Genomic DNA, 46,340 nt, shown 5'->3' on the forward strand with positions numbered 1-46,340 from the left:
CTCGTACTGGGTGTACTCGGCCGAAGGGCCCGCGCCGCCAGGAACCACCTGGGCGCGAAGACCACGAACGAGATTTGTCAGACACGCCCTAAAAGCCGCGCGGATGCAGGATCTCCTCGGCGACCAGCCCCAGCCAGTCGACGAAGAGCGCCAGTACGGCGACGATGATGCCGAAGGTCAAGCTCAGGATCGGGCGGTACAGCCCGATCCCGGCGACAAGCCCGCCGCCGAGACCACCGCCGTCGATGAACGTCGCCAGCGTCGCGCTCGCGACGGTGAGCACCAGCGCGGTCCGGATCCCGGCGAGAATCACCGGGACGGCCAGCGGCAGTTCGATCCGCCACAGGATGGCCGTCTTGCCCATGCCCATGCCACGCGCGGCGTCGACGAGGGTCGGGTCGACGCCGTCGAGCCCGACGATCGTGTTCCGCAGCACCGGCAAGGTCGCGTAGACGACGAGCGCCGTCACCGCCGTCGCGGTACCCGTGCCGATCCAGAGCGCGAGCAGTACGACGAGCCCGATCGACGGGATCGCCTGGCCGAGGTTGCCCAGCCCCAGGCCGATCGGCCGGGCCCAGCGGGCACCGGCGCGAGTGAGCAGGATGCCGAGCGGGAGGGCGATGGCGATGGTGCACGCCGTCGAGATCCCGGTGAGCCGCAGGTGCGCGCCCAGTTCGGTGAAGATCTCACCGGCGTTGAGGAAACGCTGTTCGATCGAGTCGATCGGATGCGCACGCACGATCAGGAAGAGCGCCAGCAAGGCGAGGGTCAGCAGGACCGGGCGCACCAGCAGCCCGAGCCGGCGCCGACGAGGCCGCGCGGACACCGTGGTGTCCGGACCCGCGACAGGCGCCTCTTCTGTGTCCGGGATCGCGGGCGCGGGTGCCTCGTCGGTGGTTTTCAGTGCCGCGACGAGGCTGGGCACGTCGCACACTCCCAGCGGCCGCGCGGTGCCGTCCTCGGTGACCACGACCGCGGTGCTGCCGGTCCGCACCATCACGTCCAGCACGTCCCGCAGGGTGTCGTCGGGCCGGACCGGAGGCAGGCCGTCCGGCCCGGTCGCGGGCCGGAGCTCCAGGTCACCCACCCGGATCAGCGCGAGCCGCTTCAGGTTCCGTTTCGAGCCGACGAAGCTCGCGACGTAATCGTCCGCCGGGGCGGCGAGGATCGCCTGAGGCGTATCGTACTGCGCGATCACCGACCGCGGCCGCAGCACGGCGATCCGGTCGCCGACCTTCAGCGCCTCGTCGAAGTCGTGTGTGACGAACACAATCGTTTTGCGCACTTCCCGTTGCAGGCGAAGGAATTCGTCCTGCAACCGGGCGCGGGTGATCGGGTCGGTGGAGCCGAACGGCTCGTCCATCAGCATGACCGGCGGGTCCGCGGCCATCGCCCGCGCCACCCCGACACGCTGCTGCTGACCGCCGGAAAGCTCACGCGGGTACCGGATGCCGTGCTCGCGGGTCAGGCCGACGACGTCGAGCAGCTCGCGCACACGGTCGGCGACGCGTCGCCGGGTCCAGCCAAGCATCCGCGGCACCACGCCGATGTTGGCGTCCACCCGCAGATGCGGGAAGAGCCCGACCTGCTGGATGACGTAGCCGGTGTTGCGCCGGTGTTCGTCGAGGTCGAGCGCCGACACGTCCGTGCCGCCGATCGTGACGACGCCCGCGGTGGGCTCGACGAGCCGGTTGATCATCCGCATGGTCGTGGTCTTGCCGCAGCCCGACGGACCGGTCAGCACGACGATTTCGCCCGCGGGGATACGCATCGTCAGGCGTTCGACCGCCGGTACCGCTTGTCCGGGGTAGTGCTTGCCGACGTCCCGCAACTCGATCGTCTCACCGCCCATTCCGGCGGCTGCCCCCGATTTCGCCGGAGCCGCTGGAGCCGCCGCTCGGCCGGCACGGGGACGTCGCCGGGTGGTCAGCTTGCCGACCACCACGAAGGCCAGGTCGAACAGCAGCGCCAGCACCATGATCCCGAGCGTTCCGGTGAGGACCTGGTTCAGGGAGTTGGCCGAGCCGAACCGGCCGAGCCCGTCGAAGATCTGGTTGCCGAGGCCGGGGCCCTTGACGTACGCGCCGATGGCCGCGATACCGATCGTGATCTGCGTCGAGACCCGGATACCGGAAAGGATCACCGGCCAGGCGAGTGGCAGTCGCACGCGAAACAGCAGCCGCAGGCGGCCGAGACCCATCCCCCGCGCCGCGTCCACTACGGCCGGGTCGACGCCACGCAGTCCGACGATCGTGTTGCGTGTGATCGGCAGAAGGGCGTAGAGCACCAGTGCGAACAGGACATTCGTCAGCCCCAGCCCGAACGGGCCGATCAGGATGCCCAGCAGCGCGATCGACGGGACGGTCAGGAACGCCGCCGTCGTCGTGGTCGCCATCGAGCCGAGCCACCGCCGCCGGTAGGTGAGCAAGCCGATCGTCATACCGACCAGCACGGCCAGTGCCATCGCCGCCAGGGTGAGATCGACGTGCAAGATCGCGTCGTTGACGACGTCGATCCAGTTCTCTCGGAGGTACTCCGACAGGCTCAGGGCGTCGCTCCTCGACGTCGCAGGGACAGAAACAGCCGACCACGCCGGGTTCGGCCGGGCTCAGCCCAACATGCCCGCGGTGCTCCTGTCCACCCACGTCACGAACAACGCGGGGCCTATCCGTCCTCGAAGTCGAACCGCAGCGCCTCGACGCACCGGTGATATTTCTGTTCCATCTCGCGCTGGGTCTGCGCCGCGACGAACAGGTGCGCGAGTTCGTAGCTGTAGCTGTCCTGCGCCGGCATGTCCGAGAGCCGCGTGCCCTCCTCCGGCACCACTTCGATCTTGACGCCGGGGATCTCCGCCTCCAGGTCCGCGATCTCGCCCTTGGTGGGCACGCGGGTGACCACACCGTCGCGGAAGCGGCGGTGGTACCACTTTCCCGCGATCCGGTAGTCACCGTGCCGCCCCCGCTCCCCCGGATCCAGGCCGAGTCCCAGCCGCACCATGATCTGGTGGTTCGCCACGCCGTCGACGTACTCGAACAGTTCCGCGTGGGACTGCGAATGCCTCGGATTGATCTCCAGCAGGCAGGCCTGCCCGGATTCGGGATGGCAGAAGAACTCGATGCTGAAGGTGGCGTTGTCGAACCCGATCTGTTCCATCACCCGGACCGAGATCTCCTTCATCCGCTCGACCGCGTCGCCGGGCAGCTGCGACGGGTACTGATGTCTCAGGAAGCACGCGGAGTCGGGATAATTGATCGAATCGAGTACTCCGTACATCGTCACCCGCCCGTTGTGGACGTATCCCTCGGTCGCGGCCTGCACCCCGGTGAGTTCGCCTTCCGCGAGGCACGCCGCTCCTCCCGCGTCGGCCACTTCCACCGGAAGCTCGACCTTGCCGAGGATGAGGTCGAAGGGTTCGCCGACCCGGTCGACTCCTTCCCGGATCTCGGCCACCGCGTGGGCGAACTCATCCTCGTCGGCGACATGGAACGCCAGTTCGGACGAGAAGGACTTCACCGGTTTGAGCCACATGGGGTAGTCGACCTCCTCAGGTGGCCGAGGGTCGTCTTGTCCCAGATCGACGATGCCGAACGGCGGCACCTCGTCGATCACCTTCGTCTGTTCGAGCCGACTCCAGTATTTGTGCTCGCATTTGAGCACCGCTTCGAGTGACACGCCGGGAAGGTCGTACTTCTCGCACAGCATCGCCACCATCGTCGAAGCCGGGAAATCCCAGTAGCTGACGATCGCGTCGATCGAACCGGGGAAAGCGTCCAACCGCGCTTGTGCCTTCTCCATGAGTTCGATGATCGGGATCTCGCCGTACTGGAGTTCCTCGACTGACAGCAAGGGATGAAACCGGTACCGGTCCGCGCCTGGGATCCGCCGCAGTACCGCTTCGTTGCCTTCGTCGAGGCCGATCACGAAGACGTTCTTCTCCTCAGGGGGCTTGGAGGGTGTGTTCATGGACGACGGCTACCCGCGCCATCGTCGCCGAAAACCCGGCTGACGCTGGTTTGGCGACGTTGTCGTCCGGGAATCCGGGCACCATGACGGAGTCGCCCGGCACACGTTCACTGTGGATCGATACCGCACCCGCTCCCGATCGGAGCGGCACCCCGCTGCCGTCGAAGGTCGACGTCGCCGTGCTCGGCGGCGGTATCGCCGGGCTGACCACGGCCTACCGTCTCGCCCGTGCGGGACGGTCGGTACTGGTTCTGGAGGCGGGCCGGCTCGCGGCGGGGGTGTCCGGGCACACCACGGCGAAGGTCAGCACCCAGCACGGGTTGAAGTACGCCACGCTGGCCAAGACCAAAGGCACCGAAGCCGCCGCGATCTACGCCCGCAGCCAGACCTCGGCCCTGGAGTGGATCGCGGCCGCGTCGGCCGAACTCGGCATCGACTGCGGCTTCACCCGCGCCGACAGCTTCGTGTACACGACCAAGCCCGAAACCGTGGAAAGTCTCGAGCGGGAAGCGGAGGCCGCCGCCGAAGCAGGTCTCCCCGCGACCTTCGGCACCGAGGTCGATCTCGACGTGCCCGCGATCGGAGCGGTCAAATTCACCGCACAGGCCCATTTCCACCCTCGCCGGTGGCTGCTCGGCCTTGCCGGCGAGATCGAACGGGTGGGCGGCACGATCGTGGAGGGCGTCCGCGCGGACGGTGTCGACGAGCGCGGTGGTGTCCGGGTGCGCACCGGCCGCGGCGAGGTCCGGGCGAATGAGGTCGTGGTCGCGACCCACTATCCGATCCTGGACCGCGGCCTGTTCTTCGCCCGGCTGGATCCGGTACGCGACCTCGTGGTGGCAGGCCCCGTCGAAGGGAACCGGCTACCGGACGGGATGTTCCTCGACGCGGACACCCATCATTCCGTGCGCGGCTACTCGAACGACGGCGTCCCGTACGCGGTCGCGGGTGGTGAGCATTACCGCGTCGGCGATTCGGTCGACGTCGAGAGCCGTTACGAACGTTTGGCGAGCTGGGCGGGCCGTCACGCCGGTGTCGGTCGCGTGACCCACCGCTGGTCCGCGCATGATCTGTCCACTTTGGACTCCGTGCCGTACGTCGGGCGCTATCATCCGGCGAGCCGTCACCTTTGGGTCGCCACCGGCTTCGGGCAGTGGGGTATGACAGGCGGCACCGCCGCCGGACTTCTGCTGGGAGATCTGCTGACCGGCAGGGAGAATCCCGCGGCGAGCCTGTACGACCCGAACCGCTTCGACCTCCGGTCCGCGATCACCACCGTCGAAAACAACGTGACGGTCGCGAAATTCCTGATCGGTGACCACGTCAGCGCCCTGCGGAAGCCCGCCTCCCTTGACGAACTGGCCCCCGGCGAGGCCAAGGTCACCCGTGACGGCGGCGAACTCGTCGCCGCGTATCGGGATCCGGGCGGCGAACTGCACGCCGTCGGCGCCCACTGCACCCACCTCGGCTGCCTGGTCGCGTTCAACAACGCTGAGAAGACCTGGGACTGCCCTTGCCACGGCTCACGGTTCGACCTCGATGGCTCGGTCATCCAAGGACCGGCCGTGCGCGCGCTGGCGAAGAAACGGGAGCGGTGATGACCGGCATCGGTGTCGAAGAGGAGTTCCTGCTGGTCGACCCGCGAACCGGGGTGAGCTGCCCACGCGCCGAGGCGGTGATCACACGGCACCATGCCTGCTGCCGGCTGCCCGACGGCTCCGCCGTGCACCGCGAACTGCGGCCGACCCAGATCGAAGCCGCCACCGGCGTCTGCGAGACGGCCGACGAGCTGTACCGGCATCTGATCGCGGGACGGCGCACTCTCGCCGAGGCTGCCGCGCAGGAGGATTGCGCGATCATCGCCTCCGGTACTCCCCTGCGGGCCTCGCCGGATCGCCACTACGAGACCGGCGACCGGTTCGGCGAGGTCGACGAGCTCTACGCCGGAGTCGTCAAGGCGTACGAGGCTTGCGGATGTCACGTTCATGTCGGCGTACCCGATCGCGAGGTCGCGGTCGCCGTCGTGAACCATCTGTCGCCTTGGCTGCCCACCCTGCTCTCCCTGTCCGGCAATTCGCCGTTCCACCAAGGCCAAGACACCGGCTATGACAGCTGGCGGATGGTGGAGCAGAGCCGGTTCCCCGGTTCGGGCCTCCCGCCGTACTTCACCGACGGCGCCGAATACGACCGGCAGGTGGACCGTCTGGTGGACTGCGGTGTGCTCGTGGACGAGCGCCAGACGTTCTGGCTCGCGCGCCCGTCGTCGCGCTGGCCGACGGTCGAGGTACGAGCCGCCGATACGGCGTCCACTGTGGACGAAGCGGTGCTGCAGGCATTGCTGACCCGCGCGCTGGTGCGCACCGCGCTCGCCGCGCTGGACCGCGGTGTCGAGGCCGAACCGCTGGATCCGCAGATCGCCGCCGCCGCGGTGTGGTCGGCCAGCCGGCACGGCCTGTCGGGTCCGGCCGTCGATCCGGTGGCCGGGAAGACGATTCCGGCCACCGACCGGGCCGCCTCGCTGCTGGCGCACACCGGCCCGGCGCTGGAGGAGACGGGCGACCTCGCCTTGGTGCGGCCACTCTTCGAACGACTGGAGAACGAAGGCACCGGCGCCGAACGGCAACGCCGGGCGGCCGTCGACGGCGATATCGCGGTATTGCGGATGCTCACCGAAGAAACGGTTCCGCACGCCTGACCGTGGGTATCCGCCGCCCATGACGACTTCCGATCTTGAGGTGGCCGCGAGGCTGCCGCAGATCCGCGGCCCGCTGTCCGCGGCCGTGGTGGACACCCTGGCGGGTGGTCGCCGAGATGACTTCGATCTCGACGCGGCCGTCGGCGCGGACCCGTTCGGTGAAGATCTGCAGCTGGCGTTGCACGTCTGCTACGAACTGCACTACCAGGGCTTCGCCGAGGTGGACGCGGACTGGGAATGGGACATTTCACTGCTCGCCTTCCGCGCCGCCCTGGAGCGCGTGTTCCTCGACGGCCTCCGCCAGGCCGTTCCCGGCGGGGAAGACGTCGAGGCGCTGCTCGACGAATTGCTGATCGAGCCCGCCGACGGAAACGGGGTCTCGCACTTCCTCCGTGACGACGGCGCGTGGTGGCACGTCGAGGAGTACTTCGCCCACCGCTCGATCTACCACCTGAAGGAGGCCGATCCCCACGCGTGGGTGATCCCGCGGCTGCGGGGGCGGGCCAAGGCCGCGCTGGTCGCCGTCGAATTCGACGAGTTCGGGGGCGGGCGGGCCGAGCAGGCGCATTCCCAGCTGTTCGCGGATCTGCTGACCGCCGCGGGCCTGTCCGACGGCTACCTCGCCTACCTCGACCACGTCCCGGCCCACACGCTCGCGACGGTGAACATGATGTCGCTGTTCGGCCTGCACCGGAGCCTGCGTGGCGCGCTCGTCGGGCATTTCGCCAGCGCCGAGATCACCACCGCGCCCGCCGCCCGCCGGATGGACGAGGCGTTGCGACGGCTCGGCGGGGCGAAGGAATGCCGCTATTTCTATACCGAGCACATCGAGGCCGACGCCGTCCACGAACAGGTGCTGCGACACGACGTCATCGGTGACCTGCTGAAGCGGGAACCCGGTTTGGCGGCGGACATCGCGTTCGGCATCCAGGCCACCGGACTGCTGGAGGACCGGCTGAGTGACCACCTCATGCGGTGCTGGTCACTCGGTGAGTCCTCCTTGCTCAGGCCGCTGCGTCTGCCGTGACCTTCGGCGGTGGCTGGTGTCGCAGAACGGGTAGCGCTTGCTGCGACGGCAGGCGCAAAGGGCGACCACGAACCGATCCGAGGTCACCGTCTCGCCGTCGCCCGTGACGACCTCGACGGGCCCCTCCACCAGGAGGGGCCCACCGGGCTCGATCCGGACCCGGGTCTTACGGCCGCTCGGCACGGATCACCACCAGTTCTTCGTGCTGCTGCCCGGCCGCGATCAGGCCCGCTTCTTCGAGGAAGACTGCCCGCGCCCGCATCACCGGTCCGAACAGGATCGGCCGGGCCGCCACCACGGTCGCGGAGAGACCCGACGCACGCAGCTGCGAAAGCGATTTGTCCACATCGGCCACCGCGGAATGGACGAGGAGCAGAAAACCTTGAGGTGCCAGCATCGAAGCCACTTCGGAACACAGCTGGTCCAGCACGACGCGTCCGTCCGGACCGGCGTCCCACGCCCGCGCGGCCCCGCTCGCGGGTTTCGGGCAGGGGACATACGGCGGATTCGCCAGCACGACATCGTACGGCCCACCGCGAGCAGCTTCCGCGAGGCTTCCCCGCAGCGGGCGGATCGGCAGCCGGCGCAGGCGCGCGTTCGTCCAGACCGCGGCCAGCGCCCGGCGGGAGATGTCCACGGCGGTCACCGAAGCGGCACCGCTCGTCGCGGCCGTCAGTGCCAAGGCACCGGTGCCCGCGCACAAGTCGAGCACGCGAGCACCGGACGGCATCCCGGACGCGTGCAAGGCGGACGCCAGGAACCACGTGTCGTCCTGCGGCCGGTAGACGCCGGGCGGCCGGAACAGTCTTAGCCGCGGCGGGGCGAGGGGTCTGGCGCTACTGGTGATTCCGGTCATGGCTCCTCCGCTTCGCCGATCGTGCTTCCGGCTACCACCGTCGTGCGGTGCCAAACGTCCACAGTGGCCGGAGAATTCGCCGGACGGAACAGGATTGAACCGACGCTTGGCGGGTAGTCGCCGGGAAAGGACCACAAGGAGGTTTCTCATGGGTGACGACACCGGCAAGGAGAAGGCCGCGCAGCAGCCCGAAGGGGCCGAATCAGGCAGCGGAAAGATTACCGACGACGAGGAGCGTCAGGAAATCCGGGGCGAACAGGGTACTTCTTCCGGCGACCCCCATGACGACACGGATCCCCAGTCCGGGTGATTCGACGTTGGGCCACGAACGCACGTTTAGTTTGGCGGATAAGGGAAATCCCCTGTGCATGACGAAACAGGCGCCGCTGCGGATTCTCCTGTGGCACGTCCACGGTTCCTGGGCGGAGTCCTTCGTGCGCGGGCCTCACCGTTATTACTTGCCCTTGCTGCCCGAAGGCGGGCAGTGGGGGCGTGGACTGTGCGGCCGTGACTGGCCGAACGCGGAAGAGGTCCCCGTCGACCGGTTGAAGGATCTCGACCCGGACGTGGTCGTCCTGCAGCGGCCCGAAGAGATCGACCTGGTCGACCGGTGGCTGGGCCGTCGTCCCGGCGGGGACCTTCCCGCGGTTTTCGTCGAGCACAACACCCCACGGCCGTCCGCGGCGACCACCCGGCATCCGCTCGCCGACCGGAACGACATCCCCTTGGCGCATGTCACGCACTTCAACGAGCTGATGTGGGATTCCGGTCTCGCACCGACCGTGGTGATCTCGCACGGCATCCCCGATCCGGGTGACCACTACACGGGTGAGATCCCGCATGGGGTGGCGATGATCAACGAGCCCGTCCGGCGAGGACGGATCACCGGGACCGATCTCCTGCCCGCGTTCGCGGAGATCGCTCCGGTGGACGTCTACGGCATCGGCAGTGAGGAACTCGACGGCCGTCATCGGGCGGTGTGGGCCGGTGGCGACCTTCCGGCCGCGCGACTGCATGCCGAAGTCGCCCGTCGCCGGGTGTACCTGCACACCGCTCGCTGGACGTCGCTCGGCTTGTCGTTACTCGAGGCAATGCACCTGGGGACGCCGGTCGTCGCGCTCGCGACCACGGAAGCCGTCCTCGCTGTACCTCCTGACGCCGGAGTGATCTCGACGGACGTCCAAGCACTCGCGAAGGCGTACCGAGAACTTATCCACGAACCAGACTTCGCTGTCCTGGCTGGAAAAGCCGCGCGTGAGTTCGCACTGTCCCACTACGGGCTCGACGCGTTTCTGAATCGCTGGGACGCCCTGCTGACCGAGGTGATCGCTTGACTCCGCCAGGCGCGGAGGGAAGGAGTCCGATGAGGATCGCGATGGTTTCCGAACACGCCAGCCCGCTCGCCGCCCTGGGCGGAGCCGACGCCGGTGGCCAGAACGTCCATGTCGCGGAACTTTCCGCCGCGCTGAGCCGTCAAGGCCACGACGTCACCGTCTACACCCGTCGCGAGAGCCGCCGCGTTCCCGCGACGGTCGAGGCCCCGGACGGATACCGCGTCGTCCATGTGCCGGCGGGACCACCGAAGAAGACCCCGAAAGACGAACTCCTGCCATATATGGGGGATTTCGCCCGCTTCCTTCGCTCACGCTGGAGCAAGGACCGGCCCGACGTGGTCCACGCGCATTTCTGGATGTCGGGACTGGCCTCCCTGCTGGCCGCCAAGGAAATCGGCGTCCCGGTGGCCCAGACCTTTCACGCCCTGGGCGTGGTGAAACGACGCTACCAGGGCAAAAACGACACCAGCCCGCCGGAGCGGAACCAGCTGGAGCGGATGATCGCCAAACGAGCCGATCGGGTGATCGCGACCTGTTCGGACGAGGTCTTCGAACTCGTCCGCATAGGTCTTCCCCGATCTCGCGCCTCCGTCGTCCCTTGCGGGGTCAACCTCGAGGGATTCACTCCCAACGGCGACGCCGCCGCTCGCACCGCTCCACATCGGATCGTCAGTGTCGGCAGGCTGGTACCCCGCAAGGGTTTTGACAACGTCATCACCGCTTTGGCCGGGCTGCCCGCCACCGAACTCGTGATCGCGGGCGGACCTGGCTCGGGCAAACTCGAGAACGACGAGGAAGCCCGGCGGCTACGCGCCATCGCCGAGCGGGTGGGTGTGAGCGACCGCGTGCACATGCCAGGGCAGATTTCACGTGACGAAATGCCGTCGCTCATGCGCTCCGCCGACGCGGTCGTCTGCACTCCCTGGTACGAACCGTTCGGGATCGTGCCGCTCGAAGCGATGGCGTGCGGTGTCCCGGTGGTCGCGGCCGCGGTCGGCGGACTGACCGACACCGTGGTCGACGGGGCCACTGGCCTGCTCGTCCCGCCCCAGAATCCCAAGGGTCTCGCGACCGCGTTACGACGACTGCTCGAGGACGCCTCCCTGCGTGAGGCGTACGGGCTGGCGGGCGCGGACCGCGTACGGGCGCGGTATTCCTGGGATCGGGTGGCTTCCGATTGCGTACGCGCTTATGCGCGGGTTTTGCAGGGAGAAACCGAGGTCGCTGTCGCCGCTTCGCCGTCCTGAGGCCGGGACTTCCGACTTCCGGGTGGTCGTCAGCCGACGTACCGCCGGGCCACCGACTTCCGCTGCGAGTCCTCCAGCAGGACCAGCCCGCGTTCTACCTCCGCCGGGACCACCTGTCGCTCCCGCAAAACCCACGGCAGCCCCCGCACCGCCTCGCCGACGGCCGCGACCGTCGCCCGGTCGAACGGGGCCGAGCGGAGCACGGTGACCATCCGCCGCAGAGCACTCCGGAGCGGACGACGTAGCCAGAGCGTCCACAGGGTGTTCCTGATGCCGAGCTGGCGACGGCGGCGCGGGTCACGGACGGCCGACGGGGCATGGTGGATGACCATTTGCTCGTCCCAGCACATCCACCAGCCACGGGTGGCGAGGTCGAGGGCGAACAGTTCCTCTTCTCCCCCGAGCCACATCCGATCGGAGAAGCCGCCGACGTCGGTGAACGCGCGGACCCGGACGGCCGAGAGGCCCGCCATCACGCCCAGCAACGCCGGACCGGGCAGCCAGTCCGGCCCGGGAACCGGGGAATACCTCAGTTCCGGGGTGATCGGGTCCTCGCTCAGCTTGGGCTCGACCAGGCACCGCCCGGTCACCACGCCGAGTCCGGGATACCGGTCGAGGTGGTCGGCGGCGCGGGTCAGCGCGTCCGGCTGCCACCGGGTGTCGTCATCGCAGAAGGCCACATAGGGCGTCGTCACCTCGCCCACCGCGACGTTGCGGGCCACGGCTCCGAGGTTTCGGGGCGAGCGGATCAGCCGCACCGAGGGAAAGCTGCGCTCGACGGCGTCCGCTGTGCCGTCCGTGGAGGCGTTGTCCACCAGCACGATCGGCGCCGCGTCGGGGAGCGCGATCATCGACGCGAGTGTCTCCAGCAGCTGCTCGCGCCGGTTGTAGGTGATCATGACGACCGTGATCCGGTCCTGCACTTCAGCCTCCCTGTGCTTGTTCGAGAACGCGGATCTGGTGCTCCACCCCGGCGGGCAGCGGCCGTCGCTCGGCCAGCGCACGCGGCAGCTTCCGGACGGTGCCGGCTAGCGCGCGGACGACGTGAGGTTCCCGGGGAATGCGTTTCACCGCCTGGAAAACTTGGAGCAGGCACTGCCGGACGGGCCGCCTCATGACCGTGATCAGCAGGTCGTTCCGGAGTTCGACGCGTTGGCGCCAGCCGGCCGACGGCCGCGCCGTCGACGGGTGGTGATAAGCCCGCACCCGTTCCACGTAACAGAGTCGCCAGCCCAGCGCGGCGAGGTCGTAGGACAGCAGCTTCTCTTCCGCGCCGAAACGCAGCAACGGACTGAAACCCGCCGCCTGCAGATAAGCCTTTCGCCGGACGACCGCGGAGCAGGCAAGGAATCCGAGCACCACCGGTCCTGGAAGCCCTTCAGGCCTGCCCAGTGGACTTTCAGCCATCAGCACGACGACGGGATCCTCACGTTGTTCTTCTCCGACGAGGGTTTTCGCCGCCACCAGTCCGACGTCGTCGTGGGTGTCGAGGAGCCGCTCCACTTCGGTGAGCGCGTCGTCGGCCCACCAGGAGTCGTCGTCGCTGAAGGCGACATAGGGTGTCCGCGCCAGCGCGACGCCGAGATTCCGGGCCGCCGCACCGATATTGCCCGGCAGGCTGACCACGCGGACACCGTCGAACCGGGACGCGCGGGCCGCGGTGTCGTCACTCGAAGCGTTGTCGATCACCACGACCGGCGGCGCAGGGCGCAACGACGTCAGTTCCGTCAGCGTCCGTTCGAGTTCTTCCGCCCGGTCGCGAGTGGCGATCACAACCGTCGTCCGTGCCGGGCTCACCGGGCAGACCCGGGTTTGAGCGCCTCGACCATGTCCCGCACCAGCTCGTTGTCCGTCGGCAGCGCCCGGAGCGCCGCCACCGCTCTGCCCTGGACCGACGAACACCAGCGCCACCAGGAATCGAGGACTTCGGTCCGGTGCGCCTCCTCGGCGGGCACCAGCGCGGGCCAGCCGAGCGCGTCGGCCTGGGCGGTGACCTTGCCGCCACCCGCGACCGGGTCGATCGCCAAGGCGGGAACGCCTGACCGCAGACTCAGTACCAAACCGTGCAGCCGGGTCGTGACCACGACGTCCAGATGCGAAACAATCGACGTGAACTGATCCGGCGTCTCACAGCGCTCCCAGTCCGACGGCGCCAGCCGCGTGTCGAGCGGCACCCTGGCACAGTTCACCCCGGCGATCCATCCGGTCACCGCGGCGTGCACGTCCGCGTGCCGGGCGAAGTCTCCGTACTCGCGCTGCGTCGGCGCCAGGATCACCCCCGCCACCAGCACCTCGTCGGTCGGCACGTCGACCGAGAGGTCCGGGATGGCGAGCCCGTCGTGGTCACGCGCGAACACCTCGTCGAAGCCGGTGACCGCGTCGTCGTCCGGATTGATCACCGACACCCCGACGGCGATCCGGCGGCAATGCGCGAACCGCTGGTGCATCTCACGTACCTGCCACCCCTGTGCGGGACCGCAGACGAACACGACATGGCTGTACCGCCCGGGTTCCACTTCCTCGTAACTCAGGTCGTCCGGCCGGAAGACAGGACTCCAGGCAAGGTCGTGCGGCAGCCCCATGGCGGACAGTGCTTGATCGACTTTCCGCATGCTCAGCACGTCGCCCGCGGTCGCTTCACCATGACGAAAACTCGCCCAGCCGATCACCAATGCGCGCATACCCGACGCTTACCCTGCTCCGGCGGCTTCACACGAAGTTTTTTCGGATGGCTGTCCGGGTAGCCCGTCCTCATGGACGGACGATTCGAACGTGCCCTGGTGACCGGAGGTGCGGGCTTCGTCGGATCGCACCTGTGCGAACGATTACTGGACGACGGGACCGAGGTGGTCGCGGCCGACAATTTCGCCACCGCCGACACCGGCAATATCGCCCATTTCCTCGACCACCCCGCGTTCCACTTGCTCTCGCGGGACGTGACCGTGCCGATCACCGCGCCGGGCCCGTTCGACGTCGTCTTCCACCTGGCTTCGGCCGCCTCGCCGCGGGACTATTTCCGGCTCCCGCTGGAGACCTTGCGCGCGGGCTCGTACGGCACCGAACACGCGCTGGCCATCGCCGAACGCGACGGCGCCCGGTTCGTCCTCGCGTCGACCAGCGAGGTCTACGGCGATCCGCGGGAACATCCGCAGCGCGAGGACTACTGGGGACATGTGAACCCGATCGGCCCGCGCAGTGTCTACGACGAGGCCAAGCGCTATGCCGAAGCGCTCACCGCGGCCACCCGCCGCGAGCGCGCGGTGAACACCGGTATCGCCCGGATCTTCAACACCTATGGCCCCCGGATGCGGTGCGACGACGGCCGCATGATCCCGACGTTCATCACGCAGGCACTGGGCGGGAAACCGCTCACCGTGGCCGGAACCGGACAGCAGACACGCTCTCTCTGCTACGTCGACGACACCGTCGGAGGCCTGGTCGCGCTCGCGGGCTCCGGCTTTCCGGGGCCGGTGAACCTCGGTAATCCCCACGAACTCGCCGTGCTCCAGATCGCCGAGGAGATCGTGTCGGTCACCGGCAGCTCGTCGGCGATCGAATACATCGACGCCGCCGTCGACGATCCCTCCCGTCGCTGCCCGGACATCTCGCTCGCACGGCGGGAACTCGGCTGGGCGCCGAAGATCGATCTGGCGCAAGGACTTCCGCTCACCATCGACTGGTACATCCGGAACCACCCCCTAGAGTCGCTTCACTGAGTAGCGACGTCCTGGGGTTTTGCGTCGCTTCGTTTATCGGCGACTCCACCGGGTAGCGCTATGGGAGTAAGGCGGGTCACGACCCGCATCCCCGACCGGAGAGGTGGCCCGGTGCGCATTCTCGGTATCAACGCCGTCTTCCACGACCCGGCCGCCGCGCTGGTCATCGACGGCGAGATCGTGGCAGCGGCCGAAGAGGAGCGATTCAGCCGTCGCAAGCACGGCAAGCGGCCCGTCCCTTTTTCCGCTTGGGAACAACCCGTCGAGGCAGCCGCGTGGTGCCTCGCGGAAGCGGGTATCGCGCCGCAGGATCTCGACGCCGTCGGGTACTCCTACGATCCCGCGCTCGTCGAGCCGGGGATCGACGGGCACGACGGGAAGAACGAAGGCCTGCGGACCGATTTCGCCCGGCGGGCTCCCGCTTTTCTGAAGTCGGCCCTGCCCGGCCTCGATCCCTCGATCGTCCGGTTCGTCCGGCATCACGTCGCCCACGCCGCGTCGGCCGCACTGGCCGCACCCTTCGACGACTGCGCGGTGCTGGTGGCCGACGGGCGCGGTGAGAGCACGTCGTATCTGGCAGGCGAGTACCGCGACGGCAAATTCGAGGAACTCGCCGAGCAGCGACTCCCCCACTCACTCGGGCTGATGTACGAGGACCTGACCGAACACCTCGGCTTCGCCCGCTCCAGCGACGAATACAAGGTCATGGCGCTGGCCTCCTACGGAAAGCCCCGTTTCCTCGGCCAGATCGCCGAGGAGGTCCACACCAACGGCATGGGCTTCCGGACGGACCCGATCGACTGGGCGTCTTTCGCACCGGCCGTCGAGCCGGGGCAGGAGCCAGGGCAGGCACACGCCGATCTGACCGCCAGTGTCCAGCGCTGCCTGGAAAACGTGCTTCTCGAGCTGGCGAACGGGCTGCACGAGCGCACTGGGCACACCGATCTGGCGATGGCGGGCGGGATCGCGCTCAACTGTGTCGCGAACACGCGGATCCATGCCGAAGGCCCGTTCGACCGGGTCTGGGTCCAGCCCGCCGCCGGGGACGCGGGCACCGCACTCGGCGCGGCACTGCAGCTCGCCGCCGAATTCGGGGAACGCGGCGCGCCGATGCCCGGAGCGGATCTCGGCCGGAGCTGGTCCGACGACCAGCTGGAGAACGCGCTCAAAACGGCGAACGTCCGCTACGAACGACCGGACGACGTCGCCGAGGCCGTCGCCGAAGCCCTCGCGGACGACCGGATCGTGGCCTGGTTCCAAGGCCGGTCCGAGTTCGGTCCGCGCGCTCTCGGCCACCGATCGCTGCTCGCCCACCCCGGGCACCAGGAAAATCTCGAACGGCTCAACGACGTCAAGGGACGCGAACAGTTCCGCCCGGTAGCGCCGATGGTGCTCGCCGAACGGGCGCCGGAGGTGTTCTCCCGCGGGCCGCTTCCCAGTCCGTACATGCTGTTCGTGCACGACGTCGCGCCACGGTGGAGGGACCGGATCCCCGCGGTCACCCACGTCGACGGTACCGCCCGGGTGCAGACCGTCGATCCCGCCGACGACGCGCTGGTGGCCAGGATGCTCGGCGCGTTCGAACGGCGGACCGGGCTCCCCGCGGTCGTCAACACCAGCCTCAACACCGCCGGCAGGCCGATGGTCGACTCGCCGAGGGACGCGCTGGAGTGCTTTGGCTCCGCACCCATCGATCTGCTCGCACTCGGGCCCTTCGTGGTCCGCCGCCCGTGAACCAGCTGAACGTCCTTGGAGGTGTGTCGTGATCGAAGAACACTTCGCCGCTTTGAGCGAGGCAGCCGGGAAAACCGCTTCTTGGGCACCGAAGATCCGTGACTGGGGTGAGCATCTCGCCGCCGTCCTCACCTCGGGCGGGCGATTGCTCGCCTGCGGCAACGGTGGCAGCGCCGCGGAGGCGCAGCATCTCACCGGGGAACTGGTCGGCCGGTTCCGCGACGACCGCCGTCCGTTCTCGGCGATCGCCCTGCACGCGGACACCTCCGCGGGCACGGCCATCATCAACGACTACGGCGAACACGAGTTGTTCGCGCGGCAGGTCCGCGCGCACGCGCGCCCCGGCGACGTACTCGTCTGCCTGTCGACCAGCGGCACCAGCCAGAACGTCGTCGCGGCGGCGAAGGCGGCCCACGAACTCGGCGTGACGACCTGGGCCTTGACCGGCCCGCCCCCGAATCCGCTCGCCGCGTTGTGTCATGAGGCGATCCCGGTGGAGGCCCCGTCGACGGCGACCGTGCAGGAAGTCCACCTCGCCTTGGTCCACGCGCTGTGTACCGCGCTGGACGACGCGCTCGGGGTGTCGGCATGAGGCCGCTGGTCGTCCTCGGCGACGCGCTGCTGGACATCGACCTCGACGGCTCCTCGGGCAGGCTCTGCCCGGACGCGCCGGTTCCGGTGGTCGATCTGGCGCGTACGTGGCGGCGTCCGGGTGGCGCCGGACTCGCCGCGCTGCTGGCGGCGCGGTCCACGGCCGACGTCGTACTGGTCGCCCCGCTGGGTGGTGACCAGGACGGCCGGACCCTCGCCGGTCTTCTCGCCAGGGAGGTCGGGCTGGTCCCGATGCCGTTGCGTGGCACCACCGTCACCAAGACCAGGGTGCGTGCCGCCGGGCAATCGCTGGTCCGCATCGACAACGGCGACGGCCGCGCCGAGACCTCCCCCCTTTCCCCCGAGGTGAAGGAAACGCTGCGTTCCGCGGGCGCGATCCTCGTCGCCGACTACGGCCGAGGGGTGACCGCCCATCCGGAGGTCCGGATGCTGCTCACCGAACTGGCTTCCGAGATCCCCATCGTGTGGGATCCACATCCACGCGGCGCCGAGCCCGTCGCCGGGGTCCGGTTGGCGACGCCGAATCTGGCCGAGGCGGCGCATTTCACCGAAATCCGGTCCGACGCCGAAGAACTGGCCAAGCGAACGCACGCACTCTGGTCCGCCGAAGCGGTCAGCGTCACCACGGGTTCCGACGGCGCCGTCCTGACCGACGGCGATCACTGCACGACGTTCCGGCCGCCCGCCGGCGTCGTCGCCAAGGACACTTGCGGGGCGGGTGACCGGTTCGCCTCGGCGGTCGCCGCCGCGTTGCTCGACGGCGAGTCCACCGACGAGGCCGTCGCCAAGGGAGTCGACGCCGCGGCGAGGTTCGTGGCCACCGGCGGGGCGGCCACCCTGTCCACCCTGTCCACTTCGGACACTGTGGACACCGCGGCTCCGCGGAATCCTGGATACCATGGCACTTCCGCGTTCGAAGTGGCCGCGCGGGTCCGGGAAGAAGGCGGCAGGCTGGTCGCCACCGGCGGCTGCTTCGACCTGCTGCATCCCGGGCACGCGAGCCTGCTGCGGCAGGCACGGGCACTGGGTGACGCACTCGTCGTCTGCCTCAATTCCGATGAATCGGTACGCGGACTGAAAGGCCCCGGCCGTCCGATCGTGACCGCCCGCGACCGCGCCCGGCTGCTCACCGAACTCAGTTCGGTCGACGCCGTCGCGATCTTCGACGAACCCGATCCCGCCGCGCTGCTGGACCGCCTGCGCCCCGACGTCTGGGTCAAAGGCGGCGACTACGCGGACGCGGAGTTACCCGAAAGCGCCGTAGTGCACCGGCACGGCGGCGAAATCGTCCTGATCCCGACCATCCGCGGCTACTCCACCTCCCGGTTGGTGGCCGCGGCGGAAGGAGCATGATGCGCCCTCTCGGTAATATCCTGATCACCGGCGGCGCCTCCGGACTCGGCGCCGCGACCGTCGAAGCCGTCCGCGAGGCGGGTGGCACACCCCTCGTCATCGACCGTGCGGAGCCCACCGCAGACGTCGCCTTCGTCCAAGCCGACCTTGCCGATTCCACCGCCGCCGCGAACGCCGTGGCCGAACTCGCCGAACGAGCGGGTGGGATCGACGGCGTCTTCACCGCGGCGGGCACCGACGCCTGCGGCGCACTGGATGAGGTACCCGCGGAGGCCTGGGAACGCGTGATCCAGGTCAACCTGCTCGGCACCGCCGCGGTCGTGCGGGCGGCGCTGCCCCACCTGAGGCGGAGCCACGGCACGGTCGTGACCTGTGCCTCGACGCTGGGGTTGCGCGTAGCGGGCGACGCGAGTGCTTACTGTGCCTCGAAATTCGGCGTCGTCGGGTTCACAAGGGCGCTGGCCATGGAACTCGCCGGGCGGGTCGGGGTGACCCTGCTCGTCCCGGGCGGTATGCACACGGCGTTCTTCGACGACCGGGCCGAGCAGTACAAACCACCGCCGGACGCGAAACTCAACCAGCCCGAACACGTCACGGCGTCCGTGGTGTTCGCGTTGTCCCAGCCACCCGGCTGCGAGGTCCGCGAACTCGTGGTGTGTGCCTCGGAAGAAGGGTCTTGGCCGTGACCGGCGGGATTCTCGTACTGCGTGCGCTCGGCCTCGGCGATCTGCTCACCGCCGTCCCTGCCCTGCGGTCGTTGCGCCGCGCCTTCGACGGCGAACGGCTGGTCCTCGCCGCACCCGAAGGACTGCGTGACATCGTCGAACTCATCGACGCGGTGGACGAACTGCTTCCGACGGCCGGGCTCGGCGACTTGTCGTGGCCCGGCGAGCCGCCGCGGCTGGCGGTCAATCTGCACGGCCGCGGGCCGGAAAGCATCCACGACCTCCTCGCACAGGACCCGGTCGAGCTGATCACCCACCGGCATCCGGATTTCCCCGACGTCGAGGGCCTGGACTGGCAGGACGATCTCCACGAGGTCGACCGGTGGTGCCGGCTGCTCGAAACCGCGCATATCACCGCCGACCGCTCCGACCTCGCCCTGCCTGCGCCACCAGGGCCGAGCCCGGCGTCCGGCGCGATCGTGATCCACCCTGGTGCCGCGTACGCCGCACGCCGCTGGCCACCCGAGCGGTTCGCGCGGGTCGCCGCCGAACTCGCCACCCGGCATCGCGTGGTCGTCACGGGAAACGTCGCCGAGGTCCCCCTCGCCCGCGAGGTCGCCGAAGCGGCTGGCTTACCGGAAGAAGCGGTTCTCGCGGGCGACACCGGTCTCGCCGAACTCGCCGCGACCGTCGCCGAGGCGGCCTTGGTCGTCTGCGGTGATACCGGCGTCGGCCATCTGGCCACCGCGTACGGGACGCCGTCGGTGCTGTTGTTCGGGCCGACCCCGCCGTGCCGCTGGGGTCCGCCGTCGGAAGCGCGGCAGCACACGGTTCTCTGGGTGGGAGACGTCGGCGACCCGCATGCCGACCGGCCGGACGCCGGCCTTTTGCTGCTCCGCGAAGAACGTGTCATCGCCGCCGCACAGGAACTACTCCGGACGGGAGTCTCCCATGGCTGACCGGGTGGGTGTCATCGGAGCGGGCTACGTCGGCCTGACGAGCGCCGCGTGTCTCAAGCACCTGGGCCACGAGGTCGTCTGCGTCGACAACGACCAGTCCAAAGTGGACGCTTTGGTTCGCGGTGAGGTTCCGATCGCGGAACCGGGACTCACCGAACTCGTCCACGACGGACTGAATTGCGGACGGCTGCGGTTCGAGACAGAGCTGGCGGCACTGTCCGAGGTGGCCGTCGTCCTGTTGTGCCTGCCCACTCCACAGGGGGACGGCGGCGACGCCGATGTCCGTGTCCTGGAAGAAGTCGTGACGGCCCTGCCCGGTGTGCTCGCGTCCGGCTGCGTCGTGGTCACGAAGTCGACGGTCCCGGTCGGCACCGGCACCCGGCTCCCGGAACTGCTGGGCACGCCGGACCTGCCGGTGGTGAGCAATCCCGAATTCCTGCGCGAAGGCCACGCCGTCGAAGACTTCCTGAACCCCGACCGGATCGTGCTCGGGGCGACCGCCGGGAACCGGCGGGCCGCCGAGCGCGTCGCCGCGTTGTACGACGGAACGCGAGCGCCGGTGTGGTTCACCGATCCGGCGAGCGCGGAACTGGCGAAGTACGCCAGCAACGCGTTCCTGGCGCTGAAAGTGTCCTATGTGAACATCCTCGCCGAACTCTGCGAGCACCACGGCGCCGACATCCGGGACGTCGGCAGGCTGATGGGACTCGATCCGCGGATCGGTCCCGCGTTCCTCTCCCCCGGCCCCGGCTGGGGTGGTTCGTGCCTGCCCAAGGACACCGCCGCCCTGCTGCGGACGGCCGAGAACGCGGGCGTCGACTTCGGCATCCTCCGTGACGCGGTGAAGGCCAACGCTCGCCAGCAGGCCGCGGTGGTACGCAAGATCCGATGCGCGATCACCGGCGGTCCGGACGGCTCGCTCGCGGGGTGCCGGATCGGGTTGCTGGGACTGGCGTTCAAGGCGGGAACCGCGGACCTGCGGGATTCCCCAGCCCTCGCCATCGCGCGAGAACTCGCCAGGAGCGGCGCCGTCCTGACCGCCTACGACCCCGGTGTCGACACCGTCGACGCGGAGTTCGTGCAGGTGGTCGACGACCCCTATCTGGTCGCGAAGGACGCCGCCGCGCTGGTGGTGCTCACCGAGTGGGCCGAGTTCAGGGATCTCGATTGGGACCGGCTCGCCGCGGGGACCGGCGACGCCGTGGTCGTCGACGCGAGGAATCTCCTCGACCCGGCGGCGGTCACCGAGGCGGGCTTCGAGCACACGGGACTCGGCATCGCCCCGAAGCGGACGGCATGACGAGGCTCGTTCACGGCCCCGGCGTGGCCAGGTGGACGACCTTCGTCTGCGTCATCTCGTCGAGCAGTTCGGGGCCGTAGCCGTAGCCGCTCCCGCTGGCGCCGCGCGGATGCGCCGCCCCACCGGGAGCGCCACCGAAGACGTTGTTGATCTTCACGGTGCCGACCGGCAGTTCCCGCCAAGCGCGTTGCGCGTGCGCCATCGACGAGGTGAGCACCGTGGCTGCGAGACCGTATTCGCCGTCGGCCGCCTGCCGGAGGGCTTGCTCGAAGTCCGGCACCACGCAGACGGGTGCGACCGGGCCGAAGGTCTCCTCGTTGACCACGCGCATCGCCGAGGTGCACCCTGCCAGCACGGTCGCCGGGTAGAAGGCGCCGGGGCCGTCCGGAAGCACTCCCCCGCTCAACGGTTCGGCGCCCTGCGCGAGTGCCTCGGTCACCTGGGCGTGTACGCCGTCGCGATGACGCTTGTCGACAAGCGGCGCGAGTTCACGGCTTTCCGCCTCCTTGACGAGAGCACTGAGGAACGCTTCCGCGATCTCCTGGTGCACGTAGATCCGTTCGACGGCGACGCAGATCTGTCCCGAATTGGCGAACACCCCGGTAGCGGCCTGTGCGGCGGCCCAGCCGACGTCGACATCGGTGTCGACGATGAGCGGGTCGTTGCCGCCGTTCTCCAGCAACGCCTTGGCTCCGGTCCTCGCCGCGCTCGCCGCGATCGACCGGCCTGCCGCGGTACCGCCGACGTGCGCGATCAAGTCGACGTCCCGGCTCGCGGCCAGTTCCGCGCCGACCTCGCCGTCGCCCTGCACCGTTTGCAGTACCCCTTCCGGGAACGCACGCGACAGCAAGCCCCCCAGCCGGGACCCGGTGTGCGGGCAGCGTTCGCTTGGTTTGTGCACCACCGTGTTCCCGCTCACCAACGCCGCACCCAGCAACCCGCAGGCGACGGCGACGGGGTCGTTCCAAGGGGTCAGCGCGGCGACCACCCCTCGGGGTTCCGGCACCATCAGGTCAGTGGCTCGAGGGTCACCCAGCAGGGATCGTCCACGGTGCACCGGTCCGAGTTCGGCGTACTGCTCCAAGGTGCCAACCCCGGCGAGAACGCCCTCTTCGGCTTCGGAGCGCGGTTTTCCGGTCTCGGCCTCGATGAGTGCGGCGAGTTCGCGCCTTTGGTCGCGGACCATCCCGGCCGCCTTCTTCACCGCGGCACCCCGTTCGGCCGCGGGAGTGGCCGCCCACCCGGGCGCTGCCCGCTTCGCCGCGGCGAGCACGGTCGCCACGGAATCGGGACCCGCCGTCTCGACGCTGCCGACGATACTGTCGTCGGCGGGGTTGCGGATTTCCAGTACGGCCGTCCGATCCATCAAAGTCATTCGCAGCTCCTTCGCGGTCTCGGTACCGGCTACCCGCTGAGCGCGCGCTGACACCTCTCCTGATGGTTTGAGGTGACGGCCTCCGGGTATCGGCACAAGGTGAGCGACCTCGATTACACGATCGTGATTCCGACCACCGGCCGGGCGAACCTCCATGAGCTGCTCGCCGGGATCGAAGCCGCCGGAGAACCGCGGCCGGCGCGGATCGTCGTTGCCGACGACCGGCCGGCCGGCGCGGACTTGCGGTTCGCCCCCATGACGCCCGAGATCGAAGTGGTCCGTTCCGGTGGACGTGGCCCCGCTGCCGCCCGCAATGCCGGCTGGCGGCGTGCGAAGACCCCCTGGGTCGCCTTTCTCGACGACGACGTACTCGTCGGCCGGGACTGGACCCGGAAGCTCGCCGACGACCTGCTGTCCCTGGACGCGAAGACGGCCGCGTCGCAGGCCAGGCTCGTCGTCCCGCTCCCACCGGGCCGCCGTCCCACCGACGACGAACGCGGGACCGCCGGGCTGGAGACGGCCCGGTGGATCACCGCGGACATGGCCTACCGGCGGGCGGCACTGGCCGAGGCCGGCGGCTTCGACGAACGCTTTCCCCGTGCCTACCGTGAAGACTCGGATCTGGCACTGCGGGTCGCCAAGGCCGGTCACCTCATCGCGAAAGGCGAACGGGTCGTCACCCATCCACCCAAGCGATCGGGTCCGCTCGCCAGCCTCCGCGCCCAGCGTGGCAACGCCGACGACGCGCTCATGCGGCATAAGCACGGTGTTCTCTGGCGGCAGCAGGTCGGCGCGGGGCGGGGACGGCTCGCCCGACACGCGCTGGCGACGGTGAGCGCGGTGGGCGCCGCGGTGTTGTTCGCGCTCGGACGGCGCAAGGCCGCCGCCGCGACGGCCGGGCTGTGGGCCGGGCTGACCGCGGAATTCGCCGCTCGCCGGATCGCGGCGGGCCCGTTCACCCCGGACGAGATCTCGCGCATGCTGGTGACCAGCGTGCTCATTCCGCCCGTCGCGTGCTACCAGCGCTTGCGTGGCGAAGTACGGCACCGGCTCGGCCGGGCACCGGAGGCGATCCTCTTCGACCGGGACGACACGCTGATCACGGACGTGCCCTACCTCGACGATCCCGAGGGTGTCCGGCCCGTCTCCGGCGCCAAGGAACTCCTGCACGACCTGCGGGCGGCGGGTATCCGCATCGGGGTGATCAGCAACCAGTCCGGGGTGGCGAAGGGCCTGATCACCCCCGACCGGCTGACGGCGGTGAATGCCCGGGTGGAAGAACTCTTGGGCCCCTTCGGGACTTGGCAGGTCTGCGTGCACGACGACGGTGACGGCTGTGCTTGCCGTAAACCGGCTCCCGGCCTGGTGCGTCAAGCCGCGGAGGCACTCGGCGTGGACGTCCGCCGCTGTGTGGTCATCGGCGACACCGGCGCGGACGTCGAAGCCGCACTGGCCACCGGAGCCCGCGCGATCCTGGTACCGACCACCCGTACCCGCCAGGAAGAGGTCGATCACGCGCACCGCCGGGCCACTGTCGCACGCGACCTCGCCGAGGCCGTCCACCTGGCCGTCACGGGCACGCGATGACGCGGAACGTGCTGGTGGCACGGATGGACAACCTCGGGGACGTACTGCTGGCCGGTCCCTGCGTCCGCGCCGTCGCGAACGGCTCGGACCACGTCGTCCTCCTGACCGGCCCCCGGGGACGCGGCACGGGTGAACTCCTGCCCGGTGTCGACGAAGTGCTCACCTGGTGCGCGCCGTGGATCGATCCTGAACCGCCGCCGGTGACCGAAGAAGACACCGGCGAGTTCGTCCGGCGGCTTCGCGCGCTGTCCCTCGACGCGGCGCTGGTGCTGACCTCGTTCCACCAGTCCCCGCTTCCGCTGGCCCTACTGCTGAGAATGGCGGGCGTGCCCTGGATCGGTGCCGTTTGTGAGGACTATCCGGGGTCACTGCTGGACCTGCGGCACCACGTCCCCGGCGATCCGCCCGAGGCGGTCAAGATGCTTTCGCTCGCGCAGGCGGCCGGGTTCTCGTTGCCCGCCGGGGACGACGGCCGTCTCGCGATCCGTGATCCGCTGCCACCGGTGGACCACCTGCTGGGCGCCGACCTGATCGAGGACGGCTATGTCGTCGTCCACCCCGCGGCCTCGGTTCCCGCCCGGCAACCCTCCGCCGGTCGCTCCGCGGCGTTCGTCCGCGCACTCCAGAACGCCGGTCACCACGTCGTCGTCACCGGATCGCCGTCCGAGAGCGGGCTGACCCGGGAGGTCGCGGGAAGCGCGCTCGACCTCGGCGGCCGCACCCGGCTGCCCGAACTGGCGGCCGTGCTCGCCGGCGCGGACGTCGTCGTGGCACCCAACACCGGCCCCGCCCATCTCGCGGCCGCCGTCGGAACGCCCGTGGTCTCCCTGTTCGCACCCGTCGTGCCCGCTTCGCGCTGGGCACCGTACGGCGTACCGGTCGTACTGCTCGGCGACCAGCACGCCGGATGCCGGGACAGCCGGGCACGGAGCTGCCCCATACCCGACCACCCGTGTCTCGACGGAATCCCTTCAGGCGCCGTCGTCGACGCCGTCGAGCACCTCACGCGCCGGGCGGCTTCCGTCGGCGATCGCGCGTAACTGCCGGGCCAGAATCTGCGGTTCGGCGACGGTCACGGTGAGGCTCGGATGACGGACCAGCCCGAACGGGTCGATACCCCGCACCGGATGGTGGAAGCGGACACAGACCGCCAGCAAAGTGTTGGTACCGAAGGTCAGGCCACGATCCGCCAGTGACAACCGCGGCCCGATCGCCCGCCACGCGCGAAAAGGCCCGGTGAGCCGGGCGTCGGCGATGTTGTCCAGCCCGGTGCGAACCGTCCACGGCCCGAACCGGGCAGTGAAGCCGTCCGCGTCGACCCGCACTCCGCAGCGGGCCGTGGCCGGGCGCAGCCAAGCCAGCACCGGCGCCCACCGCGGGTCCACCACGAACCGGTAGCCACGCGGTTGCCCGAGTACGTCACCCACGCCGGCCGAGTCGGCCGTCCGCTCATTCCCCGAAAGCTCGAAATCTGTGTGCTTGTCTCGCCGCATACAAGAGCGTTTCCCGCGAACGAGGCGCTCCACACTTGACCGTGGCGTCGTGAGTGATTTGGGTCGTTAGAACGCAATGCCGCTTAGCTTATATTGAATATGAAAACTAATTCCAGACGTCGGCCGTCTGACCAGGGCAAACACTCTAAGGCGGGGCGATCACGAGACCCTGACCGACTGTCGTCGCCCATAAGAAACCGCAGGTCAAGAGGTTGATCAACTTAAGCTAAGTGGCATTGCGTTAGAACGACCCAAATCACTCACGACCCACACCGACTATCGGCCGGTCCTTGAAGGACTCCTTGAGGGAGACCCGCAGCACCACCAGTCACCACGGCGGCGCGTGAAGGACCCCTTCCCTCGGCTGAGCCGAGGGAAGGGGGCCTTCCTGTACTTCACGCGAGCAACGCCACAGGTGACACGTAAGTGCTCAAGAACGGGCTCGCTCTAACGACCCAAAACACGCACGACCCACGCCGACTACCGGCCGCTGTGTGCCAACCCGGTCAGAATGTGGTCCAGACCGCGGCGGAAAGCTCGTTCATAGCGGTCGTCGGCGTGCGGTGTTTCCGCCTCGATCATGATCCGGCTCAGGTGTGGATAGTCGCCACTGCCGATGATCAGTTCGCCGTACTGTGCTTGCGCCGCCAGCCAGGTCGGCATGTCCACCCCGGACCGTCGGGCCGTCTCCTGTTCGGCCAGTTCGTCGAGGACGTGTCCGCGCACGAAGGTCAGCAGGGTGCCGACCTGGGCCAGTACCTCGTCGGCGTCCAGGTCCAGCACGTCCACGGTGGCGTAGGCCGCGTCCAGCCACGCCAGGCTGTTCGGCCCCAGCGTCGGGCGGGTCGCGGGCAGCGTGGCCAGCCACGGGTGGCTCAACACCATGGCGCGGTGCGCGTAGGCGACCGCACGCAGGTCCGCCTGCCAGTCACCGGTCGGTGACGGTGGCTCGCGTTCTCCGATGGCGCTGTCGATCATCAGGTCGAACAGTTCGTCCTTCGTGGCGATGTAGCGGTACAGCGTTGTCGTGCCGGTGCCCATCTCGCCGGCGACCCGGCGCAGGGACACGGCCTCGATACCTTCGGCATCGGCGACGCGGATGGCCACGGCCGCGAAGTCGGCTCGGCTGTGGGCCGGGCGTGGTCCCCGGGCGCCGCGTTCCGGCCGCAGCCAGATCATCGGGCGCACCTCACCCTGCGGCGATGCGTCGTCACCCATGAATCACCCTTCCACAGATTATTGCGAACAGTGTATGCGGTTATGCTACGGTCCCCTTTATGCGAACACTGTGCCCGGGTAATGGGAGAAGCTTGTGACGGAGTACCGCACTGGGTCGGTCAGCTCCGCCGATGGAACAGTCATCGGCTATCGACGGCTGGGCAGTGGCCCCGCGGTCCTGCTCGTGCACGGGGGTATGCAGGCGGCACAGCACCTGATGAAGCTTGCTACCGCTTTGTCGACCGACTTCACCGTCTACGTGCCCGACCGGCGCGGGCGAGGGCTGAGCGGACCTCACGGTGACGACTACGGCGTCACGCGGGAGGCGGAAGACGTGCGGGCGCTGGTCGCGGCGACCGGGGCGTCGCGGGTTTTCGGTCTGAGCACGGGTGCGCTGGTCACGCTGCGCGCGGCCCTCGCCGCCCCCGGCCTCGACGCGATCGCCCTGTACGAACCGCCGCTGCCGGTCGACGGCTCGGTGTCGATGGGCTGGGTGCCGCGCTACGACCGGGAGATCGCCCGCGGCAGGCTCGCTTCCGCACTGGTCACCGCCTTGAAAGGACTGGCGGTCGAGCCGGTGCTCGGCCGGTTCCCGCGGCCCGTGCTCGTGCCGTTCATGGCGATCGGCGCGCGCCTGCAGGGCAACGGATCCGGTGACGACGTGCCGATCCCGGCGCTCATCCCCACGCAGCGCTTCGACATGCGGCTGGTCGAGGAGATGACCGACACGGCACGGGATTACGCGGCACTCGGCTCGCGAGTGCTGCTGCTCGGTGGCACCAAGAGCCCGCCGTACCTCAAGGTCGCGCTGGACGAGCTTTCCGCCGTCCTCCCGCACGCGCGACGGATCACGTTCTCAGGACTGGGCCACTCGGGTCCGGATGACGACGGCGACCCAAGTCGTGTCGCCGACGCTTTGCGCGCCTTCTTCACCGCCTGAACAGGAGTTCATGCCGGTGCCGCGGGCCGGCGTCAGTAGATTGAGGCCGATATGGGGCTCAAGGCTTCTACTGTGCGAAAGAAGGATCTTCATGGAGACGACAGGCAAGACCCGCTGGCAAGAAGGACTGTCGAACGAGCTGGACCACTGGAGGGTCTGGCTGTCCGGTGGATCCGAGGCCTTTGCCAACGGAGGATTCAATGACTACGACTGGCGGACCAGACCGGACTCGGACCTGCGGAATCAACCGCATCTGACGCGGAACCTCGAGCCTTTCGCGCCGGAGGGAGCGACGGTTCGCATCCTCGACGTCGGTGCGGGTCCGCTGACCTGTGTCGGTAAGGAATGGACCGGTCGCACGGTGGAAATCACCCCGGTCGACCCGCTCGCCGACCAGTACAACACCCTCCTCGGCGAGCTGAACCTGACTCCTTTGGTGGCCACCGTGGACGCCGAGGTGGAGAAGCTCTCCGAGGTGTTCCCCGCAGACCATTTCGACCTGGTGTACTGCCAGAACGCGCTGGATCACGTGTACAACCCGGTGCTCGGCGCTCGCCAGATGCTCGAAGTCGTCAAGCCGGGCCACGCCGTCGTGCTGATGCTCAACGTGAACGAGGGCGAACGCGAGAACTACTACGGCTTGCACCAGTGGAACTTCTGCCGTGAAGGCGACGATCTCGTCGTCTGGAATCACGACGGCCGGGTAAGCCTCAGCGAAGAGCTGTCCGGGATTGCCGACGTTCGCTTCGAACGCGAGTCCACCGAGACCTTGATGATCGTTTCGCTGGCCAAGAAGGCGTGATCGACCTCCTTCAGGGACTTTGCGTCCCTGAAGGAGACTTTCACGCGTTGACCGGGACGCCGAACCAGTGCCCGACGGCGTTTCGCAGTTCGGCCTGGCTGGGGCGCGAGTCGGACGAGGCCCACACGACGTAGGAGTCCGGGCGGAGCAGGAGCGCGCGGACGTCGGTGTCCGCCGAGGCATGGACGATCTCGACGCCTTCGACGTGCAGGACGCCGTCTTCGGTGAGGTCGATCAGCAGCGGTTTCGCGCCGCGGGCCAGCTCGGCGAGCCGGATCGTGCCGTCGGGGGTACGGAGATCCAGATCGGGTGCGAGCCGTCCGGCGAGCGGATGGGCGCCGTCGCCGACCGGGTAGCGGACGTCCGCGCCCGCGACGAGGTCGGCGAGCACCCGCACGACGCCTGGCTGCGTCAACAGTTCGCCGAACAGTCCGCGCAGGCCGGTGACGTCGTCGCCGGGTGAGAGCAACGCGGCCTGGGCCCTGGAGTAGGTGATCATCCGGTCCGCGGCGGGGCGGCGTTCGGTTTCGTAGGTGTCGAGGACGTCGGCGCGGCCGTCGATCGCGGCCACCAGTTTCCATCCGAGGTCGAGCGCGTCCTGCATGCCGACGTTGAGACCGGTGCCGCCGGCGGCGAAGACGTGCGCCGCGTCGCCGACGAGGAATACCCTGCCGTCCCGGTACCGGTCCGCGACGCGGGTGTTGCCGCCGTTGATCCTGCGCAGCACGTGCGGGCCATCGCCCGGCGGCGGGCCGATCGGGACGGCGGCACCCAGCACCCGCTCGATACTGGCCCGCATTTCCTCGAGCGTCATGGGCTCGGTGGTCCCGGGTTCGTCCCACTCGACGGTCGCGACCAATGGCGGGCGGCCGGGCAGCGGCGCATAGGAGAAGCCGCCGTGTGCGGTGCGGATGGGCAGGAACGGCAGGACCGGATCGTGGCCCGGCACGATCAGCGCGCCGGTCGCGGGGTCGATCCAGTCCGCGGGGATGGCCACCTGCGCGGCACGGTTGGTCGACCGGTCGTAGGTGACACCGGGAAAGCCGATGCCGGCGGCCTTCCGGACGGGACTGTGCGCACTGTCGGCGCCGACCACGTACCGGGTACGCAACTCGTAGGTGCCCTCAGGTCCGTCGACGGTGAGCGTGACGCCGTCGTCGTCCTGGGTGAGGCCGAGGAATTCGTGCCCGCGGCGGAGGTCGGCGCCGAGTTCGGTCGCCCGTTCTTCCAGTACCTCAACGGTTTTCACCTCGGGCACCGGAAGGTTGTAAATGGGGCTGTCTTCGAGAAGGCTCAGATCGAGCGGCATCGCCCCGAACATGAAGTAACCATTGTTGGGCCGCGGCGAGCCGGACTGGCCACTGAGCCGTTCCCACAACCCCCTGTGGTCCATCATCCGGACGATCTGCCCGACAAGGCCGTTCGACCTCGGCACTCGGCTGGGTTCGGTAAGCCGTTCCAGCACGATCGGCCGGACACCACCGAGCGCGAGTTCGCAAGCGAGCATCAGACCATTGGGTCCACCACCGACAATGACCACATCCATGGCCGTTCCTCCTCCGGGTGCGGGTTTTCGGGCATGACGAACAGCCCGTCGAGCGGGCTTGGTTCAGAGAGCGGGTGTCAGCGAGGTTCGGGTAATCCGGCGCGGATCCCGTCGAAGACCTCATGGAGCAGGGCGACGAGCGACCGGCCAGGATCGCGTGTCCAGTTGGCCATCGCCGTACCGAGTGCGGCGCTGACCACCGCGGCCACGATCTGCGGATACAGGTCGTCCGCACCGGTCCCCGCGCGCTCGGCGATGGCGGCGGTCAGTTCGTCCTGCGCGGCGGCGTGGGCGCGGAAAACCTCGTGCTGGACGGCGGGTTCGGCGAGCAGTTTCTGGAGTGCCGTTCCGTGGTCCGGTGGCTGAGCGGCCGCGCCCGGCATCGGCTCGAACTGCAGGACGACCGCGTGGACGAGCGCGTCCCACAGCGGTTCGCTCGCCGGACGCTCCCGCAGTACCTCACCGATGCGCTGCCCCCGCTCGACGTGTGCGGCGACGACAGCCTCGGCCTTGCTGGCGAAGTAGTTGCGAAAGGTGCGATCGGAGACGTTCGCCGCCGCCGCGATGTCCTCCACCGAAACCGCGTCCAGCCCGCGCTCCAAAGCGAGCCGGATGGTCGCCTGGCTCAACGCGAACCGGGTCTCACGCTTCTTGCGTTCGCGCAGCCCGCCGTCTTCCGCTGTCATGGCACTCACCCTAGCAAACTTTCCGGTTTTGCAAACTTTCTACTCCGGAAAGTTTGACCGCTCGCGGCCGATCCACGTTCTCTCGACGTCCGCTGCTGCTCAGCCCGTAACTCGCGAGTTCCGCCTTCAAGCACGCGAGTTCCGCCTTCAAGCACGCGAGTTCCGTCCCCAAGCACGCGAGTGCGGCGCAGCACCACACAGGTCCGGGGAGATCCAGGGCTCGATGCATCTCGGCAACGCCGGGCACTTTCCAGGGGAACACCGGCAACGGCCAGTATCTGTACACATTGGACGGTACGGGCCTCGGAGAGGCCGGTCGCCAACCGGGCGTCCCGTCGCGCTCGTTCCTTCGGACGAGGCTCTGGGCTTGCCCCGCGTGGATGTCGCTCACCCACTCCCAGCCGGGCTTGGCCGAGGGGCCGATACGCGGGTCATCGGAAGCTAGGCCGTCACGCAGGGCGTGCCCGTTCGAGCTGTCACCTGACTCGGCTATCCGGCGTTGCCCGGTCGAGGACCCTTGCCGACGTGGTGGGTCGGTACCGTACGTTGACTTCCGAGTCGGGACCACCGTCGCCGACCCGGTGGAGGCGGATCGATTCGCTGCCAGGGTTGTCGTAGAGCCGGATGCCCTCGCCGAGCAGGACCGGCTCGATGTGGAGGTCGATCTCGTCGATCAGTCCCAGCTCGAGCAGCTGACGGCCGATGGTCGGGGACAACACCTCGAGGTTCTTGCCGCCGGCCGCGTCCAGCCCGATCCGTACGGCCTCCGCGGGGTCACAGTCGAGGAAGGTGACGTTGTCGGCGGGCGCCGCGTCCTCGGGATGGTGGGTGAGCACGAAGATCGGGCCGTCCCAGGCGTCGCCATACGGGCGGCCACCACTCGCGGCAGCCATGTCCCAACCGGCTCGACCGCCCAGTACGGCGCCCGTGGTCGTGACGTATTCGTCTGCCAGGCCCGGGCGGTTCGTCCCGGCCATCCAGTCCATCTCGTGGTTCGGGCCTGCCACGAAACCGTCCAAGGACATCGTGAAGTGCCAAAGCACTTTGCCTTCCGCGGTCTGCGGCTCGGTGTCGTTCATTCGTTGCCTCCTGTGGTGATTTCGGCTGACGCGGTCGGCGATAGTCTCTACACCGGCCGGAAGCTACTGCCATTCCGTTCCGGCACATTGCCGGATGAGGTCGGCGGTCAGCGGCCCGCCCTCGGGATGCAGGATCACGGCGCGAAGCTCTGTGTCGGTCGCCAGATCGCGTAATTCCAAGGGAAGGCACTCGGACGCCCACAGTGGTTCGACCAGCGCCCGTACCGCTTCCGGATCGGTTTCGAGGTGTTCTGCGATCGAGGGCCACCGGACGCGGATGATCGTCCAGAGGGCCAGGACGTCGGAGCCAACGGTGTTCTGCTCAAGGGTTCGAACCGAGCGCAGGATGCTGTAGGTGTTCAGGAATTTCTTGATATTGCGCGGGTTGGGATGCAGCAGTGGAAGGAACTTGCTCAGGGCGTGTTCGGTGTGGGCGCGGGTCTGAGGTGAGACAAGGGCGAGTGCGGCGTCCCTGGCGAGTTTGTCTCGCGCGTCGGGACTGGCGGAGTTGATGATTCCCAGGATTTCGGACTCGTCGTCAGCTCCGGCGAGGGCCGTCTTGCCGTCCGTGATCTCTTGCTTGACGGCTTCGTCGTGGTGAGGGGCGGCGATGTTGAGCAGGCGTTCAAGGTAGGTCGTCCGGGCACGAGTGCTGGGCATCGGAACAGGAACAGTGAGCTGGAACAGTTTGTCCAGGAACAAGTAACCCAGAGAATAACCAGGTGTGGAGACAGAATCGTGAAAGGAGGGAAAGGCGTCTTCGTAACTTTTGCGCAGCCAGGCGCCGTCGGCCGCGACGACGAAGTACGCGGCTGAATGCTCGGTTGCCGATGCTCGTGCCGGGATGTCGCGGATGAGAGTCTGGACGGCATCGAGAAGTTCAACGACGTAACCGCCAGGGCAACGGTCAAGATCGTCGATGAAGAACAAGACTGGTTTACGTGCCTTGCCCAGTATCCAGTCGAAGTGGGCAGCGACCTGGTCCATGGGGTTGGGTGTCGACTGCTCGAACAGACGGGCACCGCGGACCGAGTCCCACAGCAGCGTTCGGCCCACGACCCGGGCTCCGGCCCAGAGCGCTGCCAAGGCGGCGACTACGGCAGTCCCTGCTTTCGCCAGCGCGGCGAGCGCGTCGCCACCCGTGATACGCGGTAAGAGAAAGACGGCGAGTCCCGCCACAACGAGGGCGATCAGGAATACAGTCAGCGTGACGGCCGAGCCCACTCGTCTGGCACGCGCAACTCCCTCTGCCACACGGAGCGCGCTCCTGGCAACGAAGTTGCGCTCACGAGCGACTGCTTCGCGGGTCGCGCTGAGCAATGCCCACCACGGCGGGCCGAGACGTGATTGCCGCCAGGCGTCGAACCGCACGACCGTGAACTCGTCGCCCAGCCGGTCTTCGAGAAAAATCAGCAGGGTGCTTTTGCCTGTGCCCCAGGCTCCGTCGAGGTGGATGAGGAACGATGTCGACGGTGCTTTGCCACGGACTTCGCGGAGTTGGGTCGCGAGGACGTCAGCCAGTGACGCGCGGCTGAGATGATCTTCGAGTGCGGGGGCATCACTTGCCCAATCGACTTTGGTGTCAGGCTCGGGCCGGGCTGGTTCGCCTGGCTCGGGGATTTCCGGCGGGGTTGATCGCGGCTGTGCCACCACGGGGTCCAGACCCAGACGCCGGACTTGGTCGCTGGCCCAGTCGGTGATGGCGGCCCCGCTCGCGCCGCCGAACTGTTCGGCCAGCAGGCGAAGAAAAGTGATGGTGGGTGGGATGCCATCCGGTCCGACGTTGAATTCCATAAGCACCTGAAAGGCGCGCCACGCGTCGGTGACGTGGTCGAGCGAAGGCAAGGGGACGGCAGGTCCGAGCGCGCGGTTCATCAGGACCGCCAGGTGGGGGACCTCCAGCGGGACGAGGTGGCTGCGCAACGTCGCCAGATCCGCGGGTGAGTACAGGTCGCGATCACTCGTCGCGGTCATGGCCTGGACAGGATCCGTTGCCGGAGAGAGGACAGGCGATGGTTCGACAGTCGACGCGGCGGGCTCGCCGACGAGCCGGAGGTAGGCCGTTCCGGTGAAAGTCCTCACCGTTACCGGTATCTCCGTGTACAGCTCGGGCAACAGCCCAGGGTCGGGCCGGATGACCTCGTCGAAGAAACGTGCCGACGAGATGAACGCGATCATGCGGTTGGATCCGACGATCGCTTCCTTGGCCTGCCGCGCATCCAGGATGCGGAAAGCGGTGTCGATCGCCTCGCCGACCCATCCATTCCCGTCATTCAGTACCTCGCCGGAATTGAGGCTCACCCGCAGCCGGATCTGCCCCAACGGGGGTTGCGAGTGGTTGTACCGGCGGAGGGCCGCCAAGACGCGATCCGGTAGCCGATCGGCGGCCGCGCTCTTGGGCGTGTCAGGAGGTAACAGGATCAGCGCGCCGTCACCACGGTCCTCGGTCAAAAAGGAATCGAATTCGAGGTCACTTTCGGCGAACGCGGTCCTCAACACGCCGTAGAGGCCATCCCGCACGGCTACCCGATTTCGGGCCGCGGTGGTGAAGCCCGCGACGTCGACCACGACGATCGTGCGGTCGAGAGCTTGGGGTGATCTCGCCACTGACTCGCCCTCCCCCGATATCGCCCCGCACCAGGCGGCGAAGACGAAGATCCGTTATTGCTGCCTGGCGCCTCTCAGAGAACAGTCTGCTGCAAATACCACGTGGCTACCATGCCTGCTTTATTGAGGGGCAGGGCACAGTCCCGCTCACGACCTCACAGGTCCGCCTTCAGTGTCGCGTTGGCGTCCTTGACCAGCACCATCACGTCTTGGTGGCGGTCCCACGCGGCCTCGTCGTATCCGGCGAGGCGCAGGTCGGGTGTCTCCAGTGCGCGTTGCACCGCCCAGCCGGGCGAGCTGAGCGAGATGCCGTACCCGTCGTTGCCTTCGTAGTTGTTGTAGCCGAAACCGCAGGCCTTGTAGGCGGCGAGCATGCGGTCGGTGGCACGCGCGTCCAGTCCGTAGTCCTTGCCCGCTTCGGCGCGCATCGCCATCCGGCGGCCGTGCGTGGTGACCACCGCGACGCCGCCGGGCGCCAGCGCACGCGCGAAGTAACGCAGCAGCGGGCCCCAGTTCGAGGCATCGAGGTGGGTGAGCACCGAACCGCACCAGAGCAGGTCGACCTCGGTGACCTGTTCGATGTGGTCGACGTCCGGGGCGCCGATGACCGCCCGTGCGCCGAACGCCTGAGCGCAGCCGGCCAGCGCCGCCGGGTCCATGTCGCACGCGATCAGTTCGGCCGCCGGGAAGGCGGCACGCAGCGAGCGCAGCACTCGGCCGTAACCACAGCCGAAATCCAGTAGCCGCTTGGGTTCCGGCCGACCGGTGACCTGCAGCGCGGCGAGCACCGCGCGCAACGCGTCCCTGGACACGCTCATGTAGTGCTCGATGTTGTTGCCCGCGAACATACTGTCGCCGTCGGCGATCGTCGTGCTCACTCCCGTCATGATGCCCGCGACGGTCTCGTCCAGCGTTTCACTCATCCGTCAACCCCTGTAGTCGGCCCCGCACGCCAACCATAATGCGTTATGGCCAAACGACCGGCGAGTGACCTCACGGTGCTGAAGAAGTGGTTCGCCACCCTTGGCGGCGCGGATTTCCTCACGCTCGCCCCACCGTCCTGGAGCCGCTTCACCCAGTCCGACGGCCGAGCGGACGCGGTCGCGGAACTGGCGGACCGGGCCATGCCCGCGACGACCCCGTACGCGGTTTGGCACTGGCAGTCCCATCAGCGAGATCCACTACCTCGACATGAGGTGGCGGATCCCGCCGGTCCACACCGCGGCCCCCGAGACACCACCCGACGGCGCACCCGTCGCTGCCAAAGTCGACCTGTTCCTCGCCGAACGGGTCGCCTGCCGACACCGGACACCAGACCAGCGTCGGCACAGGTGAGTGTCACCTGGTAGCCGTAAAGGCAGGCGGACTACCGAAGTAATACCGAGGGACGGCGGGCGAACAGGATCGCGCCCGGTTTCGGCTCGTCCGGATTCAGCAGGTGCTGTGCCTCCACGGTGAAGCCCGCCTCGCGGAGCCAACCGGCCACGCGGGACGGTTGACGGCGGTACCCATACGCCTGGATGGACTCACCCTCCGAGTCGTCGCCGACGTGAAATCCCGCGGCCAGCACCCCGCCCGGCCGCAGGACCCGGTGGAACTGGGCGAGGACACCCGGCACCGCCTCGTCCGGAATGTGGATCAGCGACCACCACGCGAGCACCCCGGCGAGGGAACCGTCCGCGAGCTCCAAGTCGGTCATCGACCCGACCTCGAACCGCGCGCCGGGATGCTCGCGGCAGGCGATCTCGACCATCGCGGGTGACAGGTCGATGCCGAACGCGTCCGCGCCCAGTTCCCTCAGCAGGGCGGTGGTGTGCCCCGGCCCGCAGCCCACGTCGGCGACGGGTCCACCGCCGATGGCGCGGACCAGGTCCGCGAACAGCACGACCCCCGCGCGCACGTGGATCAGCCGGTCAAGCAGGTCGCGGGTCTCGTCGGCGTAATCGGCCGCGATGGTGTCGTACGAACTCCGGGTCTCGGCCAGCCAGGTCATCGGGGAAACGTAGCCCCTTGGGTGCGGTACGAGGGCCAGGCAGGCTAGTTTGCTCGCGTGAGTCTCCTCGATGATGTGGCCGAGCGTGACGGCTGGCGATGCTGGGTGTGCGACGAACCGGTCGACCCCGACATGTCGGTGAACGACCCGCGAGGGCCCAGTGTCGACAGCCGGACCGCCGACCGGAAGGCCAAGATCGCCGAACGGCTCGCGCACCGCGGGTGCAACACTCGCAAGGGCGCGGTCAAGGTGGTCATCGCCTGGCCGGACCGCCTGCACGTGGTCGAACCCGCGCCGCTGATCACCGTCGCCGGGAGGCTGGAGCGCAAGGGAGGCCGCGAGATGGTGGCCCGTTGCCCGACCCGGCAGGACGCCAAGGAAGCGGCGGAGTGGCTCGAGGACCGCTTCTCCCGGCTGGTACCGGGATTGCCGGTGACCGCCGCCATCGAACCGGGCGGGGGCCAGTTCCTCGTCATCCTGGCCGCCGGCCGTCGCTGACCTGGATCACCGGCTGTCCAGCTGAATCGCTCAGCTCCTCCTTGCTGCCGCCGGGACGACGAGAGGGTCGTGGACGGCACGCAGGCCGTCGAGGGAAATGCACAACAGCCTGGTCCACATCTGCGGGTGACGCTCGTCGGTGAGCTGGGCGGCTTGGCCAAGTGAGACCAGCAGGAGCAGCAGATCTTCGGTGGCCACGCCGGGGCGCAGCAGGCCCGCGGCGGCGGCGCGGGCGCACAGCAGCTCGACGACGAGGCGAAGCTCCTGGATGCCCTCCAGGTCAGGAACCGACCAGGTCAGTGCGAAGTTCTCCATGATCGCGCGGTGGCGTGCGCAACCGGTCAGTGCCTCCTGGTAGAAGTCGGTCAGTGCCAGCCAGGGGTCCTCGGTGTCGATCGCCGCCTGGCGCGCGGAGTCCGCCCACGCCAAGAATTCCTTACGCAGGACCGTCCGGATGAGGTCTTCCTTCTTCGGGAAGTGCCGGTAGAGGGTGCCCATCCCCACCCCGCCGCGGCGGGCGATCTCGCGTACGTCCACCGCGGTGCCCTGTTCGGCCAGCACCTCGGCGGCGGCTTCGATAATCGCTTCACGGTTGCGGATCGCGTCCACGCGTGGTGCGCGGCTCCGGGTGGCGCTTTCCGGTACTCCCACTGCCATGCCGCCCAGCATACAGCTTTTCCGGAGCAAGTGCTCCGCTCTGTGCTAGCTTGGAGGAGCAAGTGCTCCGGATAGTGAGAGGCGGCCATGTCCGACCCATCCGCAACCAGTTGGAACGACCTCGTCATCGCCGAGTTCCGAGCGAACGCCGGGCGCGTGGCTTGGAGCAGCGAAGACGATTTCGCCGCAGGCCGTTTCGTACCGCCTCGGATCCCCGGATTCGACGACCAAGGCATGCCCCTGATCTTGGTGCACCACACCGGCGCCAAGACGGGACGCGAGCGGATCAGCCCGCTGTTCTACCGGCGGTCAGGCGAGGGCTGGGCCGTCTTCGCCACGCACGGCGGCAGCCCGCGGGATCCGGCCTGGTACCGCAATCTCGTGGCGAACCCGCGCACCACCATCGAAACGGGCACTGAGAAAGTGACGGCGGTAGCTCGGCTCACGGAAGGTGCGGAGCGCGAGCGGCTCTGGGCGGACGTGACAGCACTCATCCCGGCGTTCGCCGGGTTCCAGGCGGCCGCGGGCAGGCAGATCCCCGTCGTCGCGCTGGAACGTGAGTCCGCGCGGTAGTCGAGACCCGTCGAGAAAGGTGTTCGCCGTGTTGATCCGTGACGTCCGCCCTTGGGGTGGACAGCACAGTGACGTCGAAGTGGCCGGTGGCCGGATCGTCGCGGTGCGGCCGCATGAGCCCGCCGCCGCGCCGTCGCCGGAAACGGTCGAAGGGCGCGGGCGGCTGCTGTTCCCGTCGTTCAGTGACGTGCACGTCCATCTGGACTCGACTCGCATCGGCCTGCCGTTCCGGCACCATACGGGCGGTCCGGGTGTCTGGGCGATGATGCTCAACGACCGCGAGAACTGGCGTGACGCCGAGGTGCCGCTACCCGAACGCGTCGCCGGGACGCTGGAGCGGATGATCGCCAACGGCACCACGCGAGTGCGCAGCTACGCGCAGGTGGACGTCGACTGCCGGCTGGAGAAACTCGATGCCGTGCTCGCCGCGAAGGAGCGGTTCGCCGGGCACGCGGACGTCGAGGTGATGGCGTTCCCGCAGGCCGGGATCCTGCGCGAACCCGGCACGGTGGACGTGCTGGAGGCCGCGCTGCGTTCGGGGGCCACGGTCGTCGGCGGGATCGACCCGTGCTCACTGGACAAGGACCCCAAGGGGCATCTCGACGTCGTGTTCGGGCTCGCCGAGAAGTACAGCGTGGAGGTGGACATCCACCTGCACGAGCCGGGTCACCTTGGCGTGTTCTCGACCGACCTGGTGATCGAGCGGGTCCGCGCGCTGGACCTGCGCGGCAAGGTGACCATGTCGCACGCGTACGGGCTGGGCTCGGTCTCCGAATCGGTGAGCCGCCGCCTGATCGACACGTTCGCGGAGCTGGACATCGCGATGGCGACCGTCGCGCCGTCCGTCGACGGCCAGCTGTCACTGGCCGACCTCACGACCGCGGGCGTGCGCGTCGGCCTTGGGGAAGACGGCCAGCGGGACTACTGGAGCCCGTACGGCAACTGCGACCTGCTCGACCGCACCTGGCAGCTCGCCTTCACCCACGGCTTCCGCCGCGACGACCTGATCGAAATGGCCTTGGCCGTCGCGACGATGGGTGGCGCGTCGATCATGAGCCACGACGTCCCGCGGCTCGCGGGTATCGCCGACCGCCCCGGCGTGGCCGTTGGCGACCGCGCCGATCTGGTGCTGGTGGACGGCGAAACCCCGACGAGCGCGGTGATGGACCGCGGCAAGGACCGCACGGTCCTGCACGACGGCGTCGTCGTGGCGGACGGCCTGTCCGTGGTGGACCTTTGACCGCCAGGAAAATCAGGTCCCTTCGACGACCGAAACCGAGTTGACCCCGAAATTGCAGCTGACGTGATGGTCGATCCGATACCACTCGTTTTGCGGTGGGTAGTGCCAAATCGTGTCGTACGTTCCACCGAACGAACAGTCGACCCGCAGCTTCCACTTCGCCGGAATGGGTGCCCAGCAGACTCCCCATGCCTGATAGCTCGCGCTGTAGCCGGTATCGCAGGTCATTCCGTACACCGGCGTGACAAAGCTGGCCTGTGCGGGCAAGGCCGCCGCAACCATGATTCCGCCCGCCATCGCCGCAGCGGCGACCGCGCCACCGGCCCTCCGAACGATCTTTCGCATATTCATCCCTCCGGTGCGGCCACAGTGGCCGATACGCGACCTTGTCCAATCTGGACACGAAGGAATCGTATTCTTTCGGCACGCGCCGATCGGGTTCGAAGGGTTCGCCGAATAGGCGGCGAAAGCTGCCTTTTAGGGCGATATCAGACGTGATCGAAAACCGGTCAGCTGAGCAGAAGGAGCGCGTAGTAGGCCAGGAAGTGTTCGACCGCGTACGAGCCGCCGGTGACCTGTGGCAGTGAGGCGTGAGTGTGAGCCCGCGCGGCGTCGAGCATGGCGGAGATCCTCTCGTCGCCGACGGGGAGTGCGTGCGTGAGGCGCTGCCAGCACCAGGCGCGGTGCAGGTTGAGCCCGTGCAGGTGGGCGATCAGACCGTCGGACGTGTCGGTGACGATCGCCGGGGTGAACAGCGCCGCGGGTGCCCGATCGGCGAGGCCGGGGAGGAATCCGTGAAGCCAGCTGCCGAATTCGGCCGGGGGCAGCAGGCGGGTCATGAGTTCGGCTTCGGCCAGTGCCGGGGACAGGAAATCGGCGCCGGAGGGCTCCCAGGAGCCGGGATAGTCGCTATCGGATCCAAACCAGCGCCAAGCGGTCTCGGTGATGACCTGCCGCAGTCGCGGGTCGCCTTGGGCGGCGAGGTGGTCGGCGTAGGGCAGGGCGCGGGACAGCCCGAACGCGCCGTTGTCGTGCACCCCGGATCGGATCGGATAGGTGGCCCGCGGCAGCCAATCGAGATAGCGGGTCACGAAGACCGAGCTCAGCTCGTGCAACGCCGTCGACCAGCGCGCGGCATCGGGATCGTCCCACGTGGCGGTCTCGACGGTGAGTTCCAGCAGTGCCGACCAGCCGTAAGGCCGTTGCGTGGCGCGGTGTTCCCCGGGGGTGAAATAGGCGGCCTCGGCCGCCAGCGACTCGGTGGTCAGGTGCTCGTCGAGCGTGCGGCGGATCTCCGTGGCAGGTACGAGAGCGCTGTGGCGGCGCAGCAGGCGCACCAGTACCCAGAACATCTCGACGCAGGAATGCCAGTCGCAACTGCCGTAAAAGCACGGGTGCGACTGCCGAGGGGTGGCGATGGGCACGCCCTCGACCTGCCAGTGAGTCTCATGGTGCGGGTACTCGCGCACCACGTTCGTCAACGCTGTCCGGGCCAGCTCATCGGCACCGGCCGTCAGCAGGCGGCCTCGTTCGTCGTCCCACCCTGCCATCGGCAGGCCTCCTCGCCGCTGTGTCCCACAGTGAGAGCTACCTGGCGACTATGTCACGGCCCGGCTTGCCATTAGACGTATACGTCTATAAGTTGGGCTGGTGCCCTTGGACGCGTCACGAAACAGCCTGGTGCTGCCGCTGCTCGGACTCCTTGTCGAGCAGCCGTCGCACGCCTACGACCTGGCGGCGCGCCTGCGTGAGCGGTACGGGCAGCTGTCCGCTACCCGCAGCACCGTCACGACCCTGCTGAAGACGCTGGAGGGGGCCGGGCTGGTCGCCTCCCGCGTCCCGGAGCGGGTGGGCAACCGGCCGCCGCGCACGGCCTACGAGCTGACCGCGACAGGGATGGCGGATTTCCGCCGGAGAGTCGAGGAGGGACTACGCGAGGGCCAGGCCGCCTCCGTGGACTTCGTCATGGCCATCGCCTACGTCGGGGCGCTGCCCGAGGGCGATGCGGTGTCCATTCTGGACAGTCGCGCCGACCGGCTCGACCGAGAACTCGCCACCCTGCGGGAACAACCCGGCGGTGTGGCCGAGGTGCACATGCTCGAAGTCGCCTACTGGCGCACCATCATCGCCGCCGAAACCAGCTGGCTGCGGACGCTGGCTTCGCGGATCCGTTCCCACGACATCGACTGGTCGGGCACGCACCCGACGAACTGAGGAGGACCGAAGCGTGAAGTTCGGCATCTATCCCGGCGGACGTGCGGGCACCGTCTGCTCGCATCCGCCCGACCCCGCCGCGATCCGCGACCTCGTCGATGACCTCGCGGGCGGCCGCCCCTTCGTCGTCCGCGAGTACGTGCACTTCTTCGGCGACAAGACACCACCGGACGTCGCCGCCTCACTCGGTGCCGAGAACGCACTCGACCACCTGACGATGCCCGACGAATGGTACGTCGAAGGAGGTCGCGATCTGGACCTCGTGGTGAGCTATATCTCCCAGGTCGCCGATCTGCCCGGCTGGCTGGCGTTCCTCGACGCCGTCATCGACCGCTACGGCCACCTGACGCGGTATCTCCAGGTGACACTCGAACCCAATTTCCCCATCCCGCTCATCGACGGAAGCGCCCCGGGTGTCCTCGAAGCCCTGACCCTCGGCATCCCGCACGCACGCTCCACAGTGGACCGACGAGGTCACCAGGACGTACGGATCGGTTTCTCCGTCGCCGAACCACCGGAATGGCTGGGCGGCGACGACGACTTCTGGCAGTACCTGTCCGCGATTCCGCCGCGGGATTTCGCCGCGCACGTCGACTACGTCGGCCTCGGCCTCTACCCCGACGCCTTCTCGCCCGTCGCCCCGCGTGGCACGCCCGGAGACGTCGCATCCCTTACCCGCCACGCCCTCCATCATCTGCGGAATCACTCACTACCCCGCGCCCACCTCTCGTCCGGCACGCCGATCCACATCGTGGAGAACGGCACTCCGAGCGGGGCACCCCGTTCCGAGCAGGCGCAAAGCGATTCGCTGTCCGACATGCTCGGCACAATCCTCGCGTGCCGGGAATCCCTGAACATCACCCACTACGAACTGTTCAGCCTTCGTGACGCGGACAGCGCCTCCGACCAGCCCACCGGAACGCTGGGGATCACCACCGACACCTACCGGCCCAAGGCCGCCCTCGCCTTCTACCGCGATCTCGTCCGCGGCACCGGCCGGTTACCCGAGCCCCGCCAAGCTCGCGTCTCCGATCACAGCGCGATCGTCGAACGCGTACGACAGTGGTGGGGCGACTCGCGTACTCCCGAAGAGGCCCGCGAACTTTCGCTCCTGCTCCCCAAACTGTTCTTGCAGTTCTTCGCCGGCACGAGCCTGGTACTGGAGGACGAGGCCGGGATCAGGGCTTTCCTTGTCGGCTTCCATGCCGCCGACAACGACACCGAGGCGTACATCCATTTCGTGGGAGTGGATCCGGAGCTGCGCGGGCAAGGGGCGGCCCGCCGTCTGTACACGACGTTCTTCCAGTGTGCCGCCGAGACGGGCCGCACCGAAGTACGGGCGATCACTTCGCCGGGGAACACCGGCTCCATCGCCTTTCACCGTGCGATGGGGTTCGCGCTCGAAACCGGGGACCGAGTCGTCGACGGTCTCCCCGTGCACAGTGACTACGACGGCTCCGGCCACGATCGGGTGTGCTTCCACCGGAAGATCATCCGCTGACCGCGGGCGCGTCCGCGCGAAGCCAGGACTGGGCCCACTCGACGCTGTAACATCACCGGAGCCAGCCGATCCGGTGATTCCGCAGGCCGAATCGCTGCTCTGCTATTGGGAGGTAGCTCGATGTCCACCCCGTCCGCACGATCCTTTCCGCAGGCGCTGAGCCCCGGCGACCCGGTCCGGGAAGCAGTACTCCAGGCCGCCACCGCACGGCTCTACGACGCTTTCGGCGATCGTGTCCGGCTGGCGGTGGAACGCCTCGACCGCATCGGGCCCTGGGTGTTCCTGCAAGGAACGATGCACGGCGCCGAAATCGGTCGTCCGTACTACGTCGGCACCGGCTACGAGGCACGCCGAGCCGACGGCGTCATGTCCGATGTGTACGTCGCCCTGCTCAAGAAGACCGGCGAACCGGGTACCGACAACGACGCGCGGTCCTGGCGCTTGTCCGACCACGCCATCGGTCCGACCGATGTCGCTTGGCTGACCTGGCCGGACGAGCACGAGGCACCGCGCGCGTTGTTCGGGTTCTGATCCTCCGCCCCGCCGGCTCAGGTCGGCGGGGTGAGGATTTTGACGAGGCCGCTGCCGCCACCCATGCTGATCTTCTGGGAACCGTCGGGGTTGACGTTGTTCGAGCCGATGAACTGACCGTCGCCCGCGTACAACACGACGTGCCCGCCGCCGTTCGAGATCACCACATCGCCGGGTTTCGCCTCGGAGAGCGGCACCGACTTCCAGCCGTCCGCTTCGAGATTGGCCGCCAGCCCCGCGACCGAGGCGCTGGCCTGGTTCTTGTCGATCAGGCCGGAGGCCTCCAGGCAGCCGGAAACGAAGTTCGCGCAGTTGACGTTGTTCGGTACCCATGACTGCATGGCAGGCAATTCACCGCTGCGCTTGAGGTCACCGGCGTTGCGGCCGAGGAACTGCTCGGCGATCTTGGCCGGGTTGTTCCCCTGTGCGTCGATCGGCTTGGCGGGCCGCCCGTCGCCCTGCACCCCGGCGACACCACCACCACCGCCTCCGCCACCACCGCCGTCTCCGCCACCGCTGTGGTGGGAGGGAGGCGCGCTGACCCGGGAATCCACAGGATCGGCGTGGACACTCGACGCCGTGGTCTGGCCGGTGTCCGCGGGCACCAATTCCAGGAAACCACCCTCGATTTCCAGACCGAGCGGTTTGAGGAGATCGTCGATTTGTTTCTCGGCGTCGTCCAGCGCCCGCTCGATCTCCTCCTTCTTGCCATTGGAGTCTTTCTCGTTGAGCTGCCGGAGCCGCTCGATGTCCGACGCGGCGGTGGCGATCTCGTTCTCGTCGTCGGAACTGTTCTTCCGCCGCCGGGCCGCCCCGATCAGGGCGCGGTTGTCCGCGTCCTTGTCGTTGGCTTCCTGCGCGAGTTGCGCGACCTTCTTCTTGACGTCGTCCAGGATCTCGGAGACGCGCTGAAGGATGTTCTTGGCCGCCTCGGCCTTGTCGCTGACCTTGTAACTGGCCTTGCCGAGCTTTTCGAGATGGTCGGCGACGGCGTCGGCGTCCTTGCCTTCCCATTCACGCAGCACGTCGTCGCGGAAGAGTTTGAGATCGTCTCCGAGGTCGTTGGCCCTGGTGGCGGCTCCGCCGACCTTCGCGGCCTGGTCGTTGACCGCACCCGCGTTGAGCTTCTGCGCCTGCTGAGCATGTTTGTCGATGGCGTCCAGCGACTTCGGACGGTCATGCGACGGGTCGTCGAGCACATTCGGTTTCCGCTCGGCGGTGGTCATCGGTAAATCCCCCTGATTCCCGTCTTCAATCCGATCAAGCCCGCTCGCGGGCGCCGCCACGGAGGGTGTGCACACCCGCCGCTTCGTCGTTCCGCATCCGCTCGGCGGCGTTGGCCAGCGCTTGGGACGCGGCGTCGACGAGCTTCTCGGCGGCGGCCAGCTCGGCGTTCACACCCTTGTGGAACCCCTGCACCGTCTTACCCGTACTGGCCGCGTTGCTCAGGTCGCCGAACGCGCCGCCGGGATTGCCATCGCCCAGGTCCTTGCCCGTTTTGCTGAAGCCGTCCTTCAGCCCGCCGACCTTCTTGGCGAGCGCGGCGATCTGCTCTGGGTCGAATCGGCGAGTCATGAGTGATCCCTCCAGTCCCGGCGCCTGCGCCAGTGCTTGCCTACCGCGCAGCCTATGAGCTCACACCCACCCGTGCGCGCCGTTTCCCGAAACGCGATGACGCCCTTCGTGTACACCGACGCATCCGGCCGCGCCTCGGTTCCACCGACATCACCGGCGCGAAGATCCTACCTTGCCGAGGCCCGCGCCACGACCGGCGAACCGGCGCTGCTGCGACACGTGGGGCGTTGGCCCCGGGGTGCTGACGCCGGGGTCGTGGGTGGCAAGGCATGTTCTGTCGAGGGGGCGTGGTGCCTGGCTCGCTGTGACCGGCCTGTTGGCCGGGTTGGCCGGGTTGGCCGGGTTCGCAGCCAGCGCGAAGTCGTGACTCGCGTGCTTGAACACGTCACTCGCGTGCTTGAGCCCGTAACTCGCGTGCTTGAGCCCGCGACTCGCGTGCTTGAAGGCCGAACTCGGTGTGCGGGGTCTGAGCACGCGAGTGCGGCGCCGCGCCACCCCCCGGCACCATCTCACCCGGAGGTGCCGCCTTTGCCTTACCTCTCACGAGCCCTACCTACCACTCACGACGCGTTCGGTGGGCTCGGGTACTGGCGCCCGTGCTCGCCTGAAGTACAGGAAGGCCCCCTTCCTTGCGCCTAGGTACAGGAAGGGGGCCTTCATGTACTTGGGTCGCGCGTGAAGGACTCCTTCCCTCGGCTGAGCCGAGGGAAGGGTCGAGGCATTCCGCGACACCGCTTGAGGACAAGGTTGTGACCGATACTCGC

The 46,340-nt window shown here is 68.4% G+C and carries 44 protein-coding genes and 2 pseudogenes; 23 read left to right on the forward strand and 23 right to left on the reverse strand.

Going from position 1 to position 46,340, the window contains the following annotated elements; genetic code table 11:
* Nucleotides 1-88 precede the first annotated feature (88 nt).
* The 4 genes and pseudogenes from AB0M65_RS19255 to AB0M65_RS19270 all read right to left on the reverse strand — a co-directional run bounded on the left by AB0M65_RS19255 (nt 89) and on the right by AB0M65_RS19270 (nt 3,963).
* Nucleotides 89-997: an ABC transporter permease gene (locus AB0M65_RS19255; protein ID WP_364029098.1), complete on the reverse strand. Its 909-nt coding sequence runs from the start codon at nt 995-997 to the stop codon at nt 89-91.
* A 72-nt stretch (nt 998-1,069) separates the two neighbouring features.
* Nucleotides 1,070-1,852 (reverse strand): annotated as a pseudogene (locus tag AB0M65_RS19260) (ATP-binding cassette domain-containing protein); the annotation flags it as partial.
* A gap of 141 nt (nt 1,853-1,993) precedes the next feature.
* A pseudogene (locus tag AB0M65_RS19265) lies at nt 1,994-2,464 on the reverse strand (ABC transporter permease subunit); the annotation flags it as partial.
* A 200-nt stretch (nt 2,465-2,664) separates the two neighbouring features.
* On the reverse strand, nt 2,665-3,963 hold the full coding sequence (locus AB0M65_RS19270) for an ATP-grasp domain-containing protein (RefSeq protein ID WP_364029014.1): 1,299 nt from the start codon (nt 3,961-3,963) through the stop codon (nt 2,665-2,667).
* 83 nt (nt 3,964-4,046) lie between these two features.
* On the opposite strand from AB0M65_RS19270, the gene AB0M65_RS19275 reads away from it, so the two are divergent.
* The 3 genes from AB0M65_RS19275 to AB0M65_RS19285 are packed head-to-tail and all read left to right on the forward strand — an operon-like array spanning nt 4,047 to nt 7,685.
* Nucleotides 4,047-5,561, forward strand: coding sequence for an FAD-dependent oxidoreductase (locus tag AB0M65_RS19275; RefSeq protein WP_364029016.1), 1,515 nt, complete (start codon nt 4,047-4,049; stop codon nt 5,559-5,561).
* The gene (locus tag AB0M65_RS19280; RefSeq protein ID WP_364029018.1) at nt 5,561-6,658 is read left to right on the forward strand and encodes a glutamate--cysteine ligase; all 1,098 of its coding nucleotides are present in this window, start codon (nt 5,561-5,563) and stop codon (nt 6,656-6,658) included. The genes AB0M65_RS19275 and AB0M65_RS19280 overlap by 1 nt, the downstream gene beginning before the upstream one ends.
* Before the next feature lie 19 nt (nt 6,659-6,677).
* A complete protein-coding gene (locus AB0M65_RS19285) occupies nt 6,678-7,685 on the forward strand; it encodes an iron-containing redox enzyme family protein (protein ID WP_364029020.1) in 1,008 nt (335 codons plus the stop codon).
* On the opposite strand, the gene AB0M65_RS19290 is transcribed toward AB0M65_RS19285, so the two are convergent.
* Nucleotides 7,641-7,868: a CDGSH iron-sulfur domain-containing protein gene (locus tag AB0M65_RS19290; RefSeq protein ID WP_364029022.1), complete on the reverse strand. Its 228-nt coding sequence runs from the start codon at nt 7,866-7,868 to the stop codon at nt 7,641-7,643. The genes AB0M65_RS19285 and AB0M65_RS19290 overlap by 45 nt on opposite strands.
* A complete protein-coding gene (locus AB0M65_RS19295; protein ID WP_364029024.1) occupies nt 7,852-8,541 on the reverse strand; it encodes a HemK2/MTQ2 family protein methyltransferase in 690 nt (229 codons plus the stop codon). The genes AB0M65_RS19290 and AB0M65_RS19295 overlap by 17 nt, the downstream gene beginning before the upstream one ends.
* Before the next feature lie 148 nt (nt 8,542-8,689).
* Here AB0M65_RS19295 and AB0M65_RS19300 point away from each other — a divergent pair, with 148 nt between their 5' ends.
* The 3 genes from AB0M65_RS19300 to AB0M65_RS19310 are packed head-to-tail and all read left to right on the forward strand — an operon-like array spanning nt 8,690 to nt 11,122.
* Nucleotides 8,690-8,851, forward strand: a complete 162-nt coding sequence (locus tag AB0M65_RS19300) for a hypothetical protein (RefSeq protein WP_364029026.1) — start codon at nt 8,690-8,692, stop codon at nt 8,849-8,851.
* Between the two features lie 58 nt (nt 8,852-8,909).
* The gene (locus AB0M65_RS19305) at nt 8,910-9,875 is read left to right on the forward strand and encodes a glycosyltransferase (RefSeq protein WP_364029028.1); all 966 of its coding nucleotides are present in this window, start codon (nt 8,910-8,912) and stop codon (nt 9,873-9,875) included.
* 29 nt (nt 9,876-9,904) lie between these two features.
* Nucleotides 9,905-11,122, forward strand: a complete 1,218-nt coding sequence (locus AB0M65_RS19310; protein ID WP_364029030.1) for a glycosyltransferase — start codon at nt 9,905-9,907, stop codon at nt 11,120-11,122.
* Between the two features lie 29 nt (nt 11,123-11,151).
* Here the strand turns inward: AB0M65_RS19310 and AB0M65_RS19315 are convergent, their stop codons facing one another.
* The 3 genes from AB0M65_RS19315 to AB0M65_RS19325 are packed head-to-tail and all read right to left on the reverse strand — an operon-like array spanning nt 11,152 to nt 13,803.
* A complete protein-coding gene (locus AB0M65_RS19315; RefSeq protein WP_364029032.1) occupies nt 11,152-12,045 on the reverse strand; it encodes a glycosyltransferase in 894 nt (297 codons plus the stop codon).
* Nucleotide 12,046: 1 nt separating this feature from the next.
* Nucleotides 12,047-12,919 carry a glycosyltransferase gene (locus AB0M65_RS19320; RefSeq protein ID WP_364029034.1) on the reverse strand — a complete coding sequence of 291 codons (873 nt, stop codon included), beginning with the start codon at nt 12,917-12,919 and terminating at the stop codon, nt 12,047-12,049.
* Complete coding sequence (locus tag AB0M65_RS19325; protein ID WP_364029036.1) at nt 12,916-13,803, reverse strand: polysaccharide pyruvyl transferase family protein; 888 nt, start codon at nt 13,801-13,803, stop codon at nt 12,916-12,918. The genes AB0M65_RS19320 and AB0M65_RS19325 overlap by 4 nt, the downstream gene beginning before the upstream one ends.
* Before the next feature lie 72 nt (nt 13,804-13,875).
* Between AB0M65_RS19325 and AB0M65_RS19330 the strand changes: the two genes are divergently transcribed.
* The 7 genes from AB0M65_RS19330 (at nt 13,876) to AB0M65_RS19360 (ending at nt 21,461) form a co-directional block, all read left to right on the forward strand.
* Entirely contained in the window at nt 13,876-14,838 is a 963-nt protein-coding gene (locus AB0M65_RS19330; RefSeq protein WP_364029038.1) for an NAD-dependent epimerase/dehydratase family protein, read from the forward strand.
* Between the two features lie 111 nt (nt 14,839-14,949).
* A complete protein-coding gene (locus AB0M65_RS19335) occupies nt 14,950-16,572 on the forward strand; it encodes a carbamoyltransferase C-terminal domain-containing protein (RefSeq protein WP_364029040.1) in 1,623 nt (540 codons plus the stop codon).
* A 28-nt stretch (nt 16,573-16,600) separates the two neighbouring features.
* Complete coding sequence (locus tag AB0M65_RS19340; RefSeq protein ID WP_364029042.1) at nt 16,601-17,164, forward strand: SIS domain-containing protein; 564 nt, start codon at nt 16,601-16,603, stop codon at nt 17,162-17,164.
* Nucleotides 17,161-18,537 carry a PfkB family carbohydrate kinase gene (locus AB0M65_RS19345; protein WP_364029044.1) on the forward strand — a complete coding sequence of 459 codons (1,377 nt, stop codon included), beginning with the start codon at nt 17,161-17,163 and terminating at the stop codon, nt 18,535-18,537. The genes AB0M65_RS19340 and AB0M65_RS19345 overlap by 4 nt, the downstream gene beginning before the upstream one ends.
* Nucleotides 18,537-19,223, forward strand: a complete 687-nt coding sequence (locus AB0M65_RS19350) for an SDR family oxidoreductase (protein ID WP_364029100.1) — start codon at nt 18,537-18,539, stop codon at nt 19,221-19,223. Before AB0M65_RS19345 ends, AB0M65_RS19350 begins: the two co-directional genes overlap by 1 nt.
* A complete protein-coding gene (locus AB0M65_RS19355) occupies nt 19,214-20,161 on the forward strand; it encodes a glycosyltransferase family 9 protein (protein WP_364029046.1) in 948 nt (315 codons plus the stop codon). Before AB0M65_RS19350 ends, AB0M65_RS19355 begins: the two co-directional genes overlap by 10 nt.
* Nucleotides 20,154-21,461, forward strand: a complete 1,308-nt coding sequence (locus AB0M65_RS19360) for a UDP-glucose/GDP-mannose dehydrogenase family protein (RefSeq protein ID WP_364029048.1) — start codon at nt 20,154-20,156, stop codon at nt 21,459-21,461. The genes AB0M65_RS19355 and AB0M65_RS19360 overlap by 8 nt, the downstream gene beginning before the upstream one ends.
* Nucleotides 21,462-21,471: 10 nt before the next feature.
* Here the strand turns inward: AB0M65_RS19360 and AB0M65_RS19365 are convergent, their stop codons facing one another.
* The gene (locus tag AB0M65_RS19365; protein WP_364029050.1) at nt 21,472-22,836 is read right to left on the reverse strand and encodes an aldehyde dehydrogenase family protein; all 1,365 of its coding nucleotides are present in this window, start codon (nt 22,834-22,836) and stop codon (nt 21,472-21,474) included.
* Nucleotides 22,837-22,935: 99 nt separating this feature from the next.
* On the opposite strand from AB0M65_RS19365, the gene AB0M65_RS19370 reads away from it, so the two are divergent.
* Nucleotides 22,936-24,423: an HAD-IIIA family hydrolase gene (locus tag AB0M65_RS19370; protein ID WP_364029052.1), complete on the forward strand. Its 1,488-nt coding sequence runs from the start codon at nt 22,936-22,938 to the stop codon at nt 24,421-24,423.
* Complete coding sequence (locus AB0M65_RS19375) at nt 24,420-25,463, forward strand: glycosyltransferase family 9 protein (RefSeq protein WP_364029054.1); 1,044 nt, start codon at nt 24,420-24,422, stop codon at nt 25,461-25,463. The genes AB0M65_RS19370 and AB0M65_RS19375 overlap by 4 nt, the downstream gene beginning before the upstream one ends.
* Here the strand turns inward: AB0M65_RS19375 and AB0M65_RS19380 are convergent.
* The gene (locus AB0M65_RS19380; protein WP_364029056.1) at nt 25,395-25,916 is read right to left on the reverse strand and encodes a hypothetical protein; all 522 of its coding nucleotides are present in this window, start codon (nt 25,914-25,916) and stop codon (nt 25,395-25,397) included. The genes AB0M65_RS19375 and AB0M65_RS19380 overlap by 69 nt on opposite strands.
* Before the next feature lie 480 nt (nt 25,917-26,396).
* A complete protein-coding gene (locus tag AB0M65_RS19385) occupies nt 26,397-27,134 on the reverse strand; it encodes a TetR/AcrR family transcriptional regulator (protein ID WP_364029058.1) in 738 nt (245 codons plus the stop codon).
* Between the two features lie 94 nt (nt 27,135-27,228).
* On the opposite strand from AB0M65_RS19385, the gene AB0M65_RS19390 reads away from it, so the two are divergent.
* Nucleotides 27,229-28,074: an alpha/beta hydrolase gene (locus tag AB0M65_RS19390; RefSeq protein WP_364029060.1), complete on the forward strand. Its 846-nt coding sequence runs from the start codon at nt 27,229-27,231 to the stop codon at nt 28,072-28,074.
* Between the two features lie 91 nt (nt 28,075-28,165).
* Nucleotides 28,166-28,876: a methyltransferase domain-containing protein gene (locus tag AB0M65_RS19395; protein ID WP_364029062.1), complete on the forward strand. Its 711-nt coding sequence runs from the start codon at nt 28,166-28,168 to the stop codon at nt 28,874-28,876.
* 40 nt (nt 28,877-28,916) lie between these two features.
* Here the strand turns inward: AB0M65_RS19395 and AB0M65_RS19400 are convergent, their stop codons facing one another.
* From AB0M65_RS19400 to AB0M65_RS19425, 6 genes are all read right to left on the reverse strand, one after another.
* On the reverse strand, nt 28,917-30,422 hold the full coding sequence (locus tag AB0M65_RS19400; protein ID WP_364029064.1) for an FAD-dependent monooxygenase: 1,506 nt from the start codon (nt 30,420-30,422) through the stop codon (nt 28,917-28,919).
* Nucleotides 30,423-30,499: 77 nt separating this feature from the next.
* Nucleotides 30,500-31,108, reverse strand: coding sequence for a TetR family transcriptional regulator (locus tag AB0M65_RS19405; protein WP_364029066.1), 609 nt, complete (start codon nt 31,106-31,108; stop codon nt 30,500-30,502).
* A 476-nt stretch (nt 31,109-31,584) separates the two neighbouring features.
* Nucleotides 31,585-32,187, reverse strand: coding sequence for a dihydrofolate reductase family protein (locus tag AB0M65_RS19410; protein WP_364029068.1), 603 nt, complete (start codon nt 32,185-32,187; stop codon nt 31,585-31,587).
* Between the two features lie 63 nt (nt 32,188-32,250).
* Nucleotides 32,251-34,794 (reverse strand): P-loop NTPase fold protein, encoded by a 2,544-nt coding sequence (locus AB0M65_RS19415; protein WP_364029070.1) that lies wholly within the window; start codon nt 34,792-34,794, stop codon nt 32,251-32,253.
* Between the two features lie 155 nt (nt 34,795-34,949).
* Nucleotides 34,950-35,717, reverse strand: coding sequence for a class I SAM-dependent methyltransferase (locus AB0M65_RS19420; protein ID WP_364029072.1), 768 nt, complete (start codon nt 35,715-35,717; stop codon nt 34,950-34,952).
* A 443-nt stretch (nt 35,718-36,160) separates the two neighbouring features.
* Nucleotides 36,161-36,787: a methyltransferase domain-containing protein gene (locus AB0M65_RS19425; RefSeq protein ID WP_364029074.1), complete on the reverse strand. Its 627-nt coding sequence runs from the start codon at nt 36,785-36,787 to the stop codon at nt 36,161-36,163.
* Nucleotides 36,788-36,844: 57 nt separating this feature from the next.
* On the opposite strand from AB0M65_RS19425, the gene AB0M65_RS19430 reads away from it, so the two are divergent.
* Nucleotides 36,845-37,285, forward strand: coding sequence for a hypothetical protein (locus AB0M65_RS19430; protein ID WP_364029076.1), 441 nt, complete (start codon nt 36,845-36,847; stop codon nt 37,283-37,285).
* A 30-nt stretch (nt 37,286-37,315) separates the two neighbouring features.
* On the opposite strand, the gene AB0M65_RS19435 is transcribed toward AB0M65_RS19430, so the two are convergent.
* On the reverse strand, nt 37,316-37,942 hold the full coding sequence (locus AB0M65_RS19435) for a helix-turn-helix domain-containing protein (protein ID WP_364029078.1): 627 nt from the start codon (nt 37,940-37,942) through the stop codon (nt 37,316-37,318).
* Between the two features lie 234 nt (nt 37,943-38,176).
* Between AB0M65_RS19435 and AB0M65_RS19440 the strand changes: the two genes are divergently transcribed.
* Both AB0M65_RS19440 and AB0M65_RS19445 read left to right on the forward strand, forming a co-directional pair.
* The gene (locus AB0M65_RS19440) at nt 38,177-38,515 is read left to right on the forward strand and encodes a nitroreductase/quinone reductase family protein (RefSeq protein ID WP_364029080.1); all 339 of its coding nucleotides are present in this window, start codon (nt 38,177-38,179) and stop codon (nt 38,513-38,515) included.
* A gap of 28 nt (nt 38,516-38,543) precedes the next feature.
* On the forward strand, nt 38,544-39,755 hold the full coding sequence (locus AB0M65_RS19445; protein ID WP_364029082.1) for an amidohydrolase family protein: 1,212 nt from the start codon (nt 38,544-38,546) through the stop codon (nt 39,753-39,755).
* A 12-nt stretch (nt 39,756-39,767) separates the two neighbouring features.
* On the opposite strand, the gene AB0M65_RS19450 is transcribed toward AB0M65_RS19445, so the two are convergent.
* Nucleotides 39,768-40,100, reverse strand: coding sequence for a hypothetical protein (locus AB0M65_RS19450; RefSeq protein WP_364029084.1), 333 nt, complete (start codon nt 40,098-40,100; stop codon nt 39,768-39,770).
* Nucleotides 40,101-40,264: 164 nt separating this feature from the next.
* Nucleotides 40,265-41,305 (reverse strand): DUF2891 domain-containing protein, encoded by a 1,041-nt coding sequence (locus AB0M65_RS19455; RefSeq protein ID WP_364029086.1) that lies wholly within the window; start codon nt 41,303-41,305, stop codon nt 40,265-40,267.
* Between the two features lie 100 nt (nt 41,306-41,405).
* Here AB0M65_RS19455 and AB0M65_RS19460 point away from each other — a divergent pair, with 100 nt between their 5' ends.
* From AB0M65_RS19460 to AB0M65_RS19470, 3 genes are all read left to right on the forward strand, one after another.
* The gene (locus AB0M65_RS19460) at nt 41,406-41,969 is read left to right on the forward strand and encodes a helix-turn-helix transcriptional regulator (RefSeq protein ID WP_364029088.1); all 564 of its coding nucleotides are present in this window, start codon (nt 41,406-41,408) and stop codon (nt 41,967-41,969) included.
* A gap of 13 nt (nt 41,970-41,982) precedes the next feature.
* A complete protein-coding gene (locus tag AB0M65_RS19465) occupies nt 41,983-43,470 on the forward strand; it encodes a GNAT family N-acetyltransferase (RefSeq protein WP_364029090.1) in 1,488 nt (495 codons plus the stop codon).
* Nucleotides 43,471-43,590: 120 nt separating this feature from the next.
* Nucleotides 43,591-44,001 carry a hypothetical protein gene (locus tag AB0M65_RS19470; RefSeq protein ID WP_364029092.1) on the forward strand — a complete coding sequence of 137 codons (411 nt, stop codon included), beginning with the start codon at nt 43,591-43,593 and terminating at the stop codon, nt 43,999-44,001.
* A gap of 17 nt (nt 44,002-44,018) precedes the next feature.
* On the opposite strand, the gene AB0M65_RS19475 is transcribed toward AB0M65_RS19470, so the two are convergent.
* A complete protein-coding gene (locus AB0M65_RS19475) occupies nt 44,019-45,227 on the reverse strand; it encodes a peptidoglycan-binding protein (protein ID WP_364029094.1) in 1,209 nt (402 codons plus the stop codon).
* A gap of 34 nt (nt 45,228-45,261) precedes the next feature.
* Nucleotides 45,262-45,576: a hypothetical protein gene (locus tag AB0M65_RS19480; RefSeq protein WP_364029096.1), complete on the reverse strand. Its 315-nt coding sequence runs from the start codon at nt 45,574-45,576 to the stop codon at nt 45,262-45,264.
* Between the last annotated feature and the right edge of the window lie 764 nt (nt 45,577-46,340).

The sequence above is a fragment of the Amycolatopsis sp. NPDC051071 genome (assembly GCF_040682875.1).
Lineage (GTDB): Bacteria > Actinomycetota > Actinomycetes > Mycobacteriales > Pseudonocardiaceae > Amycolatopsis.

Bases quoted from the DNA above. Each gene is read 5' to 3' on its own strand.
- AB0M65_RS19255 (WP_364029098.1), bottom strand. From the start codon at position 997: ATGGTGCGGACCGGCAGCACCGCGGTCGTGGTCACCGAGGACGGCACC.
- AB0M65_RS19270 (WP_364029014.1), bottom strand. From the start codon at position 3,963: ATGAACACACCCTCCAAGCCCCCTGAGGAGAAGAACGTCTTCGTGATC.
- AB0M65_RS19275 (WP_364029016.1), top strand. From the start codon at position 4,047: ATGACGGAGTCGCCCGGCACACGTTCACTGTGGATCGATACCGCACCC.
- AB0M65_RS19280 (WP_364029018.1), top strand. From the start codon at position 5,561: ATGACCGGCATCGGTGTCGAAGAGGAGTTCCTGCTGGTCGACCCGCGA.
- AB0M65_RS19285 (WP_364029020.1), top strand. From the start codon at position 6,678: ATGACGACTTCCGATCTTGAGGTGGCCGCGAGGCTGCCGCAGATCCGC.
- AB0M65_RS19295 (WP_364029024.1), bottom strand. From the start codon at position 8,541: ATGACCGGAATCACCAGTAGCGCCAGACCCCTCGCCCCGCCGCGGCTA.
- AB0M65_RS19300 (WP_364029026.1), top strand. From the start codon at position 8,690: ATGGGTGACGACACCGGCAAGGAGAAGGCCGCGCAGCAGCCCGAAGGG.
- AB0M65_RS19305 (WP_364029028.1), top strand. From the start codon at position 8,910: ATGACGAAACAGGCGCCGCTGCGGATTCTCCTGTGGCACGTCCACGGT.
- AB0M65_RS19310 (WP_364029030.1), top strand. From the start codon at position 9,905: ATGAGGATCGCGATGGTTTCCGAACACGCCAGCCCGCTCGCCGCCCTG.
- AB0M65_RS19325 (WP_364029036.1), bottom strand. From the start codon at position 13,803: ATGCGCGCATTGGTGATCGGCTGGGCGAGTTTTCGTCATGGTGAAGCG.
- AB0M65_RS19330 (WP_364029038.1), top strand. From the start codon at position 13,876: ATGGACGGACGATTCGAACGTGCCCTGGTGACCGGAGGTGCGGGCTTC.
- AB0M65_RS19345 (WP_364029044.1), top strand. From the start codon at position 17,161: ATGAGGCCGCTGGTCGTCCTCGGCGACGCGCTGCTGGACATCGACCTC.
- AB0M65_RS19350 (WP_364029100.1), top strand. From the start codon at position 18,537: ATGCGCCCTCTCGGTAATATCCTGATCACCGGCGGCGCCTCCGGACTC.
- AB0M65_RS19360 (WP_364029048.1), top strand. From the start codon at position 20,154: ATGGCTGACCGGGTGGGTGTCATCGGAGCGGGCTACGTCGGCCTGACG.
- AB0M65_RS19365 (WP_364029050.1), bottom strand. From the start codon at position 22,836: ATGACTTTGATGGATCGGACGGCCGTACTGGAAATCCGCAACCCCGCC.
- AB0M65_RS19375 (WP_364029054.1), top strand. From the start codon at position 24,420: ATGACGCGGAACGTGCTGGTGGCACGGATGGACAACCTCGGGGACGTA.
- AB0M65_RS19380 (WP_364029056.1), bottom strand. From the start codon at position 25,916: ATGCGGCGAGACAAGCACACAGATTTCGAGCTTTCGGGGAATGAGCGG.
- AB0M65_RS19385 (WP_364029058.1), bottom strand. From the start codon at position 27,134: ATGGGTGACGACGCATCGCCGCAGGGTGAGGTGCGCCCGATGATCTGG.
- AB0M65_RS19395 (WP_364029062.1), top strand. From the start codon at position 28,166: ATGGAGACGACAGGCAAGACCCGCTGGCAAGAAGGACTGTCGAACGAG.
- AB0M65_RS19400 (WP_364029064.1), bottom strand. From the start codon at position 30,422: ATGGATGTGGTCATTGTCGGTGGTGGACCCAATGGTCTGATGCTCGCT.
- AB0M65_RS19405 (WP_364029066.1), bottom strand. From the start codon at position 31,108: ATGACAGCGGAAGACGGCGGGCTGCGCGAACGCAAGAAGCGTGAGACC.
- AB0M65_RS19410 (WP_364029068.1), bottom strand. From the start codon at position 32,187: ATGAACGACACCGAGCCGCAGACCGCGGAAGGCAAAGTGCTTTGGCAC.
- AB0M65_RS19420 (WP_364029072.1), bottom strand. From the start codon at position 35,717: ATGAGTGAAACGCTGGACGAGACCGTCGCGGGCATCATGACGGGAGTG.
- AB0M65_RS19425 (WP_364029074.1), bottom strand. From the start codon at position 36,787: ATGACCTGGCTGGCCGAGACCCGGAGTTCGTACGACACCATCGCGGCC.
- AB0M65_RS19435 (WP_364029078.1), bottom strand. From the start codon at position 37,942: ATGGCAGTGGGAGTACCGGAAAGCGCCACCCGGAGCCGCGCACCACGC.
- AB0M65_RS19440 (WP_364029080.1), top strand. From the start codon at position 38,177: ATGCCCCTGATCTTGGTGCACCACACCGGCGCCAAGACGGGACGCGAG.
- AB0M65_RS19450 (WP_364029084.1), bottom strand. From the start codon at position 40,100: ATGCGAAAGATCGTTCGGAGGGCCGGTGGCGCGGTCGCCGCTGCGGCG.
- AB0M65_RS19455 (WP_364029086.1), bottom strand. From the start codon at position 41,305: ATGGCAGGGTGGGACGACGAACGAGGCCGCCTGCTGACGGCCGGTGCC.
- AB0M65_RS19470 (WP_364029092.1), top strand. From the start codon at position 43,591: ATGTCCACCCCGTCCGCACGATCCTTTCCGCAGGCGCTGAGCCCCGGC.
- AB0M65_RS19475 (WP_364029094.1), bottom strand. From the start codon at position 45,227: ATGACCACCGCCGAGCGGAAACCGAATGTGCTCGACGACCCGTCGCAT.
- AB0M65_RS19480 (WP_364029096.1), bottom strand. From the start codon at position 45,576: ATGACTCGCCGATTCGACCCAGAGCAGATCGCCGCGCTCGCCAAGAAG.